The organism is Butyrivibrio sp. ob235, assembly GCF_900109475.1.
Lineage (GTDB): Bacteria > Bacillota > Clostridia > Lachnospirales > Lachnospiraceae > Butyrivibrio.
Genome location: NZ_FOBE01000016.1, coordinates 57,672 through 102,049 on the forward strand (window position 1 = coordinate 57,672; position 44,378 = coordinate 102,049).

Annotated in this window: 24 protein-coding genes (1 of these 24 only partly in view); 23 read left to right on the forward strand and 1 reads right to left on the reverse strand. The window is 42.1% G+C overall.

The window, feature by feature from the left end:
- From BMW61_RS12210 to BMW61_RS12295, 17 genes are all read left to right on the forward strand, one after another.
- Positions 1 to 1,973, forward strand: partial view of a beta-galactosidase, LacZ type gene (locus BMW61_RS12210; RefSeq protein WP_022763392.1) — the 3' portion only. It extends 1,096 nt beyond the left edge of the window; 1,973 of the gene's 3,069 nt are visible here — the last part of the coding sequence; its start codon lies beyond the left edge, outside the window; it ends in the stop codon at positions 1,971 to 1,973.
- Positions 1,974 to 2,261: 288 nt separating this feature from the next.
- Positions 2,262 to 3,005 (forward strand): Stp1/IreP family PP2C-type Ser/Thr phosphatase, encoded by a 744-nt coding sequence (locus BMW61_RS12215; protein WP_022763393.1) that lies wholly within the window; start codon positions 2,262 to 2,264, stop codon positions 3,003 to 3,005.
- Positions 3,002 to 5,017 carry a Stk1 family PASTA domain-containing Ser/Thr kinase gene (pknB, locus tag BMW61_RS12220; RefSeq protein ID WP_091822315.1) on the forward strand — a complete coding sequence of 672 codons (2,016 nt, stop codon included), beginning with the start codon at positions 3,002 to 3,004 and terminating at the stop codon, positions 5,015 to 5,017. Before BMW61_RS12215 ends, pknB begins: the two co-directional genes overlap by 4 nt.
- A complete protein-coding gene (gene rsgA, locus BMW61_RS12225) occupies positions 5,017 to 5,928 on the forward strand; it encodes a ribosome small subunit-dependent GTPase A (protein ID WP_091822318.1) in 912 nt (303 codons plus the stop codon). Before pknB ends, rsgA begins: the two co-directional genes overlap by 1 nt.
- 130 nt (positions 5,929 to 6,058) lie before the next feature.
- Positions 6,059 to 6,673: a dihydroxyacetone kinase subunit DhaL gene (dhaL, locus tag BMW61_RS12230; protein ID WP_091822321.1), complete on the forward strand. Its 615-nt coding sequence runs from the start codon at positions 6,059 to 6,061 to the stop codon at positions 6,671 to 6,673.
- A gap of 125 nt (positions 6,674 to 6,798) precedes the next feature.
- Positions 6,799 to 7,194 carry a dihydroxyacetone kinase phosphoryl donor subunit DhaM gene (gene dhaM / locus BMW61_RS12235; protein ID WP_091822324.1) on the forward strand — a complete coding sequence of 132 codons (396 nt, stop codon included), beginning with the start codon at positions 6,799 to 6,801 and terminating at the stop codon, positions 7,192 to 7,194.
- Between the two features lie 99 nt (positions 7,195 to 7,293).
- On the forward strand, positions 7,294 to 8,289 hold the full coding sequence (dhaK, locus tag BMW61_RS12240; protein ID WP_091822327.1) for a dihydroxyacetone kinase subunit DhaK: 996 nt from the start codon (positions 7,294 to 7,296) through the stop codon (positions 8,287 to 8,289).
- A 285-nt stretch (positions 8,290 to 8,574) separates the two neighbouring features.
- Positions 8,575 to 12,693 carry an endo-1,4-beta-xylanase gene (locus tag BMW61_RS22485; RefSeq protein ID WP_242876725.1) on the forward strand — a complete coding sequence of 1,373 codons (4,119 nt, stop codon included), beginning with the start codon at positions 8,575 to 8,577 and terminating at the stop codon, positions 12,691 to 12,693.
- A gap of 199 nt (positions 12,694 to 12,892) precedes the next feature.
- Positions 12,893 to 13,963, forward strand: coding sequence for a LacI family DNA-binding transcriptional regulator (locus tag BMW61_RS12255; protein WP_091822330.1), 1,071 nt, complete (start codon positions 12,893 to 12,895; stop codon positions 13,961 to 13,963).
- Positions 13,964 to 14,222: 259 nt separating this feature from the next.
- On the forward strand, positions 14,223 to 22,421 hold the full coding sequence (locus tag BMW61_RS22490; RefSeq protein ID WP_091822332.1) for a family 43 glycosylhydrolase: 8,199 nt from the start codon (positions 14,223 to 14,225) through the stop codon (positions 22,419 to 22,421).
- Between the two features lie 217 nt (positions 22,422 to 22,638).
- The gene (locus tag BMW61_RS12265; protein ID WP_049946049.1) at positions 22,639 to 23,526 is read left to right on the forward strand and encodes a response regulator; all 888 of its coding nucleotides are present in this window, start codon (positions 22,639 to 22,641) and stop codon (positions 23,524 to 23,526) included.
- A gap of 16 nt (positions 23,527 to 23,542) precedes the next feature.
- Complete coding sequence (locus tag BMW61_RS12270) at positions 23,543 to 25,594, forward strand: hybrid sensor histidine kinase/response regulator (RefSeq protein WP_091822335.1); 2,052 nt, start codon at positions 23,543 to 23,545, stop codon at positions 25,592 to 25,594.
- On the forward strand, positions 25,591 to 28,998 hold the full coding sequence (locus tag BMW61_RS12275; protein ID WP_091822338.1) for a DegV family protein: 3,408 nt from the start codon (positions 25,591 to 25,593) through the stop codon (positions 28,996 to 28,998). The genes BMW61_RS12270 and BMW61_RS12275 overlap by 4 nt, the downstream gene beginning before the upstream one ends.
- A 22-nt stretch (positions 28,999 to 29,020) precedes the next feature.
- Positions 29,021 to 30,544, forward strand: coding sequence for an alanine/glycine:cation symporter family protein (locus BMW61_RS12280; RefSeq protein WP_022763294.1), 1,524 nt, complete (start codon positions 29,021 to 29,023; stop codon positions 30,542 to 30,544).
- A gap of 231 nt (positions 30,545 to 30,775) precedes the next feature.
- Positions 30,776 to 31,225, forward strand: a complete 450-nt coding sequence (locus tag BMW61_RS12285; protein ID WP_091822340.1) for an Hsp20/alpha crystallin family protein — start codon at positions 30,776 to 30,778, stop codon at positions 31,223 to 31,225.
- Between the two features lie 130 nt (positions 31,226 to 31,355).
- On the forward strand, positions 31,356 to 33,860 hold the full coding sequence (locus BMW61_RS12290; protein ID WP_091822343.1) for an EAL domain-containing protein: 2,505 nt from the start codon (positions 31,356 to 31,358) through the stop codon (positions 33,858 to 33,860).
- 17 nt (positions 33,861 to 33,877) lie between these two features.
- On the forward strand, positions 33,878 to 35,086 hold the full coding sequence (locus BMW61_RS12295) for an ion transporter (protein WP_242829886.1): 1,209 nt from the start codon (positions 33,878 to 33,880) through the stop codon (positions 35,084 to 35,086).
- A 56-nt stretch (positions 35,087 to 35,142) separates the two neighbouring features.
- On the opposite strand, the gene BMW61_RS12300 is transcribed toward BMW61_RS12295, so the two are convergent.
- Positions 35,143 to 35,829: an anaerobic ribonucleoside-triphosphate reductase activating protein gene (locus BMW61_RS12300; protein WP_026497644.1), complete on the reverse strand. Its 687-nt coding sequence runs from the start codon at positions 35,827 to 35,829 to the stop codon at positions 35,143 to 35,145.
- A gap of 146 nt (positions 35,830 to 35,975) precedes the next feature.
- On the opposite strand from BMW61_RS12300, the gene pdxR reads away from it, so the two are divergent.
- The 6 genes from pdxR to BMW61_RS12330 all read left to right on the forward strand — a co-directional run bounded on the left by pdxR (position 35,976) and on the right by BMW61_RS12330 (position 44,129).
- Positions 35,976 to 37,064 (forward strand): MocR-like pyridoxine biosynthesis transcription factor PdxR, encoded by a 1,089-nt coding sequence (gene pdxR / locus BMW61_RS12305; protein WP_022763289.1) that lies wholly within the window; start codon positions 35,976 to 35,978, stop codon positions 37,062 to 37,064.
- 117 nt (positions 37,065 to 37,181) lie between these two features.
- Positions 37,182 to 37,823, forward strand: coding sequence for a bifunctional 4-hydroxy-2-oxoglutarate aldolase/2-dehydro-3-deoxy-phosphogluconate aldolase (locus BMW61_RS12310; RefSeq protein WP_091822349.1), 642 nt, complete (start codon positions 37,182 to 37,184; stop codon positions 37,821 to 37,823).
- 22 nt (positions 37,824 to 37,845) lie between these two features.
- The gene (gene uxaC, locus BMW61_RS12315) at positions 37,846 to 39,249 is read left to right on the forward strand and encodes a glucuronate isomerase (protein WP_091822350.1); all 1,404 of its coding nucleotides are present in this window, start codon (positions 37,846 to 37,848) and stop codon (positions 39,247 to 39,249) included.
- A 67-nt stretch (positions 39,250 to 39,316) separates the two neighbouring features.
- Positions 39,317 to 40,414: a sugar kinase gene (locus BMW61_RS12320; RefSeq protein ID WP_022763286.1), complete on the forward strand. Its 1,098-nt coding sequence runs from the start codon at positions 39,317 to 39,319 to the stop codon at positions 40,412 to 40,414.
- Positions 40,415 to 40,630: 216 nt separating this feature from the next.
- Entirely contained in the window at positions 40,631 to 42,775 is a 2,145-nt protein-coding gene (locus BMW61_RS12325; protein ID WP_091822353.1) for a leucine-rich repeat domain-containing protein, read from the forward strand.
- Between the two features lie 121 nt (positions 42,776 to 42,896).
- The gene (locus tag BMW61_RS12330; RefSeq protein ID WP_175475185.1) at positions 42,897 to 44,129 is read left to right on the forward strand and encodes a leucine-rich repeat protein; all 1,233 of its coding nucleotides are present in this window, start codon (positions 42,897 to 42,899) and stop codon (positions 44,127 to 44,129) included.
- Positions 44,130 to 44,378 lie beyond the last annotated feature (249 nt).

Here is a 44,378-nt window from a genome sequence, read left to right on the forward strand (position 1 = left end):
GGCACAACATAAATGCCATCAGAACCAGTCATTATCCGGATGATTCCGCTATCTATGAGCTCTGTGATATCTATGGTCTGTACATGATCGCAGAGAATAATCTTGAAACACATGGAACCTGGGAACCCTTCGAGAGGGGAGTTGAGACAGAGGATTTCATAGTGCCAAAGGATAAGCCTGAATGGAAAGCTATGATGCTCGACAGGATTGATTCCATTTATCACAGAAATAAGAATCATCCCGCAATCTTAATCTGGTCAATCGGAAATGAGGCCTTCGGAGGTGAAGTTCCTTATGCTATGAGCAGACGATTTAAGGAGCATGATAATACCAGACTTGTGCACTACGAGGGACTTTTCCACGACAGAAGATATAATGATACTTCGGACATGGAGAGTCAGATGTATCCACCGGTTTCTGCTATTAAGGAATTTCTTAAAAAGGAAAAGAAGAAGCCCTTTATATGCTGCGAATACACACATGCGATGGGCAATTCCTGCGGCGGAATGCATTATTATACGGATCTTACGGATACTGAGCCCAGATATCAGGGTGGTTTTATCTGGGATTATATCGACCAGAGTATTTTGAAGAAGGATAGATACGGTAAATACTTCGAGGCCTATGGCGGCGATTTTTACGACAGACCAAATGATTCCAACTTCAGTGGCAATGGTATTGCATACGGTGACAGAACACCATCTCCCAAAATGCAGGAGGTGAAGTTCAATTACCAGAATATTTCTGTCGAATTTGATAAGAACAAGTTCAAGGTTATTAATAAGAATCTCTTTGTAAATACATCGGAGTTTGATGCAAGGCTCCAGCTTCTTGCAAACGGAAAAGAGATATATAGCAAAGCTATAGAATGCGATGTAAAGCCGCTTACATCCAAGGCATTTACAATTCCCGGTGAGGTGACCCTGGCTATCAGAGATTATGAGGCGGGATATAACCTCACAAGTGGGGCACTTGAATTTGTACTGATAGTTTCCTTCACCCTTAAAGAGAGTACTTTGTGGGCAGAAAAAGGCCATGAGGTTGCCTTTGGGCAGACTGTTCTTAAGAAGATGGTGAAGCCGTATAAATGCTCTGATAAACTCACGGTTATCAGAGGAAAGAATAACATAGGTGTTCGTGGTGATGAGTTTTCCGCTCTTTTCAGTGTCATGGCACCCGGACTGTTGTCCTATGTATATTGCGGCAGAGAGATGATAGAAAAAGCTCCGGCTCCGAACTTCTGGAGAGCGCCTAATGATAACGATACCGGAAGCAAGATGCAGCAGCGTTATGCACAGTGGAAGATAGCAAGTATGTATCCCTGCATCACAGGTAAGCCTGACAGCGAGATGTGGTTTGCAAAGGTTACTGAAGGAAAGAACAGCGTTAAGATTGATTACAGATATTACCTTCCTACAATGCCTGCTTCAGAGTGCAGCGTAACGTATGAGGTATTTGGTGACGGAACTATTGAGACTACGATGAAATATGATGCAGTCAAAGGACTTCCGGATATGCCTGAATTTGGTATGATTTTCAAATTCAATGCCGATTATGACCATCTGACCTGGTATGGCCTAGGAGAGCAGGAGACCTACGAGGACAGAAAGCGCGGAGGTAAGATTGGAATCTATTCCAACAAGGTTGCCGACAACATGGCAAAGTATCTTGTTCCACAGGAATGCGGAAACAAGTGTGATGTCAGATGGGCAAGAGTTACAGATTTCAAGGGCAGAGGTATTGAGTTTACAGGAGATAATATTTCTTTTAGTGCACTTCCTTACACTCCTCATGAACTTGAGAATGCTATGCATGACTATGAGCTTCCTCAGGTACATTACACAGTTGTAAGATGTGCATTGCAGCAGATGGGAATCGCAGGAGACGACAGTTGGGGCGCTCGTCCGCACCCTGAGTACCGCCTCCCTGAAGGCAAAAAACTCACCTTCACCTTCCGTTTTAAGGGTATTTAAAACATCACTTCATCCTTGAGTTGGTGATAAATACAAAAAGCTGTTTCAAGGTTTTTCAAAACATAAGAAGGACAATGTGTGTCAGACCACGGCCGATTATGCGTAAGCAACGAGGCCGTGGAATGATATACATTGTCCTTCGCATTGTTGGGGAATATTGTCAAAATAGCTGTTTTGTGGTATATTTCTATATTGGCATAGGGTGTTTTTTTACGGAATTGTGAGAATACTTATGCCAAAAATTACTAAAGAATAATTACTCAAATTATTGAAAAATCGGAGGCATCCTTGCTTAAAACTTTTTCCATAACTGACGTAGGTCAGAAACGAAAACTGAATCAGGATTATGTATTTTCCTCCGACAGACGTATTGGAAATCTGTCAAATGTGTTTATTGTTGCCGATGGAATGGGCGGACATAACGCGGGAGATTACGCATCAAAGTTCACGGTTAATACCATGGTTGAGGAGATCGAGAGATCTTTTGAGCAGAACCCTGTGCGTATTCTGGAAAATGCCATTAAAAAAGCAAATCAAAAGCTTCGGGCTAAAGCCGCAGAAGACGAGCAGCTCTATGGGATGGGGACAACCGTTGTGGCTGCAACTGTCATGGGCAGATATCTGCAGGTTGCTAATGTGGGGGACAGCAGACTGTATGTTATCGGAGACGACATCAGACAGATAACCAGAGATCATTCACTTGTTCAGGAGATGGTACGCGCAGGCGGACTTGATCCCGAAGAGGCGCGCACACACAAAGAGAAGAATATCATCACCCGTGCTATTGGGGCTGATGATACTGTTGATGTGGACTTTTTTAATGTTGAGCTCGAGAAAGGGGATATCGTGCTCATGTGTTCCGACGGGCTGACAAATATGCTCGAGGATCAGGAAATCCGCATGATCGTGAGCGGTCAGAGAGATATTATAGAGAAGGCACAGAAGTTAGTGGATATGGCAAACCAGCATGGCGGTAAGGACAATATCGCTGTTATTCTGATTGAGCCTTTTGCTGACGGAGGAGCTGAATGATTAAGATAGGAATGATGATCGGAGACAGGTACGAGATCCTTGAAAAAATCGGGACCGGCGGCATGTCCGATGTTTACAGAGCAAAAGATCATAAATTAAACAGACCTGTGGCTGTTAAGGTCCTTAAGCAGGAATTTTCGGAGAATGATAATTTTGTTTCAAAATTCCGTGTTGAGGCCCAGGCTGCAGCCGGATTGATGCATCCCAATATTGTAAATGTTTACGACGTTGGTGATGAAAACGGCATCCATTACATTGTTATGGAGCTTGTTGATGGCATTACACTCAAGAGATATATTGAGAAAAAATCCAGACTGTCTGTTAAAGAGGCTGTAAGTATTGCAATCCAGGTTGCTATGGGACTTGAGGCGGCGCACAATAACCATATTATTCACCGCGATATTAAACCTCAGAACATTATAATTTCCAAGGAAGGTAAGGTTAAGGTAACTGACTTTGGAATTGCGAAGGCAGCAACGAGTAACACTATTACCTCTAATGTTATGGGATCTGTTCATTATACTTCTCCCGAGCAGGCAAGAGGCGGTTATTCAGATGCCAAGAGTGATGTTTATTCACTCGGTATAACCTTATTTGAGATGCTCACAGGCAGACTCCCTTTTAACGGAGACACAACTGTTGCCATTGCGATTAAGCATATACAGGAGGATTTGCCTTCACCTGCTGAGTTTAGTGATGAGATTCCGATAAGCGTTGAGAAGATTGTAATGAAGTGCTGCCAGAAGAGCCCTGACAGGAGATATCAAAGTGCAGCAGAGCTTATTACTGATCTCAAGAGATCACTTATCACTCCGGATGAAGATTTTGTTAATCTTGTAGACCCCGATGAGGAGAGTGCTACAAGAGTTGCGACAGAAGCCGAAGCAAAGAGTATAAACGGTATGACAGATACCGAGCAAATGAGACTCAATGCCGACGTTATGCGTGAATATGAGAATCAAAAGAGACGCGATCAGGACTATTCTGGACGCCGTGACAGTGACTATGACGATGATGAGGAACTTTACGGCAGAAGAGGCTATGGTGACAATGAGAGAATCGAGAAACTTACAATTGCCCTTGCTATTATAGGTGCGGTTCTTGTTGGAATAATTGTAATAATCCTGGTTGGAAGGAGTATGGGTATTCTCGGTGGAGAAGAGTCTGGAGGACTTCAAACTGAGGCCATAAGCGGAGAATCCAATACCGGCGATGGAATACAGATTCCGAATGTTACAGGGCTATCCTATGTTGAAGCTATAACAACATTGAAAGATAAGAATTTTAAATATGAAAAGGTTGATGATGATACAAGCACACTTGCAAAAAATACTGTTGTATCGCAGTCACCTGAAGCAAATTCCTATGCTGAGAGCGGTTCTATTGTGAAAATAACAGTAAGTACCGGAAAGGGTGCTGAGGCATCTAATCAGGCGTCACAGTCGCAGACAGAGGACAGCGCTTCAAACGCATCAGATGTTGCTTCGACAGAAGCTTCTACATCTCAGATTGCTGTTCCCAATCTTGTGGGATTATCTATCGACGAAGCAATTGCGACACTTTCGGAAGCAGGTCTTGCACAGGGAAGAGTCGTTGATGTGAATAATGATACTTACGGAGTTGATGTTGTAACTGCCCAGAGTAAGCCGGTTGGAACAATGGTTGATCCTGGAACTTCTATCGACATTGAGAAATCTATAGGACCTACAAGCATATCCTACAGTTATTCAGGAGATATTGCGGCTCCTACAGAGGGACAGAATTATACAGACGGAGTTTCTGTTCATGTATCTTTTGTGACTGCAGACGGAACATCACTTCTTGATACTACGACAGCTTCGTTCCCTATCACCGGAGTGGTTCGCACGGGATTGACATCTGCTACCGGTGTAATTACCTTTACTTATACAGCTACAAGTCCCGCAACAACCGATGAGAACGGCAATGTTATCGAAGGACGTACAGAGGAGTGCACAGTAACAAGAGCTGTTACATTTACACAGGAGAATTGATGAAGGGAAGGATTGTTAAGGGAATAGCCGGATTTTATTATGTCAATACCGGAAGCGATTTTGTCTATGAATGCAAAGCAAAAGGTATTTTCAGAAAAGACGGTGTAAAGCCTCTCGTCGGAGATGATGTTGAAATTGAAATAATAGATGAGGAAACCTTTGTGGGCAATATCACTAAGATATTGCCCCGAAGAAATGAGCTTATAAGACCGCCGGTTGCCAATGTCGACCAGGCGGTTGTTCTGTTTGCAATTGTAAAGCCGGATCCTAACTATAACATTCTTGATAAATTTCTGATCCAGATGCGAAGGAATGAACTGCCTGTAGTTATCTGTTTTAATAAGCAGGATATAGCCTCCGAAGAGGAACAGCAGGAACTTCGTGATACCTATGAAAAGTGCGGTTATGAGGTTTTGTTTATAAGCGTTCATGAGGGTAACGGAATTGACGCGCTATGTGAAAAGTTGAGAGGAAAAACCTCTGTGGTGGCAGGACCAAGCGGTGTAGGAAAATCCTCACTTTTAAACAGACTTCATCCTGATGCTGATATGGAGACGGGTGAGCTTAGCCGCAAGATAGAGCGCGGGAGAAATACAACCAGACACTCGGAAATGTTTTTCATATCCGCACTTTCTGATGAAAATGAAAAAACCTACATTTTTGACACACCGGGATTTACATCCCTTACATTAAAAGATATCACTGCTGAGGAACTTCAGGCGTACTATCCGGAATTTGAACCCTATGAACCCGAGTGCAGATTCGGCGGCTGCAGCCATATTGCAGAACCTGACTGCGGTGTGAAAAAAGCCCTTGAAGAAGGAAAAATCTCAAAAGTTCGCTACGACAACTACCGAATAATATACGACGAACTCAAGAATATGAGACCGGTTTACAGAAAACAGAAATAGAAGAGAGCCTTTCCCGGCTCTCTTTTGATTTGTGTAAAATCAACAATAAATGTATGGAAAAATAAAAACAGTTTGTTATAATATACTACATAAGGGTTACATAAATTAATGCATCGGAGGGGAATTGGATATGGCAACAAGAGTGTACGAATGTCTTAAAAGTATTGGGGAAAAGATAATCGAAAATAAGGATTTCCTTACAGATCTCGACAGAGAAATCGGAGATGCTGACCATGGCGTGAACATGGCGAGGGGCTTTCAGGGAGTTATAGAGAAGGTCGCTCAGGATGATCCTGATATAGGTGCAGTCCTGAAAAAGACCGGAATGACGCTGCTTTCAACAGTAGGCGGAGCATCCGGTCCTCTTTATGGAACAGCTTATATGGAGGCAGCAAAGGTATTTGCGGGTAAGAACGAAGTAACCGCAGAGGATTTTCTTGCGGGACTTGATGCCGCTATTTCGGGCATCCAAAAGAGAGGTAAGGCAGAAAAGGGTGAAAAGACTATGCTTGATGCGCTTATTCCTGCAAGAGATGCATACGCGAGTGCTCTTGAGGGCGGAGCGGATATAAAATCAGCCCTCGATGCTGCATGCAAGGCTGCAAATGAAGGAATCGAATTTACCAAGACAATCGCTGCTACCAAAGGAAGAGCCAGCTACCTTGGTGACAGAAGCATAGGACACCAGGATCCCGGCGCTACCTCTGCCACCATGACACTTGAAGTGATTCGTGATTTTATTTGATGTAAATAATTATGCCTTCCCCTGGGGGCGCTCGACGTCCGGGGGACGTCGGTTCAGCGCGGACCGGAGTGGAACGGAGACAGGTGTCTGCGAAGCAGACGGATGAGGGGGTGGAGGTAAAAAACATGGTAGGACTCGTATTGGTATCACACAGCTGGAAAATAGCGGAAGGCATTAAGGATCTCACAGATCAGGTTGCACCTACGCACAAGGGGATTATATGCGCGGGTGGTCTTGAGGACAAAAGCATCGGAACCGACGCGGTTCGTATCTCAGAAGCGGTAAAGCAGGCTGATGACGGCGACGGTGTTGTTTTACTTGCTGATCTCGGAAGCGGGGTTATGAGTGCTGAGACGGCAATAGAACTTCTTGAGGACGAAAACATAAACGTAAAGCTTGCGGATGCTCCCATTGTGGAGGGCGCCATTGCAGCAGCGGTAACTGCAGCAATAGGAAGCACAATGGAACAGGTCGTTGCCGCAGCGGAGCAAACCCGCGAGGTGAATAAGGTATTATCCTGATACGGTATAGCCTTCTCCCATTGGGAGAAGGTGTCAGCGAAGCTGACGGATGAGGGAATATTAAGAGATTTGTAATCTCTATAGAAAAGGAGGGTAGCAATGAAAAAACTTATTAATGGGGTCGACAATATTGTTGACGAGATGCTCGAAGGTATGGTTGCGGCATACCCGAACTATGTTAAGCGTCTTGATGGATTTGATGTTCTCGTAAGAGCAGGCGGATCCAAGGGTAAGGTTGCACTTGTGTCCGGAGGAGGAAGCGGACATGAGCCTGCACACGGCGGTTATGTCGGAAAAGGAATGCTCGACGGAGCAATTGCCGGTGCGGTATTCACGTCTCCCACACCTGATCAGGTATTTGAAGCTATCAAGGCAGCTGATGGCGGAAAGGGTGTTCTTCTGGTAATCAAGAATTATACCGGCGATGTTATGAACTTCGAGATGGCTGCAGATATGGCTCGCGATGAAGGTATTGAAGTTGATCAGGTTATTACCGCGGATGACGTAGCTGTTGAAAACAGTACATGGACAACAGGAAGACGCGGAATAGCAGGAACTATTTTTGTTCATAAAATTGCAGGAGCATGCGCTGAGGCAGGCGGAGATCTTGCAGAGGTTAAGCGCATAGCTGAGAAGGTAATAGAGAATGTAAGATCAATGGGTATGGCTATTGATGCCTGCACAGTTCCTGCAGCAGGGAAGCCCAGCTTTGATCTTGCAGAGGATGAGATTGAGATCGGAATCGGAATTCACGGTGAACCCGGCGTAAACCGTGAGAAGATAAGCACTGTTAATGAGATAGCAGACAAGCTTCTTGATAAGATTTTTGCTGAAGGAATCTATAATTCAGGCGATGAAGTTGCTGTTATGGTTAACGGAATGGGCGGAACTCCTCTTATGGAGCTCTTTGTTGCGAACAAGCATGTTAAGGAAGTTCTTGATGGAAAAGGAATCAAGATTCACAAGACTCTTGTAGGAAACTACATGACTTCTCTTGATATGGAAGGCTTCTCAATCACCCTTCTCAAGGTCGATGATGAACTCAAAAAGCTTCTTGATGCTCCTGCTGATACTCCTGCATTTGTACAGGTATAAAATGTTTAATCAGCATTTTAGCAAATAATGAAAAAGAAAAATAAAAAGTAAACGGACAGCTCCGAGAATAATATCCCGGAGCTGTTTTTATGCTTAATTCTAGATTGTGATTATTTAACACATAATAAAAATACAAACAGGAATTATTTATTAAAAATATACAAAAAAATTGTGCTTTCTCGCAATAAGTGCTTACCAAAGTGCAATAATTGATAAGTGACTACTATCAATTATTGCTAAAATGATTTTGCTCGAGCATAGAAAACACATAAGAAAGGGGAAGCAATGAAAAAGCACTTAACGTTTTTATTGTCTCTTATGATGGTTGGGGGGCTTATCATAGGAAATGCAACAAATTCGTTAGCTGCCGAAGTAGTGGGAGGAACTTATGTTAAAGGGGATAATGAGAATAACCCTGTAGTTACTCAGAACTACGGCGCAGATCCCGGAGTGTTGGTTTACAATGATGAAGTTTTCATCTATGCAACCAATGACTCACAGGAACTCGCTGGCAACAACGAGAATACCTATGCTAAGATTGACACTTTAAATTGTTATTCATCAAAGGATCTGGTTAACTGGACAGATCACGGCAGTTTCAAGATTGCCGGTTCAAGCGGAGCAGCAAAGTGGGCTAAAAACTCATGGGCTCCTTGTATTGCATGTAAGAAAATTAACGGTAAAGACAAATTCTTCCTTTATTTTGCAAATAATGGAAGCGGCATCGGAGTATTAACTGCTGACAGCCCGACAGGACCATGGAAGGATCCTATCGGAAAGGCACTTATTACAGGTGCTACACCCGGCTGCAGCGGTGTTACATGGATGTTTGATCCTGCTGTTTTAGTTGATTCCGACGGAACAGGCTACCTCTATTTTGGTGGTGGCATACCAAACAATCAGTATGCACATCCCAAGACGGCAAGAGTTATCAAGCTTGGCGCAGACATGACCAGCGTTTCAGGCTCAGCTTCAACAATTGATGCTCCTTACCTCTTCGAGGATTCCGGAATTAATAAGATCGGAAATACATATTACTACTCATACTGCTCAAACTGGAACTGCTCAGGCGGCTTCAACAATGCAGCTATCGAGTATATGACAAGTAGCAGCCCTATGGGACCTTTTACCTATCAGGGCGAAGTAATGAAGAATCCCGGCGTATTCTTCAATGGTTCTACAGGTAATAATCACCACCAGATTTTTGAGTTTGGCGGTCAGTATTATCTTGCTTATCACACAAGATCTGTTGAGTCTAAGGTTATCGGAAAGAGCCTTGGTTACAGAACAACACAGATTGATAAGCTCAGTGTTAAAAATGGTAAGATAAGCTCACTTACACCTACAATGAGCGGTGTATCTCAGACTTCATATGTTGATCCTTATTCAGCAGTACAGGCTGAGACAATCTTTACTCAGTGTGGTGTTGGCGTTTCCGGAAACGGAGAGGGCGCTGCATGGGTTGATAATATCTCTAACGGCGATTACACAAAGATAAAGGGAGTTAATTTCTCTAAGGGACTTAGCTCCATAACAGTTAGCGTTAACAGCAGAGGAAACGGTACGATCCAGGTTAGAGAGAACAGCCCCAGTGGTAATCTCCTTGGAACAATTAACCTTTCCAATACTAATAACAAAAATACTGAATTCACAGGCACAATGAAGAACGTGTCAGGTGTAAAGAACATCTGCTTCGTATTCAACGGAAGCTTTGAATTCGACTACTGGAAAGCTGCAGGCACCGGCGAGACCGCAGGTGGAAATGAAGGCGGCAACCAGGGCGGAAACCAGGGCACAGAAGAAACCGGTAATCAGGGCGGCAATGAGACTGCTCAGACAAACAATAACAAAGTTGAGTGCGAGAATATGACCAAGAGCGGTCAGTATACAGGCACTATCAGCAGTCCGTTCAGCGGCGTTGCACTTTATGGCAACAATGATACCGTAAGCTTTGATCAGTACTTCGCATATGATACACATAACTTTACTCTTCGCGGCTGTTCAAACAACAGCAACATGGCTAAGGTTGTTCTTAAGATCGGCGGAGAGACCAAGGGAACCTTCTACTATGGTGATGAGTATCCTGCAGAGTACACTATTGAGAATGTAACTCATGCTACAGGAGCTACTACTGTAGAACTTACAATTACATCAGATGATGGTACATGGGATGCATATCTTGATTATCTCACATGGGATACCGGTTCAGGTCAGTCTCAGGGCGGTAACCAGGGTGGCAGCCAAGGTGGAAACCAGGGCGGCAATCAGGGACAGGCTCTGAATCCTTCAGATCTGACTCTTCTTAACACCTACGGTCAGACCTTCGGTTATTCAGGAACCTGCATCAATCTCTATCAGCTTAGAGATGCTAATACACTCGAGCTTATTAAGAAGAATTACAACAGCATAACTCTTGAAAACGAGATGAAGCCTGATGCGCTTCTTGGCGGATCTGCACGACTTATCTCTGTTGCTGACGCTAAGAATCTCGGTTATTACATTCCTGATAATTACAGAGAATCTTATGTACCGCAGATTAACTTCAGTACAGTTGATGAAGTTATGAAGATTTGTTACCAGAACGGTCTTAGAATGAGAGCACATACTCTTGTATGGCATTCACAGACTCCTTCATGGTTTTTCAGAAGCAACTTCTCAGGAAATGCCGGCTTTGTGAATCAGTCTACAATGGATGCTCGTCTTGAGATGTATGTGAAGACTGTGATGAACCATGTATATCTTAGTGAGTACGGTAGTGTTGTTTATGCATGGGATATTGCAAACGAAGTAATGCATGCACAGAATTCCGGATGGGAAGCTGTTTACGGAAACAACAGAACAAATGCTTCTTATGTAAAGAAGGCATTCACATATGCATATCAGACACTTGATTATTTCAACCTCACTGATTCTGTAAGCTTGTTCTACAATGATTACAATACATATCAGGAAGTTGATAAGATCATAACACTTGTAAACTACATCAATTCAGATCAGAAGATGTGCTCAGGTGTAGGTATGCAGTCACACCTTGGAACAAATTATCCTTCTGTGGACTTCTATATTTCGGCTCTTAAGTCATTCCTTAATGCGGGCTTTGAAGTACAGATCACAGAGATGGATATAACAAACAACGGTGACAATGATCTTTCCAATTACGTATACAATCTTTATAAGAATATTAACTCTCTTAAGAAGAATGGCGGTAAGATCACAAGTATCACATGGTGGGGACTCTCAGATCAGGTTACATGGATTAATAACGCGAAGCCGCTTCTGTTCAGCACACCTACATCCAAGAAGCCCGCTTATGATAAGGTAATCCAGGCTTATACAGAGACCTTCGGCACACCTACATCAGGCTATACACCTGAGCCTTTGCCGACACCTCAGCCTTCAGATGATCCTCAGAATGATGACCCTCAGAACGATGATCCTCAGAATGAAGAACCTGCACAGGAAGAACCTCAGGTAGAAGAGCCTCAGGGCGATACTCATGACAATGCTTACATCGAAGATGGCTGGTATTATGTAAAGAACTATCTGTCTCAGAAGTATCTTACAGTTGAAGGCAACTCAGCTGACGGATGGGTAAACGTATGCATAAGCAATGGCACCGGTGTGGACGGTCAGAAGTGGTATGTAACCAATACAAATGACGGATACATCAACCTCACAAGCGCGCTTGGCAGCGTTATGCTCGATGTTGCTAACGGCGAGAACGAGGATGGAACAAACGTTGGTATTTATCAGGGCTATGGCGGAAATGCTCAGAAGTTTGTTGTAAAGCAGACAGACAATGATGGCTATTATACAATTGCCACAAAGAGCTCTGATGAGACAAAGGTTCTTGATGTTTACAAGAAAAAGACAGATGACGGAACAAATGTATGTCAGTGGTCTTATAACGGCGGAACAAACCAGCTTTGGCAGTTTGAGAAGGTTGGCGGAAACGGACAAAGTCAGCAGGGCAGTACTGAAGAGGAACAGCCAAATGAAGATCCTCAGACAGTAGAGCCGCAGCCTACACCTGCTCAGCCCGATCCTGAACCGGTAGAGGAGCCCACACAGGAAGAACCTACACAAGAAGAGCCTGCTCCGGCACCTGTAGCAGACGGCCTTGATCTCCAGTATTCAATCAACAGCTGGGGAAACGGATATCAGGTAAGCTTTAAGGTTACCAATAATTCATCCAGTGATGTAAATTCCTGGACACTTAAGCTCAACAAGAATGATATCAATATCGGTAATGCATGGAATGTTAATATCGATGAAGACGGTGATTATTATGTAATCACACCTGTTGGCTGGAATGCATATCTTTCAAGCGGACAGAGCACAGAGTTCGGTATTCTTGGTGATGGTCAGATTGGTGATTCCATCCGCTACAGCATACAGAACTAAGAAAACGGATATATGTTTCCCTCCCTAAAGGAAATATATCAAGAGAAGGCCTTTCTCCCCAAAAGGAGAAGGGCCTTTTTGCATGTATAATATTGTAAAATATGCATAAAACCAAAATACATATTTTTGCGTGACGTGAGATAGTAAAAATGGTAAAATTTAGTAAAAAGTTTGCCTATTCACGGAAAAGGAAATTGCTATGTCCACATTAAAAGAAATTGCAAATGAATGCGGCTTTTCGGTTGCCACTATTTCCAGAGTGCTCAATAGGGATGAGACATTAAATGTTCCGCAAAGTACCAGAGAAATAATATTCGACACTGCCGAAAAACTCAATTATAAAACAAAAAATGCCAAGAAGCAGACCGGTATATCTGTTGATAACGGAGTTTACAGAAGACGGTCGACGGATCTGGGAACCAAGAGAATCGGCATAGTTGAGATGCATAGTATCGGAGAATTGCTAGATGATACATATTACATGTATTTGAAGAGCAATGTCGAGAGAATGTGCATGGATAATGGCTTTGAGACTGTAACCATGCAGTTTGATGAAGAAACTGAATCCTACAAGAATGTTGGACAGGACGTTGACGGTATTGTGGCTATCGGCCAGTTTTCCAAGAGAAAAGTGGATGCCATGGCTAAGCTGACAAAACGTGTAGTATTCCTGGATTCTTCACCGGATGCAGTCAGATTCTGTTCGGTTCAGGCCAATTATGAGACAGGTGTTGTGCAGGGATTGAAATATCTGCTTGAGATGGGACATAAAAGGATTGCTTTTGTGGGACCGAGTCAGACACCTGATTCTACAGGGAATGCAGCTCCCGAGATGAGGAGAAGGATCTTTAAGGATTTTGCAAAAAGATATGGAGATGCTTTTGAAGCAATATATATCGAGACAAATTCCTCCGGTAAGGACGCTGCTGACAGAATCAGGGAATTTGTAGCCGATAAGAAGGCTGGCAAGAAAGACAAAAGACCTACGGCTTATTTTGCCTTTAATGAGACAGCGGCTCTTAATGCTATGAGAGGACTTATACAGTCAGGTATTCAGGTCCCGGAGGATGCCAGCGTACTTGGCTTTAATGATACTGTACTTGCTACTTACACTCAGCCACAGCTTTCGGGAATTCATATCTATATGGATGAGATGGCTAAGGTTGCAATAAATACACTTAAACAACTGTTTCTTGATGAAACTATGATGCCTATAAGGGTTTTGGTACCTACAGGGCTTTCGGAGAGGGAGAGCGTAAGGAAAATCTGATAAAAATATAAACACTATAGACGGCATGTGGGCAATTTTTTTGCTTGACATGCTGTTTTTTTACGCACTTAAACGTTATTGGAATTATAGATAAAATTTAAAGTAAAAATTCAGTAAAAATCATACATTGTTCATAAGTAAAAAATGAAATAAAATTTTACCTATACACTTTACTATGAACCAAAGCAGCTGTAGGGAGCTGCAAAATATAGTCGGGCGCAGGCAAATGCCCGGAGGTAAAAAAAAAGGGAGGATAAAAATGAAGAGAAGGAGTTTCTACAAGAGGGGAGCCAGTGCCCTGTTATCGGCATCGGTTTCTGTAGCGACGCTGTTCGGTTCTTTGCCGGGAATGGATGCTAGTCTTACGGCAAAAGCAGCCGGGGGGTCTGTGGACAAAACCATCAGAATCGACACGAAGGATGTATCAACCTTCAATGATACTGATGGTGACGGACTGGGTGAGTTCCAGGGATTTGGAACTTCGCTTTGCTGGTGGGCGAATCGTATCGGTTACAGCGATGAACTAACACAGCAGGCTGCCACATATTTCTTTGATGAGAATGAGGGACTTGGACTTAACATTGGCCGCTATAACGTGGGCGGTGGTGACAATACCTATGATCCCAAGGACCTTGGACAGAAGGTGGAAGTGCCGAGAAATAAAAAGGCTAAGATTCTGACCGCAGACAGAGCAGAGATTCCATATACAGGATCCAACATGAAATGCGAAGAGAACGGTAAATTCGCAAACTCTAAGTATTTGATTTCCGATGCTGATTTTGGATTTGCAAAAGGAGATAAGGTTGGCAAATTCAATGGAATAGGCTGGATTAATGAGCTTGATGCGCAGCCGGGGCAGGGTGGAAATCTTGTATTTAATTTTAATGCTGCTGATACCGGTGAATATACCGTTAAGATGCTGTTTACTCTTAGCGGAGATAATGGAAGGGGCGTAGGGCTCAGAGTTGACAGAGCGTCAGTAAGCACCGAGACGGTTGAAGTGCCCGCTGAGAATAACGATGCGGAGGCTGAAACAGCTGAAGTTTCTACAGTAGTTATATCTGAGGAGACTGGCGAAGAAGCAGTTTCTCCTTCAAAAGAAAACTCTGAAGAAATAACAAACACTACCGAAGAAACAGGTACTGAAACAGGTTCAGTTACCCCGGAAAATAGTGCTGAGGAAAATACAGGTAATAATGAAACTGCTACCGAAGAAGCAGAGAATACCTCCTTCGAGGAGACTACTGCTCCCGGCAATGATAAAACTTCAGAGCAAGCTCCTGTGGCAAATGAAGAAAAGGCACAGGTGGAAGAAACAACTGTATCAGAAAATGATACGGTACAGGATTCTGAAGGCGCTGAAGTTGAAACGGCAGAGGATACAGGGAATGCTGAGGATACTGAAGTAGTTCCTGAAGCTGAAACCGATTCACTTTCGGAAAACATAGATGTGCAGGAGGAAGTGGAGACTATTTCCGCCCTTAATTCACAGCAGGATGGCGTAGTTACTGAGTACTACAGCGTATCCAAGGACGAGATTAATAAAGATGTAGTTGCAACAGGCGGAGATCAAAAGCTTTACAGAGTAACAATGAAAAATGTAAAGCTGACAGAAGGCTCTAACAAGCTTACAATCGGTGGAATAAACAATGACTGGACACTTGATTTTGTTAAGCTTCTTATTGTTAAAAGCGGAGATGAGGGTGTAGTTCCCGAAGGAGCTGATAAGTATGAGGAAAAGATAGATGAGTCATCAAATCCTGATACACCTTTTGCTCATGCAAATCATATCGTGAGATCAGATTCCGTTGTTCCCGGATACTGCAAGGATGTAACAAGAATTGAAGATGTTGAGGATCCTGCAGCTTTTACCAGATATGACGAGGAATGCGGCTTTGCCTGGAATTATGACTGGGATGCAGATAAAAATCAGATAAATGTGTTAAAAGCGGCAATTGCTAAGGTGGGTGCAGATGAATTTATTGCGGAAGCATTTTCGAATTCACCTCCGTATTTCATGACGGTTAGCGGATGCTCTTCAGGTAATGAGGACTCAAATAAGGATAACCTTCGAAGCGATAGTGTTAATGCATTTGCTGCATATATGGCAGACGTAGTTGAGCATTGGAAAGATGAGGGAATCATTTTCCAGAGTGCAACTCCCATGAACGAGCCCTACACAAATTACTGGGGGAAGAACAGTGATAAGCAGGAAGGCTGTCACTTTGACCTTGGCGAGTCACAGTCACGCATTATCACAGCTTTTTCTAATGAACTTAAGAAGAAGGGGCTTTCCGATATCATTCTTTCAGCATCAGATGAGACAAGCATCGATACAGCTATTTCTTCTTATAAGGCACTCTCTGATGAGGCAAAGAATGTTGTTACAAGAATTGATACACATACATACAGCGGAAGTAATCGCAAAGGACTCAGAACTCTCGCCGAAGAAAGCGGAGAGAATCTCTGGATGAGTGAGGTTGACGGAGCGTTCACCGTAAACGGCGCAGGCGAGATGTCCAGCGCACTCGGTTTTTCCGAGAGACTTATCACAGACCTCAACGGCCTTATGCCTTCAGCATGGATAATATGGGATATTATTGATACTCATATTTCCGATAAAGAAGACATTGCTGCTAATGAGACAGCTTCCAAATATGATGAAGCTTACAATAAGTATGATAATTCAGAGAGCCTTGAAGAGTGGCTTGAGAATAATGATGAGAGTGCAGGCAAGAGCCTTTGGGGTGTTGCTATCGCAGATCACAGCAATCAGAAGGTTGTTCTTACAAAGAAATATTACTCCTTCGGACAGTATTCCAGATATATCAGACCCGGGTATACACTTATGGGCTCCGAAAAGAATACAGTTGCTGCTTATGATTCAAAGGGACACAAACTCGTAATTGTTGCTACAAATGATAAGGCTTCAGATAAGACATGGAAGTTCGATCTCTCTGAGTTCAGATCGATAGGAGAAAACGTTACAGCCATCCGTACAAGCGGATCTCTTGCTAATGGTGAGAACTGGGCTGATGTTTCAGAAAGTGATGATATTAACGTTGACAAGAGCGGTAAATTCTTCACAGCAACAGCAAAAGGTAACTCCATCACAACTTATATCATTGATGGTGTAAGCGTAAGAAATGGTAACATTAATCCTGAATCTGATATGAGCGCAAAGAAGATTCTTGATTTCTCATTTGATGAGAACATAAGCGATGCAGCTTCAAATGCCGCACTTACCTATTATGAAGCTAATACGGAAACTGAGGAATTTGCAGTATCAACTGGGGATAAGCTTATCGGTGAAGGAGCCCTTAAGCTAGATGGCACAAAGCAGCAATGGATAAACGTTAAGGGTGCTGACGGCAAAAATATTCTTGCCGGTAACGATACAATCACAGTTAATTTCTTTAGTAAGACAAGTAATAATACAGGAACTCACTGGGTATTCTATGCGGCTCCAAATGCTGATGCACCGCAGTATCCGAATGAAAAATATTTTGCAGTAATGGACACTAAGAATAATAACCTCATAGATGTAGAAAGGTATTTCAACAACGGAGGAAGACCTGCTACCACCAATACTCCAAATATTGACAATGTGTGGAAGATGGTAACGGTTGTGGCTGACAGCGATAATACTTTCCTGTATATCAACGGTGAGCTTAAGGACAGTACTGACAGTAAAGTAGCATTAAGCAACATTTTCACTGAGAATGGCATTCTTCAGATCGGAAAAGCAAACTGGGGTGGCGGAGAATATAACAATATTCTTATCGATGAGCTTTCGGTTTACGATGGCGCTCTGACAGGTGATAAAGTAGCGGATCTTTATGATTACTATCTCGCTAAGATGCCTGCAGAACCCGAAGATGATGAAGATCCCGGTGTTGCCGAAGAGGGCGACAGTAACCTTGTGCTTCACTTTACCTTTGACAGTGAAGAAAAGGGCTTCTCAGGAAGAGGTGCAAAGGCTACTTCCAATGGCGGCTACGAACTCGTTCGTGATGCAGCTGTAGGTAAGAAAGCTATTAAGCTTGGTAATAATCAGTGGCTTGATGTAAAGAGTACTGATGGCAAGAAGAATGTCCTTGCGGGACTTGACAGTGTAACAATCAACTATTTCAGCGATGTGGCTACAAGCAATACAAGTTGGGCATTCTATGCAGCTCCTAATGCTAATGCTCAGGTTTCCGGAAAGGAAAAATATCTTGGAATTGCTGATCCGTTAAATAATGGCAAAATCAGAGTTGAGCGCTTCTATCTTGAAAACCAGGGAAGACCTGCAACTAATGAGACACCTAAGGTTAATGACTGGAAGATGGTGACTGTTGTCGCTGATAAAAACGATACACTTCTTTATATAGACGGTGAGCTTAAGAGTAAAGTTGCTTCCGATGCGGATCTTGAAGATATCTTTGGTGGAAATAAGGGTATTCTTCAGATCGGTAAGGCTAACTGGGGCGGCGGCGAGTACTCTGACATGATCATGGATGATCTTGCAGTATTTGACAGAGCTCTTACAGCGCAGGAAATTGAAGAACTCTATGAAAACAGAGATGTTGAGAAGGTTGCCTATAAGGAAAGGGCTGAAGCTCAGGAAGAAAAAGATCTTGGAATCAGGGTTACTTCCGTAGAACCCAGATATTCCGAGAAAGTATCTGTTGAACTTGGAAAAGACTATTCACTTCTTCAAAATACAGGTGCAACACTTACTTTCAATAACAATGAAGTCAAGGATGATGCAGTAATTACATGGTATGACGAAAATGGAAACAGAGTTCTTAATACCAAGGACTTCAAGGCAGGAACCTATAAGCTTACAGGAAAGCTCTCATATTATGGCAATCCTGTTGTAGATGAAAAGGCTGATCCTTATGTAATCTATAACGAAGATGACGGATATTATTACATGACTTCCTCATGGCCGGCATATTATGATGCTGAAAATGGCTATGACAGAGTGGCTCTTCGCAGAAGTAAGACTCTTGCCGGTCTTTCAGAGGCAGAGGATGTTACGGTATGGAAGGCTCATGAGAGCGGTGAATTAAGTCACCATATATGGGCTCCAGAACTTCATAAGATCGGTTCAGACTGGTATGTATATTTCTCAGGCTGCTGTGACAATGATTACTGGTCAATAAGACCTTATGTGCTTCACTGTACAGATTCATCTGATCTTCTTAATCCTGCAAAGTGGGAGGAAAAAGGAAGATTTGTTAACAAGGATGGTGGATTTGAAGATGCGTTTGATACATTCTCACTTGATATGACAATGTTCACTGCAGGTGAAAAGAGCTATGTTATCTGGGCATATAAGACGGATGTATCCAAGCTTGCTATGGCAGAGCTTAATACAGATGAGCCCTGGAAGCTTGCATCTGATCCTATAATCATTTCTACTCCCGAATATCCTTGGGAGATGAATGGTACGCAGAAGATAAATGAGGGACCTGCAGTTCTTAAGAGAGACGGCAAAATATATGTTGCATTTTCGGGCTCCACAACAGGACCTGAATACTGCGTGGGACTTCTTACTGCAGATGAGGAATCTGATCTTATGAATCCTGACAGCTGGACGAAGAACAGGAAGGCTGTTCTGAAGACTACTGACCTCGAGAGACAGTACGGGCCCGGACATAACAGCTTTACTTTCGATAACAAGACAGGCGACATTGTAATTGTTTATCATGCACGTGATGAGGAGTGCTACAACAAGAAATGTGCCTGGGCAGGTAAAGACCCTCTGTATGATCCCTGCAGAAATGCGAACATGGCAATTCTCAGATTTAACACTGAAGGAAAGCCTGTTTTCACAAGTACCGAGGATGTTGAAATGCAGGATCTTGCTGATGATCAGAAGACCTTTACTATGACTGTGGTTGTAGGTTCTTCTATGGAGCAGCTTAAGGAAGATGCTGCAAATGTAACCATTCCTAATACTTCGGATGTAAGAGGAAATATTACTCTTCCGGAGACAGGAAAGAACGGTTCAGTTATAACCTGGAAATCATCTGCTCCTGAAATCGTATCAGATGAAGACACCGGAAATATCAAAAAGGGTGTTGTAAACAGAACAGAGAAGGATGAGAAAGTCACTCTTACAGCAACGTTTACCCTTGGGGATGAGAGCTTTAATAAGGCATTTGAGCTTACTGTTAAGGCTAAAGCCGGTGAAAATAAGCTTACTCATTATCTGTTTGCATACTTCACAGGTGAGGGCACAGCAGACGGAGAGCAGATTTACTTTGCGGGAAGCGATGATGGTCTTAACTGGAGCGCAATGAATGACGGATACCCGGTTGTTACATCAACTATGGGTGAAAAAGGCCTTCGTGACCCGTTCATTATCAGATCACCTGAGGGCGATAAGTTTTACATGATTGCTACCGACCTCAATATCAATAAAAATGGTGACTGGGGCAGAGCACAGAATGAAGGAAGTAAGTGCATAATGATCTGGGAGTCCACAGACCTGGTGAACTGGGGCGAGCAGAGAATGGTAGAGGTTGCTGCCGATAATGCTGGATGCACCTGGGCTCCTGAGGCTTTCTATGATGATGAGACCGGTGAATACATTGTATTCTGGGCATCTATGATAAGTGGCTTCCATAAAATTTGGTACGCAACCACAAGAGACTTCTACACCTTCTCAGAACCAAAGGTATGGATTCATGTGAAGGATAAGAACGGAGTCGACAAGAGTATTATTGATACATCCGTAATAGCAGTGGAGGAGAACGGACAGAAGGTATATTACAGACTTTCCAAGTCTGAGTCAGGCGACGCTGCTATTGATGAAGGTGATCCTGAAAAGGGAAAATATGAGATTCTTGAAAGAGCTAGATCTTTGACAGGCGAGTGGACCAGAGTTAAATCAACCTACCTCAATAATGAGCTTGGTGTTGAAGGCGGAACTATTTTCAAGTTTAATGATCAGAATAAATGGTGCATGCTCCTTGATAATTATGGCGGCGGAGGATACTATCCGAGCGTAACTTATGATATCGGAAGCGGCGAATTTACAAAGCTTACCAAGGGTGAATATTCCTTCCCTTCAACCATGAGACACGGAACAGTTATCGGCATTACTGATGCAGAATACGAAGCCGCTGTTGAAAAATGGGGAATCGATACAGTAGAGAAAGAGGATACCTTTGATACAACGCTTTCAGAGGCTGCTATTGCGCATTTCACCTTTGATGATGAAGAAAAAGGCTTTGCAGGAAAAGGTGCTGTAGCCAAAGTAAATAATGGTTATGATGCGGTAGAGCACGGAGATGGCAAGGCTGTTAAGCTTAACAAGGCAGATAAACAGTATCTTACTCTTACAAAAGAGGATGGATCATCACTTCTTTCAGGCCTTAAGTCCTTTAGCGTAAACTATTGGAGTAATTCTGAGGTTAAGAATGAGACACAGTGGCTCTTCTATGCGGCAGAAACAGCGGATGCACCAAAGAATAATTATGAGAAATACATCGGCGTTATAGATCCGCTGTCGAATGATAGTAAGCTTCATGTTGAGAGATATAAAAACAGAGGTGTAAGAAGTGAGGCAAATATTGCTGATATCAGTGCATTTAACAACGAATGGAAGATGGTAACCGTAGTATTCTACAAAAAATACACGGAACTCTATGTCAACGGTGAACTCGTAAGTACAGTAGCTGCAACGGCAAGAGCTGATCAGATTCTCGGAAAGAACGCTGTAACACAGATTGGTAAGGCTAACTGGGGAGGCGGAGAATACACAACTGCCATGGTTGATGATTTCAGCCTGTTTAATAGACCTGTTTCCGCAGAGGAAGTAAAGGCTTTATATGAAGGAACAGCAAAACTGGAAGGTTCAAATGAAAACGAGAATCCTTCAGGAGAAGAGGATCCTTCAGGCGAAGAGAAGCCTTCTGAAGAGAAGCCTTCCGAAGAAAAGCCTTCAGAAGAAGCACCCGCTGATAAGCCGGAGACAAAAACTGAGTCAGAGCCTGAAACCAAGCCTGAAACATCTGAGAGCGGACAGGCAGTTCAGACTGAAACAACAACTCCTAAGGTTGAGGGATCAGATGATACTGCTATATCGGATAATTCCTCAGAGGAGACAATCCCTTCAGTATCAGGAAAAATCAAAAAGATCAAGAAGGGCAAGAATAAGGGTAAGTACCAGCTTGTTCTTAAGGAAGGCGGTGTAGCAAAGGGACTTGTAACCTTCAAGGGCAAGAAATACTTCTTTGATAAGAAGGGATTTGCAAATAAAGGCTTCCACAAGGTTGATGGTAAGAAGTACTACACTGATGCAAAGGGTAAGGTTTATACCGGTTTTAAGAAGATTGGCGGTGCAAAGTACTACTTTGACAAGGATGGAGTGATGCAGACCGGAAAAGTCAAAATAGGAAAGAAAACATATCATTTTGCTAAGAATGGTAAACTTCAGAAGATTACTAAAGAAAAGAAATAATGTTTAAGCACAAAGTGCCGGTTTCTCGTGGACCGGCACTTTTACATTTTATTATGAAAAGAAATGCTGTATTTATGAAATTTTATAAAAATTTTATCAACTATACAAAAATGTCATGCTTATAGAAACGTGGGATACTATATAATTTTATTATGGAGTAAGTGTATTACCAAGACCTGAAAGTAGTATTAGATGATTTTTGGGCGGAGGGATATAAATGAGCAAGATTGAAAAGAGTGTTGTTTTTCTGATGGAAAAATCCAGCATTGTTATAAGCGGGCTGGAAAAGAAAATCAAAGCGGAACGTTTCGAAACAATTTCTATAGTTGAAGATTTTGATAAAATAGATAACTGCGTCAGGGATGCAGCTGTTTTTGTTGTTTATAATCCACAGGACATTCTTGATGTTAAAAATGGTAAGAAAAACATGATACTGATAAAAGACCAGGTCAAGGATCACGATTGCAATATGATCTTTATAGCAGAAGCCGGCGATAAGGAGAAAATGCTTCGTGAGTTTCCTGAGCTTGTTTCATACAGATGGATGATTCGTCCTGTAGAACCGGAAGCTTTTGTTCTGGCTGTTGAAGAAGAGATGACAGACTATATGAAAAGACTTGATAAAAAAGTCAAGGAACAGCAGGCTGCCGAAGAAAGAGCACAAAACGGTGAGAGTGAAGAGGCTGTACTGGGTGATGACAGAGATGCCGTTATGATGCTAAATGAAGCAGAACAGGATGTCAGAAAGAAAATTCTTATAGTTGATGATGATCCCTCATATGCGGGAATGGTAAAGTCCTGGATTAAGGATAAATATAAAACCGATGTAGTGACTGCCGGAATGCAGGCAATCACATTCCTTTTGAAGAAGCCGGTAGATCTTATTCTTCTGGATTACGAAATGCCGGTTGTGGATGGACCGCAGGTGCTTCAGATGCTGAGGCAGGAGCCTGCAACAAAAGACATACCCGTAGTGTTTCTTACGGGAGTGAGCTCCAGGGAAGGTGTTAAGCGTGTAATGGAGCTTAAGCCCTCTGGCTATATTCTGAAATCCACAACAAGTGAGAATCTTCTTGCCATCCTGGAAGAAAAGTTAAGGAGCTGATTCGAGAGGTAAATGCATGGACCGAAAAAGCAATAATATATATATTATCTCATTGGTTTCAATATCCTGCATTGCAATGCTCTTTGAGGGTATAGCGCTTGGGTGGGAGTTTTGGGTTCCACCTCTTATTGTTATCGGAACTGTAGCTTTATGGGTCATGCATATTACCGAGAAACCTGAGGAAAGCATACGTGAAGTCTGCTATCTTCTTTATGCGATGATGGCAGTCTTTTTTCATGGTGTTCATGAGACAAGTTATGTAGATATAGCAATCGTCGTTTGTTTTGTGATGGTAGCTTATTCCCTTTTGGACCGCATTTACATGATGAACTTACTTCTTGCGGAGTATGTTTTTTTATTTTTGATACAGATTTGGCTCGGAATAATCGGGACCACAGTGGTCTTTGATTTCCTTACAATATCCAGAACACTGCTCCATTTTGTTGCTGTTCTTTACGTTTATACCGGCTGCCGTAAATCCATACATGGAAGACTGGAAATGAAAGAACTGCTGGAGCTGAAAGATGATTATATCGATGCATATGACCGCGATATCGAGGACTTTCTGTCCAATATTTCCCATGAGCTTCGAACCCCTGTAAATGTTGTTAACGGAATGTCTGAGCTTATTCTGAAAAGAGGTCAGTCAAGAGATGCAGAGGCAATTAAAGAAGCCGGAGTACGTCTGTCCAGTCAGATTGAGGACATTCAGGACTACACCGAAACCAGAAGAAGCGCGATGATTCTGGAAGAAGAAAACTATATGAGTACGTCGCTTATAAATGACGTGGTAACCAGTTTCCGCATGGAAGCAGATAATACAGATCTTGAACTCATAGTTGATATGTCACCCGACGTTCCGACTATGATGTGTGGTGATGTAAAAAAGCTTCATAAAATATTCCACCATCTCTTGGGAAATGCCCTGAAATTCACAAGGCAGGGCGGAATCTTCGTCAGACTTTTTTCGGAAAAGATGGAATACGGTGTAAATCTGTGCATTGAGGTTACGGATACCGGAATCGGAATGAGTCGTAAAGCAATTGCGACAGCATCCAACGGATTGTACCAGGCAAATAAGAAAAGAAACAGAAGTTCAGGCGGTGTGGGCCTTGGACTGTCTATTGTATACGGATTCGTCCACAGAATGGATGGATTTGTGAAAATAGAGAGCGACATCGGAAAAGGTACTACCGTCAGAGTTACAATCCCTCAGAAGGTAGTGGATGCAACACCATGTCTGAAAATAGATGATTCCTTTAGCGGTGATATTTTGTTCCATGTAAGATCTGATAAGTACCTTGTAGCGAAGGTGCGCGATTTTTACCGTGCAATGGCTACTAATCTTGCGGCAGGTATTCATGTGCCGCTTTATCCTGCTGAAACAATACACGATATTGAGAGGCTCAGGCAAAAGCTTAACGTGACATTCATTTTTATGGGGCAGGAGGAATATCTGGAGAATTCTGAATATTTCGATGAACTTAGTAAAGGCGATGTAGTTATTGCCGTATCCGCAGATCATGGCTTTAAGACAAATCCCGGAAGCCGCGTAATGATAATGCCTAAGCCTCTTTATGCGTATCCTGTTGTTAAAATCCTAAACGAGGGACTTAATGCTGAAGACATCGAGCTTATTGATTCGGTTGAGCGTCCGAACATAAGCGGCCTTAAAGCGCTCGTTGTAGACGATGAGCCGATGAATTTGGTTGTGGCAACCGGCCTGTTTGAAGACTATGGAATGGTCATAGAAACTGCAAAAAGCGGTAAAGAAGCTATTACTAAATTCAAGAATAATGATTATGACATAGTATTTATGGATCATATGATGCCTGAAATGGATGGCGTTGAGGCTATGCATCGAATTAAATTTGCTGCGGAAGAAAAGGGCAGAACAATTACTGTAATAGCACTTACAGCCAATGTGGTTTCCGGAGCAAGAGAAATGTTCGCTAATGAGGGCTTCGATGGTTTTGTAGGAAAACCCATCAATCTTATTGAGTTTGAACGCGTAATGTCACGTGTCCTTTCCCGGACGGGATCTACCGAGGGAGGTGCTAAGCAATGACATTTTTTAAGAAGATAAAGAAACTGTTTTCAATGATAAGTGATACTGAGCGCAATTTTTCAGAGAGAATCTTTGTGCTTCTTACGATAATTTCCGATATTGCTGTAGCTATGGCACTTATCGCGGATATTATTATCGGTGAAAACATATACGAGATAATTATTCTGACAGCCACTATCATATTAGTTCCGGCTGTAACCTTTTCATGCCTTTATAGGAACAAAATTCAGATTGCAATCAGACTTATAATTATCGGGGTGGTATTTGCCATTCTGCCCGGAATATTTTTCTTTGGCGGCGGTGTAGAAGGCGGGGGTGTCCTTTGGATTATTTTTGCTTTCATGTACGTGGGACTTGTAATATCCGGTATATGGCGAGTTATAATGCTGACACTTTTGTTTATTCTTTCACTTTTATGTTATCTTGTGGAGTATTTCCATCCGGAACTGGTTCCGCAGCATAGCCGGGCAATGTTCTATATGGATTCATTCCTTTCACTGATGCTGGTCAGCCTTGTCTGCTTTGTCATGGTCTTATTCCAGAACAGAATGTTTAACCAGGAAAATGAGAGGGCACGAAAGGAAGCAGAGAGAGCAGAGGAATTAAACCGTTCACAGAATCGTTTCTTTTCAAGTATGAGCCATGAGATCAGGACTCCTATAAATTCCATTCTTGGCTTAAATGAGCTGATTCTCAGAGAAGAAAATATATCCGATGAAGTAGTAAAGGATGCAACAGGTATTCAGGGTGCGGGAAAGATGCTGCTTGCACTTATAAATGATATTTTGGACTTTTCCAAGATGGAAGCCGGCAGTATGGATATCGTCCAGGTAGATTACAGGGTGGGCGATATGATGTCAGAGATTGTAAATATGGTCTGGCTTCGCGCTCAGGAAAAAGGCTTAAAAATGGATGTCAGTGTAGACCCCGGTGTGCCGAGTGTCCTTTACGGTGATGAAGTGCGCATAAAGCAGATTCTTATCAATCTGTTAAATAATGCAGTCAAATATACAAAGGAAGGATCTGTTGGACTGCATATAGAGAGCGAAGTAGCCGGTGATGATTTTGTAATGCTTCGCATCTCTGTAACTGATACGGGAATGGGTATAAAAAAAGATGCCATACCCTATCTTTTTGATGCTTTCAAGCGAGTTGATGAAGAGAAAAACAGACATATAGAAGGTACGGGATTGGGTCTTAGTATCGTAAAACAGCTTGTGGAGCTCATGAACGGAACCATATCAGTTAACAGTGTTTATGGTGAAGGCACTACCTTTAATGTAATGCTCAAGCAGGGAGTATCCGATTCCTCAGCTATTGGAGAACTGAGTATTCAGAATTTCGGTAAGGTTAAAAAGCATGCTTACGAAAGCCGCTTTACCGCTCCGGATGCTTGTGTACTTATAGTAGATGACAATATTATGAACCTCGAAGTTGAGAAAAAGCTTCTTCTTGGTACAAAAATGCGCGTAGATACTGCAATCAGCGGTAAGGATGCGCTTGAAGCGACATTAAAGACACACTACGATGTTATTCTTATGGATCATCTGATGCCTGAAATGGATGGTATAGAATGCCTGAAAGGAATTCGTTCGCAGGTTGGTGGTCTTAATCAGATGACCTCCGTTGTTGTTTTAACTGCAAATGCCGGAAGCGAAAACAAGGAGCTCTACAATCATTCGGGATTTGATGGGTATCTTATAAAGCCCGTATCCGGTGATGCTCTTGAAGAGACGCTCATTCATCATATTCCGACTGAAAAACTGAATATCAAAAATCGTGCTCAGCGTATGGAGGGAAGCACAAATGCTACTGCGGGGTATAGCAGAAAAGCACCGGTTATTATCGGAACCAGCAGTATGTGTGATTTGCCAGATGTGGTGATGCGTGATTCCAGACTTCCGATACTTCCGTTTGTTATTAAGACAGAGGACGGTATTTTCAAGGATGGTATACAGATCGGTGCTGATGAGCTTGTAAAATATATTAAAAGTGGTAAAAAAGCACTTTCATCACCTCCTGAAACCCTGGAATACACGGAATTCTTTGCGGACCAGTTGCGTTCAGCACATCATATGATATATATCGCGCTTACTACCAGCATGAGCGATGATTATTACAGAGCTATGGAGGCTTCAAAAGCTTTTGATAATGTGACGGTAATCAATTCAGAATCACTTTCCAGTACACTTGGAATACTTGTACTTATAGCAATTAAGCTCGCACAAAGGGATACACCGGTAGAAGAGATTGTAGCCGAACTTGAGTATGTAAAGAAAAGGCTTAAGTGTAGCTTTATTGTTGACAGCACTGATTTCATGATGCGTAACGGCCGTATAAGTGCCGGTATGAACAGAGTGGCAGAATCTATGAGCATCAGACCCTGCCTTAAAATCAAGGATGATCTGACGGGAATAGGCGGACTTATGATAGGAAACAGATGGACTGCATACAAAAGCTATATCAGAAGAGCCTTCCCGGTTGATCAGATTCCGGATTCCGACGTTGTATTTATTACCTATGTTGACCTTGATGAAGATACACTTCTTAGAATCAAGAAGGAAATCAGTCGCTTTGCTTATTTCGAAAATGTGGTATTCCAACAGGCTTCTGCTGCAATTTCTTCAAACTGCGGCCCCGGCTCTTTTGGTATTCTGTATTTTATTAAGGGTAATAAATCTTATAATGTTTCATCCATACTTCCGGTAGATATGGATGAGGGCATTATGAATGATATTGAAGAGCAGGCAGCCACTAACACAGGTGCCGAAAGCACCGCGAAAGGGGCGGGGGCAGCTGAGAGTGATGAGCCCGCCTGGTATGAGAGTCTTGAAGGGATAGATGGAGAAATTGCTATACAAAACAGCGGTTCCGAGGATTCCTTTAAAATGGTACTGAAAATATTCTATGATTCCATAGATGAAAGATCAGAAGAATTAAAGAATGCATTTGAAGGTGAGGACTGGCAAAACTTCACGATTAAAATACATGCATTAAAGAGTTCTTCTAAGCTGGTTGGGGCCATGGAACTGTCAAAGAAGGCGGAAGCCCTTGAGATGGCAGGGAAAGAAGGAAACATAGAATTTATACGTGATAACTATGAAGATTTTATGGAAAAGTATCTGGAATATACCAATATACTTTCACCGCTTTATGAAAGCAAGGAAAGCAGCAGTGATGCCGGCGAGACAAAGCCGATGGCGGATGCTTTCCTTATGGAGAGTGTTTATGAGGCCGTTGCGGAAGCTGCAGATAATATGGACAGCGACGCCATAGAAGAGGCGCTTTTGGAACTTTCTGATTATGACGTGCCTAATGAGGATAAAGATAAAATTGCTGAGATAAAAAAATTTGCTTCGAAGTATGACTATGATGGAATCACAAATCTGATTAATCCTCAGTAATTGAAAGGATCTGTAAATTATTATGGAAACTATCACTCGGATTAATGATGCGGTTAATTCCTTTGCATGGGGAACTTTCGGACTGGTACTTTTGCTTGGTACCGGTCTGATTTGCACGTTTATTACCGGTGTTTTTCAGGTTGCGCATTTACGTCACTGGTGGGGAAAGACATTTGGAGCGATAAAGGGTGAAGCCCGCATTATCAATGATGCAGGTGCTTTGTCACAGTTTCGTGCATTTTGTATGGCACTTTGCTCAACAATAGGTACAGGAAATATTGCGGGAGTATCCACGGCTATCTGCGTAGGAGGACCGGGAGCTGTATTTTGGATGTGGATAGCGGCATTTCTTGGGATGATGACCAAGTACTCGGAAAACGTACTGGGACTATATTACAGGAGAAGAAATTCTGAAGGTGCATGGTCCGGAGGCCCTATGTATTACCTTGAAGACGGACTTGGAAGTATAAAAAAATGTAAGCAGATTGGAAAAATACTGGCTGTTGCCTTCTGTATTTTTACAGTACTTGCATCCTTTGGAATAGGGAATCTCAGTCAGATAAATAAGATAACACTAAATATGGAGGCCGCATTTCTTGCCGATGTTGATATGGGAACCTTCTGGGGTGCCCCTATATTGGACTGGTGGATTGGCGTTGTACTTATGCTTGTCGGAGCTGTGATTATAATGGGAGGATTCAGACGACTGGCGTATGTCTCCGAGACACTGGTACCTGTAATGTCAATAGCTTATATTGCCGGGTGCCTAATCATTATCTTATGCAATATCGAGGCTATTCCGGCTGTATTCAGATCGATATTTCACTTTGCACTTGGTCCTGATGCCTTGAAAGGCGGAGCGGTTGGGACAGCGGTCCAGGTAGCGATGAATACAATAAAAAGCGGATGTAAGAGAGGTGTCTTCTCAAACGAAGCAGGACTCGGCTCTTCAGTAATGGCTCATGTTAATACCTGTGCCAGGGAACCTGTGAAGCAGGGGATGTGGGGAATGGCAGAAGTATTTCTGGATACCATTATTATCTGTACAATTACTGCAATTGTAGTACTGAGTTCAGGCGCGATTGATCTTAATACAGGTCTGACTGTAGTAGGTACTGATGATGCAACTTTGGTTGCACATGCTTTTAACCAGGTACTTGGTCGCCCCGGAGAAATATTTGTGGTTATTATAATAACGTTATTTGCATTTACAACTGTTATGGGATGGTCATATTACGGAGCGAAAGTTGTGGAATATCTGATCGGTGTTACGTGGGCGAAAATATACCGATTTATATTTATTATTCTTATGGTCTTTGGAGCTGTAATGGAATCATCTCTTGTCTGGGATATTTCCGATACCTTCAATGGACTTATGATGATACCTAATCTTATAGGCGTTCTTGTTTTATCACCGCTTGTCGTAAAGCTTACACGCAATTATGCGGACAGGAGAGTAAGGGGAAAAGATGTTGCACCTATGCTATCATATAATCGTGATATTCAGTCGGAAGCAATTCGTGCGATAAATAAGGGGGCATATTAGTGATGATGAAATTCAACATTTCAAAGTGACGAGTCGCTGTAATCCGCATGTTTTCAGGCATGTGGATTATTTAAAAAAAATAATTAGCACTCACTTGACAAGAGTGCTAACAAGTGTTATAACAGTTATAGAACAAGGGAACAGAAATAAAGGGAGCAATAATAATTGTAATGACTCCGGTTCCGCTGCTCAAAGTTTATAATTTCATTCATATATAAGGAGGTAATTATTATGTTGATGCCTAGTATTTTTGAGGAGAATTTGTTTGATAACTGGTTCGATTTCCCGATGTTTAATGAGTTTGACAACACCGAGAGGAAGCTCTATGGCAGGCATGCCGACAGGCTTATGAAGACAGATGTCCATGACAATGAGGATCATTATGAAGTAGATATTGATCTGCCCGGCTTTAAGAAGGAAGATATCAGCCTTGAACTCGACAATGGTTACCTTACCATAAGTGCCACCAAGGGACTTGATAAGGATGAGAAGAACCATAAGGGTAAGATCATCAGACAGGAGCGCTATCAGGGCTCAATGCAGAGAAGCTTCTATGTAGGAGATAACATTACTGAGGAAGATATCAAGGCAACCTTCAGACATGGCGTACTTAGTCTCAATGTACCTAAGAAAGAACAGGCGAAGGTTCCTGAGAAGAAGACAATAATGATCGAAGGATAAGAGATTGTTATTGATTTATAAATTGTTTATGTATTCTTTAACAATATTTAAACATACATAAGCCTTAGTTAATAATGCACCGGCCCTTAAAGTGGTAGAATTATCTATATCACTAAGGGTCGGTGTTTTTATGACGAAACAGTCGGTACTGCAAAAAATACGTACGGTATTTATAGTGCTTAGCGTCATTTGTCTGCTGGTTGCCGTCATGTTCCTTCGGCAGTTTGTGACGACTGATGATAATACCTCGATGGATGGTCCTGTTTACAAAGGAGAGGTCCAGCATCGAGTTCTTTTGCTGTCTTCTTATACTTCCCAGTATTACACATTTGAGCCGCAGATAGAGGGACTTAGACAGAGCCTCGATCCTAACGGTATAGAATTTGATGTTATGTTCATGGATGCCAAGAAGCATGCATCCAATGAGGATGTCGAGACTTTTCACAATTACTTTATTCAAAGAGTTAATTTAAAAAATGATTATGATGGCGTTATTCTGGCAGACGATGAGGCTGTTAAATTTGCCATGAAATATAAGGAAGAACTCTTTACGGATATTCCGGTTGTGTTCTTTGGTGTCAACAACATGACACTGGCACAGATGGCTGTTGAGCGCTATGAAATGTATGGCTTTTATGAAAATGATTACCTTACAAATACAATAGAGCTTTCAATGAAGATGATGCCTGATAGAAAAGTATACTATGGCATACATGATAATTCACCTGCCGGCCTTGCTGACATGGTTCTTTATAACCATGAGAAAAGTAAGCATCCCGACTATACCTTTAATGAGATAAATATAGCTAAACTTCCTTTTGAGAAATTGCATGAAGAATTAAAGTCAATTCCCAGTGATGCTGTGCTCATTTATATGACCTGCTTTAAGGATTCATCCGGAGTGGTTCATTCCACAAATGAGATGACCAATATTATAACTGCAACTACCAAGGTTCCGATTATGCGCAATTATTCAAGCGGCATGAGTGATGGTGTTCTTGGTAGTGTCGGCATGGATTTTACTGCCCAGGCAAGTTATGCGGGAGCATTGATGGCTGACCTTCTTGCTAACAGACATGGTGATGAGCAGTTCCTTTCAATTGAAACACCCTATACCTCAGAGTTCGACTATCAGCTCATGAAGAAATTCGGTATAGATGAAAAGCTTCTTCCCAAGGATGCTGAAGTATTCAACAGACCTCTGACCTTCTTCGATATGTATGGAAAGATATTCCCGGCTGTTGGAATGATTTTCCTGTCTATGGCATTCCTTCTCATGTCGGCATATGTTACTGTTCTTGTCGGCAGAGCCACCAATCTTGAACTCAGAGAGTCTAAGGAGGAACTTGAAAAAACACAGGAGAAGATCAAGTATCAGGCTGAGCATGATGATTTTCTTGATATTCTTAACAGAAGAAGTGCGGTTGACTACCTTAGAGAACATCTGACAATTAAGCATGTCTATTCAATTCTTATGATAGACATTGATAATTTTAAGGATGTCAATGAAACTTACGGACACCAGCTCGCCGATGAGATACTTAAGTACCTGTCGCTTTCTCTTGAGAAGATTGCTGAGGAGAGAAGTTGGATGATCTCCAGATACGGCGGCGATGAGTTCCTTATCATGGTACCCAAGGAACAGCTTGATGAGAATTCCGATACAATAAATGAGATTCTTGAACTGTTCAGAACACCGATTCCTGTAGGAGATGAGACAATTATTCTATCCTGCAGTATCGGTATATCTGTCTCCGATGGTTCCACGCTTCCTGATCAGCATATTATAAATGCCGAGATAGCTATGTATGAAGCTAAGCAGCGCGGAAGAAACAAGGCTTTCAGATATTCCGAGGAGATGAAGAAGAAGATCCGTGAGGAAAACAAGATCAAGGCAAAGATCCTGGATGCCTTTGATAACGACGGATTTTACATGGTTTATCAGCCCCAGGTTAACTCCATGACCAAGGAAGTTACAGGATTTGAAGCTCTGGTAAGAATGAAGGAGCCGGGCCTTTATCCTAACGTATTTATACCGATTGTAGAGTCAAGCGGCTGGGTTGGAAGACTCGGAAGAGTAACTACGGAACTTGTCATCAAGCAGCTTGCAGCCTGGAAAGAGGATGGCTATAAACTTCATCCCGTCTCCATAAACTTTTCCAGTAATCAGATTGGCGATACCGGATATGTGGACTTTATCAGAGACCTCCTTTCGCGGTATAATATACCCGGAAAGTACGTTGAGATTGAAATAACTGAGGGGCTTTTCCTTGAGAGAACAGAACAGGCTGATAAATTGTTCCAGCAGTTTAGAGAACTGGGGATAAAACTTCTGATGGATGATTTTGGAACAGGCTATTCTTCTCTTGGATATCTTACATATATTCCGGTAGACTACGTAAAACTGGATAAATCACTTGTGGACAGTTATCTTGTAGAAGGTAAGGAAGCCTTCATAAAGGATGTCATTCAGCTTGTACATGATATCGATAAGCAGGTAATAGTTGAAGGTGTTGAGGAAAAGTGGCAGTTTGAGAAGCTTCGCCTTTTCAGCGCTGACATAATTCAGGGATATTATTTCTGCAGACCTGTTATGCCTGAAGAAGCTATTCTATATGAAGTTAAAGATGATTAAATAAACGGGAGATTGTTGTGGAAAAAGAAAAGTGGGAGGAGCTTAGGGAAAAGCTCTTTAAGGTGGTATCCGTCGGATACCTTGGGGATACCATAAGTGTTGCATATGATGTTATAGGAACGGGTGCACTGGTATTGAATCTTGGTGCAGCCTTCCTTTCTACGTTCGATAATATAAATGGCCCTTTCGGCGGTGTGTTTAACAGCATTGAGAAATGGACTGTTTTGTTTTTTGCGATAGATTATATCTTACGCGCAATATGTTCCAAGTGCCTGTATCCTGACAGATCAGACTTCATGGCACTTGTTCTGTATTTCTTCTCATTTTCCGGAATTATTGATCTTTTGAGTTTTCTTCCGTATTACATGCCGTTTTTCTTTCCTGCAGGAGCGGCTGCTTTCAGAATGTTCAGAGTGGCAAGGATATTCAGACTCTTCAGAATCAATGCTTATTATGATTCACTGAATGTAATTACAGAAGTTATAAAGAGTAAGTCGCAGCAGCTTTTGTCCTCGGTTTTTATCATCGCCGTTATGATGCTAGCATCCAGTCTCTGCATGTATTCTCTGGAGCATGAAGCTCAGCCTGATGTTTTCGAGAATGCTTTTTCAGGTATCTGGTGGGCTGCATCTACTCTACTGACAGTCGGATACGGTGATATTTATCCTAAGACAATTCTGGGAAAAGTTTTCGGAATTCTGCTTGCATTCCTTGGTGTAGGTATTGTTGCCATTCCAACAGGTATTATTTCCGCAGGTTTCGTTGAACAGTACACAAAGTTAAAGCACATGGGAGACTATGCAAAGTCTATTGATATGCATTTTATTAAAGTGCAGCTTGGAATGAAGGATAAGTGGGTTGATAAGAAGATAAGAGACATTGACCTTCCTCACGGCGCGCTTATTGCCATGATACAGAGACATGGTAATACCATAATTCCAAACGGAAATGTAATACTGGAAGCAGGAGATAAAGTGGTAATCGGGGCAGAGGCTATAAAAAACGATGTACCGATGCATCTTAAAGAAGTCACACTGGGAGAAACTCACCCCTGGTGCGATCATTTTATCAGGGATCTTGATTTCCCCAGACAGACTATTCTTTTATCCATTAAACGCGGCTCCAGAACCGTCATTCCCAAGGGCGGCGTAAAACTTCAAAAGGGCGATACAATAATTGTAATTTCAAGAGTGCACCTCCCTGAAGAGGATGAAGTGGAAGTCTAAAAGCCTTCCCCCTTTGGGGGAAGGTGTCAGCGAAGCTGACGGATGAGGGGGGAAGCTTAAAGCCCTCTCAATATTACATTTTTTATATATCTCTCCGCCGCCTGCCGATATGCCTCCATATCTTCCGCACTCGGCGAACTGAGCCTCTTATCCGGAACAGTATCACGCTCTGTAAACTGCTGTAAATAATACGCCTTTGCACCACAAATCCATTCGCCGATTTTGGCAAAATCTTCTGTAGTATGAAACTCTTTAATAGCTGTAGTTCTGAATTCATAATCTACACCGGAGTTCATAATAAGATTGATGCTCTCAGTGATTACTTCTGTATCGATTTTTACCCCACAGGTATCACTGTATTTTTCCGGTGAATTCTTAACATCCATAGCGATGTAATCAACCAGGTTTTCACTAAGTAAATCTTTAAGAACATCGGGATGATTCCCGTTAGTATCAAGTTTAACGAGATATCCCATATCTTTTATTCTTATAATTAGATCTTTTAATGATGAATTGAGGCAGGGTTCACCGCCTGTTATTACGACTCCGTCAAGGAGTCCTTTTCTTTTATCAAGAAAAGAAAACAATTCAGCATCATCCATTATCGGAGCGGCCGTTCCATCCACCAGTTCAAAATTATGACAAAAAGGACAGCGAAAATCGCAACTGCCTAAAAAGACGGTTGCGGCAACTTTTGACGGATAATCAAGTAATGTCATTTTTTGTAAGCCATGTATTTTCATAATGCTTAATTATACTAGCTTTTTAGCTGTTTTGGAATCTTGATTGACGTATGAAGAAGGGATGATATATCATCAAACTGATAGTATAAAAATGGTAAATACGTAATGTTTTAATATAACCAGATATACAACCGGAGAATATGAAAATGGATAAGCAAAAGAGGTATTTAAAGGTATACGAAGACGTTCGTGAAGACATAATAGGAGGCAGGTATGAGACAGGAAGTAAGCTCCCGTCCAAGCGTGTTATGGCAGAGGCAATGGGAGTCAGTGTCATAACCATCGAGCATGCCTACGAACTTCTTGCGGAAGAAGGATATATCATTCCCAAAGAAAAGAGCGGGTATTTTGTGTCTTTTGATGATAGTGAGATTTATATAGGAAAAGGCTCGGCAGAGAAAAAAACGGTAATGCCCGGTAAAAAGATTCGTGTTGCAAAAAATATTGGAGAGGCTGCTTTTTCTTATTCGATCTATGCAAAGACCGTCAGGAGAGTTCTAAGCGAATACGACAGCCGTGTGATGGAAAAGTCACCTAAAACCGGTATGAACGAACTGAGAAGCGCAATTGCAAATTACCTCGGACGATCCAGAAGGCTTGAGGTTTCCCCGGAACAGATAATAATTGGTGCAGGTGCGGAGTATTTGTACGGACTTATAGTGCAGACCTTCGGACGAGACATTATATATGGCGTCGAGAGTCCGTCATATCAGAAAATCGCAAAGGTCTATGAGGCTGGTGGTGCGGAGCTTCTTATGCTAAAGCTCGGGAGCGACGGCGTTGAAAGTGATGAACTATGGAACGGAAAAATGAAGCTTCTTCATATAACTCCCTACAGAAGCTTCCCGAGTGGCGTTACTGCTTCGGCGGCCAAGAAGAGAGAGTACCTCAAGTGGAGCAGAAAGAAGGACGGATATATCATCGAGGATGATTTTGAATCCGAGTTTACACCCAGCAGAAAACCTGAAGAGACGATTTTCTCTCTTGATGAAGAGGGGAGAGTTATATATGTAAATACGTTTACGAGAACGATCGGAAGCTATGCAAGATGCGCATATATGGTTCTTCCGATGAACCTCATAAGTGCGTTTTCAGAGAAAATTGGATTTTACGAATGTCCGGTTCCAACACTGGATCAGCTGGTAATCGCTGAGCTTATAGAAAGCGGCGATTTTGAGAGACATATAAATAAAGTCAGAAGATATAACCGCAAAGGTGCTCAGTCCCAAAAGTGATTATTGCAATACAGCAAGAATTGCAATGCAAAGAACAAATGCAACAATGTGAAAAGTACATGGGAAAATCTAGTATTGTGTATGAGTTTTAATGACATACACAAGGAGCACTGAAAAATGTACGAAGAATTAAAAGCAAAATTTGAAAAGATAGGTATTATTCCTGTCGTTGTTTTAGAAGATGCGAAGGATGCACATGCACTCGGAGAGGCGCTGATGAATGGCGAACTTCCGGCTGCGGAGGTGACATTCAGAACCGCTGCTGCAGAGGAAGTAATAAGGATTTTGTCAAAAGATTTTCCGGATATGCTTGTCGGAGCAGGCACAGTCCTTACTTCCGAGCAGGCAGACAGAGCAATGGCTGCAGGCGCAAAATTTATTGTGGCACCGGGATTCAATCCCACGGTAGTTAAACATTGCCTTGAAAAGGGATATCCTATAACTCCCGGAACTCAGACACCTTCCGAGATGGAACAGGCTATGGAGCTTGGACTTGATTTTGTTAAGTTTTTCCCGGCAGAACCTGCAGGTGGCCTTCCAATGATCAAGGCTGTTGCAGCACCTTATACTAATCTGACTTTTATGCCCACAGGCGGTATCAACAAGGATAATGTTAGAGATTATCTGGCATTTAAGAAGATTGTAGCCTGCGGTGGTACCTGGATGGTGAAAAATGATCTGATTAAAGCCGGAGACTTTGCAAAAGTTGAAGAGCTTACAAGGCAGGCCGCTGAGATAGTAAAAGAGGTTAGAGGCTAATAAATCGGAAGGAATGAATACTATGAAGAAATTCATGGATGAGAATTTTTTGCTTGGAAATGAGACTGCGATAACCCTTTTTCATGAAGCGGCAAAAGATGAACCCATAATAGATTATCACAACCATTTAAGTCCCAAGGAGATATACGAGGATAAGTGTTTTGACAACATAGGCGAGGCCTGGCTTGCAGGAGATCACTATAAGTGGCGCGCTATGAGAGCAAATGGCGTACCGGAGAAACTTATAACTGGTGACGGAGACTACTATGAAAAATTTGTTGCCTGGGCTGACACGGTGCAGAGACTTATAGGGAATCCTTTATATCAATGGACGCATATGGAGCTTCAGAGATATTTCGGAATTACAAAGACGCTCTCAGCAGATACTGCCAAAGAGATTTGGGATGCCTGCAATGAGAAGCTTCACACTAAGGAGTACTCCGTGCGAAATCTGCTTAGGATGCAGAAGGTATCAGTTCTGTGTACCACTGATGATCCGGCTGATACTCTCGAGTGGCATACAAAGCTCCGGGAAGACAATTTTGAAATACAGGTACTTCCGTCCTTCAGACCTGATAAGGCTCTGGGAATTGAGAAGGCTGATTTTCAGGAATATCTTGGGAGACTATGCAAATCAGCGGGAGTTATACTCAGAGATGTAGATTCTGTACTCGAAGCTCTGGAAAAGCGACTTGATTTCTTTTTGGAAAATGGCTGCAGAGTTTCGGATCACAGTCTTGAGAGTACTTTCTTTGTTGATACGACGAAGGAAGAAGTTGAATGGATTTTTGATAAGAAGTTTGCAGGATCCGAACTTACCGAAGAGGAGTGTGGTAAGTACAAGGGATATATGCTCACAAAGCTCGGGAAGATGTATGCCCGTAAAGATGTGGTGATGCAGCTTCACATAGGAGCTTTCAGGAGTAACTCCAAGAGGTGTTTGAAACTTATAGGTGCAGACACCGGTTTTGATTCACTAAATGATTTTAATTATGCTCCGCAGCTTTCAGCACTTTTTAATGCGATGGATTTAACGGAAGAACTTCCGAAGGCAGTTGTGTATTGCCTTAATCCTAAGGATACAGAAATGCTTGCCTCAATGGCGGGCAATTTCTGTGGCAATGAAAGCGGCATCAAAGGAAAAGTGCAGCTTGGAGCTGCCTGGTGGTTCTGCGATCACAAGAACGGAATGGAAAGACAGATTGATGCGATGGCTGATGTTTCTCTTATATCAACCTCCATCGGAATGCTTACAGATTCCAGAAGCTTCTTATCATTCCCAAGGCACGAACTCTATAGAAGAATCCTCTGCAACAAAATCGGAACCTGGGTAGAGAACGGCGAATACCCGTGGGACAAAGAATACCTTTGCGAGATGGTAAAGGATATCTGTGGCAGAAATGCAAAAAAATATTTGAACTTATAAACCTCTGGCTTCCCCTTGAGGGGAAGCTGTCAGCGTAGCTGACTGATGAGGTGTTTTGGAGGAAACCATGAACTTAAACTTAAAATCAAAAAACGACTGCAAATACGACGCTGTTTCACTCGGAGAAATCATGCTCCGTTTTGATCCCGGCGAAGGTAGAATCCGTACCGCCAGGGAATTTAAAGTATGGGAAGGAGGCGGAGAGTATAATGTAATCCGCGGACTTCGCAGATGCTTTGGCATGACTACAGGTGTTATCACCGCTTTTGCTGATAATGAAGTAGGCCATCTGGTAGAGGACTTTATTCTTCAGGGCGGTGTTGATACTTCACTTATTAATTGGAAAAAGACAGACGGAATCGGACGTGAATGCAGAAACGGACTCAACTTTGTTGAGCGAGGCTTCGGCATAAGAGGAGCACTTTCCTGCTCAGACAGAGCTAATACAGCGATTTCTCAGGCTACAGATAAAGACTTCGATTTTGACTATATCTTTGGCGAGCTGGGAGTAAGATGGTTCCACACAGGCGGTATCTATGCTGCACTTTCTGAGCAGTCTGCTGATACAGTTGTTAAAGCAATAAAGACAGCAAAAAAATATGGAACTGTTGTTTCTTACGACCTTAACTACAGAGCTTCGATGTGGTCAGCAATCGGTGGCCAGAAGAAGGCGCAGGAGGTTAACAAGGAAATCGCTAAGTATGTTGATGTCATGATCGGCAACGAGGAAGACTTTACAGCCTGCCTTGGATTTGAGATTGAAGGCAACGATGCAAACCTTAAGGAACTCAATCTTGATGGCTATAAGAAGATGATAGATGAAGCAGCAAAGGTTTATCCTAACTTCAAGGTGGTTGCTACAACCCTTAGAACCGTAAGGACAGCAACTGTTAATGACTGGTCTGCATTATGCTGGGCTGATGGTCAGATTTATAAGGCCAAGGATTATAACGGTCTTGAAATTCTCGACAGAGTTGGTGGCGGTGATTCATTTGCATCAGGACTGATTTATGGTTTAATGACCACAGGTGATGCAGAGAAGGCTGTTAACTACGGAACCGCGCATGGCGCACTTGCTATGACAACACCCGGAGATACAACAATGGCAACTGTTACAGAAGTAGAAGCTATTATGGGTGGTGCCGGTGCACGAGTAAAAAGATAATTATTAACGTAATTACGTTACTTTGAAAATAATCACAAAATGATATATCGTTAACAAAAATATTTGTAAGTTAATGAAATAACTGTTAAAAGCGCTGGAAAAATCCGGCGCTTTTTTAGTAAAAAATCGCATTGAGATTTTTTTTGATTTGAAGTATTCTATCAATTGCTTTGAGGGGAGCTATATATTTAAAAGTTTTGTTGGAGGAAGTCAGAAATGAAGAAGGTAGTACGTAGTATGGGTAACATGCTAATTGCGCTTTCCGTTGCAGTTAGCATGTTTTCTAATGTTTGCATTGGGGCGCAGGCAGCTGAGGATGAGCCAGGTGTTGCACAGGAGTATGGGATAGAGAATCCCTTTACCAATATTGGATCGTTTGATTATGCAACAGAATTAGCAAAGGCTTATTATGATATTCAAAATGGTCACATTGTTGATACTGTTTATATCGATTTTTCACAGAATAAAGTTCAGACATACGAGGGTAAGCCTCTAACAACAGAAGCGCTTGACCAAATTGATGATTTGAAATTGAATGATGAAGCGAAGAATGTTGTGTTCATCAATTCTCTTTACAACTATAATCATATGTTTAGTGTTGAGATGACACTTGAGAGTGGTAGAGAAGCAGCTGAGGGACGCATGATAATTGATGAAGCGGCAGGTCAGTACATTAAGTTCAAGGCTGATGAAAATGGAACAGTATTTGATGCATCAGAAGCTTCAGGGGTATATGAAACAGTAATAACCTATGAGGATCTGCTTAAAACATCCGGAACTTCCGAGGGGTCTGCAGAAGAAGATGCTCATATGGCTCTCTTTAGCGCATATGAATTATATGGTGTTAATACCGTTTTCGGATTTGGCAAAGAAGAGTCACCTAGATTCACATTAAGAATCAATTTTGGTGAAGCTCTGAAAGTAGAGGAGGATGCTCCCGCAGTAGAGGAAGAGACTCCCGCAGTAGAGGAAGAGACTCTTGCTGTAGAGGAAGAGAACAAGGAAGAGAAAAAACCTTCAGAAGAGACTCCTGTAGTTGAGGAAGAAAAGAAAGAAGAGGAAAAGCCTTCAGAAGAGATTCCTGCAGTTGAGGAAGAGAAGAAAGAAGAGGAAAAGCCTTCAGAAGAGATTCCTGCAGTTGAGGAAGAGAAGAAAGAAGAGGAAAAGCCTTCAGAAGAGACTCCTGCGGTTGAGGAAGAGAAGAAAGAAGAACCCAAGACTGAGGAAGATAATAAGGAAGTTAACAACACAGTATTAATTGATTTTTCTGAGAAAAAAGTACAGCGCTTCAATCATCCTATAACTAGTGGTGATTTTGATGAAATCGCGAAACTTGCTGAGACAGATGAAGAAAAAAATGTTTTTTTCTTGTCCGCAATGCTTTTCTATTACGATTTATTTGAATCAGAGTTGAATCAAAACACTGGTGAGGGCCGTTTGATTCTTAACCGTGCTGCTAACCAGATTATCAATATGAAGACTGATGCAACCGGCACAACCTATGATGCAAGTGCAGCATCAGGAACATATGAACTTGTAATTACAGAGAGCCTTTTGAAGAAAAAATATTATCCTGCAGGTGCTTTTATGGCGGCAGAGGGCTATTACGGAGTGGATACAATAGAAGATGAAAACGGCGAGAGGAGCTTCAAGCTTCAGATAGTATTTGGTGAGCCCGATCCTAAGGCTTTGGAAGAGAAGAAGGACGAGCCTAAGACAGAGGAAGAGACTCCTGCAGTAGAGGAAGAGAAGAAGGAAGAGCCTGCAAAAGAGGAGAAGCCTTCAGAAGAGAAAACCTCAGATGTTCCCACACCTGTTAAAGAGGAGCCACTTAATAAAGAAGAGAACAAGGCTGCAGAAAACAAAGCAGAGGAAAAGACATCTGCTACAGCTACAGAGCCTGCAAAAGAAAAGAAGAATGAGACAGTAGAAACACCTGCTGTTGATACAGAGTTTGAGGACAATGGTTATTCATATAAGGTAACATCAGCTGATGAGGTTGCATTTGTTGGAATCACGGATAAGACAGCTAAGTCAGTAACTATTCCGGATACAGTTGTTTATCAGAACAATACCTTTAAAGTAACTGCTGTTGCTGATAAGGCACTTTGCGGTTGCAAGAAGCTTACAAGCGTAACTGTTGGTGAAAATATTACTTCAATCGGTGCTTCCGCTTTCGCTAAATGCAAAAAGCTTAAGAACGTAACAATTAAATCTGCTTCAGTTAAGACAATCGGCAAGAAAGCATTCTTCAAGAATTCTAAGAAGCTTGTAGTTAAAGTTCCTAAAACAAGTTACAAATCATATAAGAAGATGCTTAAGAAGGTAAAAATTTCTGTAAAGCTTAAGAAGATAAAGTAATACAAAAGCGTCGGATAATACCGGCGCTTTTTTAGTAAAAAAATGCATTGCTTAGAAAAACGTAATATCGTATTATGTTTAAGACTTGAGGGGACAACTAAATTATTTAATGGAGGGACTAATGAAAAAAGTAGTTAAGAGAATTTGCAACACACTTATGGCTGTTGCAGTAGCAACCAGTATGCTCTCATTTGTGGGGACACAGGCTAGCGCAGCCGAAGAATCTACTAATACAGTTAAGGAATCTATTGATACAGTCGTAATCGATTTTTCCAAAGAAAAAGTTCAAGTATTTAAGGGCACACAACCTTCTTCCGAAGATCTTGATAAGGGTGAAACTATGAGCCAGCTTTCTCAGGAAGCAAAAAATATTGCTTTTATTAGTGTGCTGAATTATTACAATGAGCTTTTTGGTAAGAACACTATTTTTACCGTAAATCCTGAATGGAAGGATGGTAAAGTTGTTAGAGCAGCAGGTAATATTATTATTGATAAAGAAGCCGGACAGACCATTCATTTTGAAATGGATGAGAATAAAACAATTTTCGATGTAGGTTCATCCACTGGTGTTTATGAAAAACTGATTACACGTGAATTACTTGACCGGACAACTCCTCAGGGAGAAGACCATGCTTCTGACGTTTTGATGCCTTTTTTTGGCGCAGAGGCTATGTTTGGTATTGATGCCGGAATAAATAGTGGTAAGTATTGCTTTAACCTTATAATTGATTTTGGTAAAGCAGAGGAAAAGCCTGCTGACGAGGAAGAGACACCTGCTCCTACACCTGTAAAAGAGGAAGAGAAGACAACTAAGGAAGAAACAACTACTCCTTCGACAGAGAAGAAGGAAGATCAGCAGAAGACTACTGAGACAGAGCAGAAGGCTCCTGAGACTGAGAAGAAGGCTGAAACAGTAGAGACAGCTGCTCTTGATACAGAATTCGAAGAGAATGGCTATTCATACAAAGTAACTGCTGACGGTGAGGTTTCATTTGTAACAGTTGCAGATAAGAAGGTTAAGTCAGTAAATATTCCTGACAGTGTAACACACCAGAATGTTGAGTATAAGGTAACTTCAGTAGCTGATAAGGCTCTTTATAACTGCTCTAAGCTTAAGAGCGTTACAGTTGGTGCAAACGTGAAGACTATCGGAGCATCAGCATTTGCAAAGAGCAAAAAGCTTAAGACCGTTACAATTAAGTCTGCTTCACTTACTTCAATCGGTAAGAAAGCATTCAGCAAGAATGACAAGAAGCTTGTAGTAAAGGTTTCCAAGGCTAACTATAAGAAGTATAAGAAGCTTATGAAGAAGTCTGGAATGTCTTCAGTAAAGCTTAAGAAGATTGGTAAATAATTATTTGAAATAAGTGATTATGACAGAATGCGTCGGAAAAAATTTTCGGCGCATTTTTTATTTAATAGGAAATTTCGCCTTGCGGCAAAACCTTGAATTAAAAGGCCCGGACAAGACCGGGCCACGCAAAGCGGAGGTATGTTGGTTTTAAATTACCAATCTACCTCGTCAAAGAATTCATCATCTTCATGCATAAAGTAATCCATGTCGAGAAGGTCTTCATCATCCATCTCGCGGATTTCATTCGCC

Bases quoted from the DNA above. Each gene is read 5' to 3' on its own strand.
- pknB (WP_091822315.1), top strand. From the start codon at position 3,002: ATGATTAAGATAGGAATGATGATCGGAGACAGGTACGAGATCCTTGAA.
- dhaM (WP_091822324.1), top strand. From the start codon at position 6,799: ATGGTAGGACTCGTATTGGTATCACACAGCTGGAAAATAGCGGAAGGC.
- BMW61_RS12300 (WP_026497644.1), bottom strand. From the start codon at position 35,829: ATGAAAATACATGGCTTACAAAAAATGACATTACTTGATTATCCGTCA.
- uxaC (WP_091822350.1), top strand. From the start codon at position 37,846: ATGAAGAAATTCATGGATGAGAATTTTTTGCTTGGAAATGAGACTGCG.
- dhaK (WP_091822327.1), top strand. From the start codon at position 7,294: ATGAAAAAACTTATTAATGGGGTCGACAATATTGTTGACGAGATGCTC.
- BMW61_RS22490 (WP_091822332.1), top strand. From the start codon at position 14,223: ATGAAGAGAAGGAGTTTCTACAAGAGGGGAGCCAGTGCCCTGTTATCG.
- BMW61_RS12310 (WP_091822349.1), top strand. From the start codon at position 37,182: ATGTACGAAGAATTAAAAGCAAAATTTGAAAAGATAGGTATTATTCCT.
- BMW61_RS12290 (WP_091822343.1), top strand. From the start codon at position 31,356: ATGACGAAACAGTCGGTACTGCAAAAAATACGTACGGTATTTATAGTG.
- BMW61_RS12325 (WP_091822353.1), top strand. From the start codon at position 40,631: ATGAAGAAGGTAGTACGTAGTATGGGTAACATGCTAATTGCGCTTTCC.
- BMW61_RS12330 (WP_175475185.1), top strand. From the start codon at position 42,897: ATGAAAAAAGTAGTTAAGAGAATTTGCAACACACTTATGGCTGTTGCA.
- BMW61_RS12265 (WP_049946049.1), top strand. From the start codon at position 22,639: ATGAGCAAGATTGAAAAGAGTGTTGTTTTTCTGATGGAAAAATCCAGC.
- BMW61_RS12270 (WP_091822335.1), top strand. From the start codon at position 23,543: ATGGACCGAAAAAGCAATAATATATATATTATCTCATTGGTTTCAATA.
- rsgA (WP_091822318.1), top strand. From the start codon at position 5,017: ATGAAGGGAAGGATTGTTAAGGGAATAGCCGGATTTTATTATGTCAAT.
- BMW61_RS12280 (WP_022763294.1), top strand. From the start codon at position 29,021: ATGGAAACTATCACTCGGATTAATGATGCGGTTAATTCCTTTGCATGG.
- BMW61_RS12255 (WP_091822330.1), top strand. From the start codon at position 12,893: ATGTCCACATTAAAAGAAATTGCAAATGAATGCGGCTTTTCGGTTGCC.
- dhaL (WP_091822321.1), top strand. From the start codon at position 6,059: ATGGCAACAAGAGTGTACGAATGTCTTAAAAGTATTGGGGAAAAGATA.
- BMW61_RS12275 (WP_091822338.1), top strand. From the start codon at position 25,591: ATGACATTTTTTAAGAAGATAAAGAAACTGTTTTCAATGATAAGTGAT.
- BMW61_RS22485 (WP_242876725.1), top strand. From the start codon at position 8,575: ATGAAAAAGCACTTAACGTTTTTATTGTCTCTTATGATGGTTGGGGGG.
- pdxR (WP_022763289.1), top strand. From the start codon at position 35,976: ATGGATAAGCAAAAGAGGTATTTAAAGGTATACGAAGACGTTCGTGAA.
- BMW61_RS12285 (WP_091822340.1), top strand. From the start codon at position 30,776: ATGTTGATGCCTAGTATTTTTGAGGAGAATTTGTTTGATAACTGGTTC.
- BMW61_RS12320 (WP_022763286.1), top strand. From the start codon at position 39,317: ATGAACTTAAACTTAAAATCAAAAAACGACTGCAAATACGACGCTGTT.